The organism is Pseudomonas sp. AC083 (genome assembly GCF_979253165.1).
This window is the reverse complement of record NZ_CEEDDH010000011.1, coordinates 1-57,671: the sequence shown is the minus strand read 5'-3', so window position 1 is coordinate 57,671 and position 57,671 is coordinate 1. Positions and strand designations below refer to the sequence as shown.

Genomic DNA, 57,671 nt, shown 5'->3' with positions numbered 1-57,671 from the left:
AAGCATAGTTAAGACTCGCTGACTGTGCCTTGATCGGCCAGGGTCAATTGCTGCTGCAGGGCCTGCGCCAGTTCGAGCATCGCCTGGCTGGTTGCCGCCCAGCGACGGGCAATCTCCTGTGATGCGAGCGCTTGCTCGCAAGCGGTCTCAAGCTCATCACAACATTCAATCAGCCGCGAGGCCTGCGCGATGCGTGCTGCGCCCTTGATCTTGTGCGCAACCACCGCCAGCGCTTCGCGATCATCCTCGGGCGACAGCCTGAGCAGTTCCTCGCGGTCGAGGCGGCTGCTCTTGAGCAGCTCCACCAGCATGCGTCGGGTCTGCGCCGGGTTGTTACCGGTCAGCAAGCTCAGACTTTGCAGGTCGAACACCGAGGCCGGTGAAGCCGGCGTGATGCCGTCGATCCACTGTCCGAGCAGGGTCAGACTCAACGGTTTGAACAGGCAGTCGTCCATGCCGGCGAGCTTGCAGCGCTGGACTTCTTCCGGCTGAGCATTGGCGGTGAAACCCAGCACGGTGCACGGCGGGCGATGGTTTTGCAGTTCAAGCTGGCGAATCCCACGGGTCATGTCATAGCCGTTCATCAAGGGCATGTTGCAGTCGACGATCACCAGATCGAAATGATCGGCCTTCCACCGTTCGAGGCCGCTGCAGCCATCTTCGGCAATGCTGAAGCGATGTCCGAGAAACTCCAGTTGCTGACACATGAGCAAACGGTTGGCCGGATGATCGTCGACAACCAGGACATGTAACGGCGTTGTCGCAGGCTTGATCAACGGTTCGCTTTTCGGCGGATTCGCCTTTGCCGGCAGGCTGTCCAGCGGCAGCGATATGCACACCTGAGTGCCGATGCCGGGTTGGCTGCTCAACTGCAGTTGTCCGCCCATCATTTCGCACAGGTTGCGACTGATGACCAGCCCCAGTCCGGCGCCGTTTTTTGCCTGCCGACTGCCGTTTTCCGCCTGCGAGAATGGCTCGAACAAGCGCTGTTGATCTTCGGCGCTGATGCCTGAGCCGCTGTCCTGCACGGTCAGCTGCATCAATGTTCGCCCAGCAGCGTCTGCCGGGATCAGGTCGAGGGTGATCCGCACGTGGCCACTGTCGGTGAACTTGATAGCGTTGCTGACCAGGTTGGACAGCACCTGCTTGAAGCGCAGCGGATCCAGATGCACATCCACAGCCGGGTGCGGCGGGTTGAAGACGACTTGCAAGGCAAGGTTTTTCTGCCGCGCGAGGCCGTCGAAGATGCGTGCAACGGAGGTCACGGTGTCGACCAGATTAATCCATTCCGGGGACAGGCTCAGACGTCCCGACTCAATGCGGGCAATGTCGAGGATATCGCCGATCAGCCCGAGCAGATCCTTGGCCGAATGGTAGGCCGTGTCGATCGATGCGCGATCGGGGTGTTGCGGATCGATGCGTCGCAGGGTCAGTTCGAGCATGCCGATCACGGCGTTCATTGGCGTACGGATCTCATGGCTCATGGTTGCCAGGAAGGTACTTTTGGCCCGGTTCGCCTCGTCCGCCTGTTCTTTGGCTGCACGCAGTTTTTCAAACAATTGGCGGCGTTCACTGATGTCTATCCAGCCGCCGATAATCCCTTGAACGTCACCGCTGGAGTCGCGGTAGGGAAGAATCCAGTGGTAAATCGTCAAACGGCGGCTGCCGATGTGCAGGGGCCGGTCGAGGATCAACGGAATGCCTTCGGCAATGACTCTCTGGTAATCGGCCTGGAATGCCTCGGCCTCGCATGCGTTGCTCAGGGTGCCCTGCATCACGCCTTTGCCGATGATGTCCTCGCGTCTGGCGTTGAACGCTTCGAGATAACTGTCGTTGCAACTTTGCAGCAGACCCTGGCGATCTCGCACGTAGATCGGGTGCGGCGTGCCGTTGACCAGCGAGCGCATGAACTCCAGTTGATCGTTCAGCGCTCGTTCGGCGGCCTGGCGTTGTTTGATCTGGTGGCGCATGTAGGCGTTCCAGGTCAACAACAGCAGCAGGATCAGGCCGGCGGCTGCGACCACTTGGTAGAACAGGCGCTGGTAGTTTTGCCAGATGTTCTGTGATGCCGTGGAGTAACCGCGCCAGCGGCCGTTGATCACGCCGAGCTCCTCGGGAGCGATGCTCAGCAGCGCCTTGTTGATGATCGAGGCCAGTTCGGTGTTGTCACGTGCGGTCGCCAGCGAGAAGGCTGCCTGACTGGTGCCGATCGTGGTGGTGATTTGCAGTGGCCGATCGAATATGCGCGATGAGATGAAATAGTTGGCGATCACCAGCGAGTTCACCGCACCGTCGACATGGTTGTCGGCCAGCATCGACACGGCGCTGAACGTGTCGGGGGTTTCGATCAGTTCGATGCCCGGAAAATTCTCATGCAAGTAGGCGACCAGCGGATTGCCTTGGGCGATCGCCAGACGCTTGCCTTTGAGTTGGCCCAGATTGGTCGGGCTGTCGGCGCTTTTGCGGGTCAGCAGCACGTAGGAATTTTCCAGATACGGGCGACTGAAACTCAGGTTTTTTTCACGTTCGGCGCTGGGCAGCAGGGCGGCAATCAGATCGGCTTTGTGGTTGTCGATCTGCCTGATCATTTCCGCATCGTTGCGGCTGCGCTGAACCTTGAAACGCAGGCCGGTACGCAAGCGGATCAGCTCGAGCAGGTCGGCGCTGATGCCGCGGAAATTGCCGGCGCTGTCGAAGAAGGTCAACGGTGCGTAAGCTTCATTGACCACCACGCTGACGACGGGATGCTGCTTGAGCCACTTTTCCTCACGATCAGTCAGCTGCAGTTTTCTGTCAGTGAGCAGCAGGTCGCTGCCGGCGCTCCAGCGCTTGGCGATGTCGTCGCGCTGACTGCTCGGGATCGCTGCGAGCACCGTGTCGATGATGCCCAGCAGCTGCGGATTGCTGCGCCGCACGGCGAAGCTGAAGCCATGGGCTTCCTGCTTGCCGAAGTTGGCCATACGGACATTGTTGAGATAGCCCTTGTTGATCATGTAATGGGTGGAGAGGGTGTCGCCAAGAAACACATCGGCCTGGTCGAAGGCCACCGCGTTGATTGCGTTCTGGTAGGACGGATAGCAAGTGATCAGCGCTTTGGGATACAGCGCTTTGATCTCGGGCACCGGCAGGTAGTGATACACCATGCTCAGGCGCAGGCCGGCGAGGCCTTCGGTCAGCGAGCGGGTTTCGTCCTCGCGGGTTACCAGCACCGGCTGATCGACCGCATAGGGTCTGGAAAGTGCGAGGTTGGCATTGCCTGCTTCGTAGCCGTTGGCTGTGCCAAGCAGGTCGATCTGGCCATCGATCAAGGCGCGAATTGCAGCCTCGCGCGAGGGAAAGCGTTGCACGCGAATCGGCAAACCGGTGGCCTGGCCGAGAATCCCTGCGTAATCGGCGGTCAGTCCCTCGTAGTCCTGGCCACTGACGGTCATGTCGAATGGCGGGTAATCAGGTGCGGAGGTACCCAGTTTCAGTTCGCTGCGAGTCTGCAGCCATTGCCGTTGTGACGGCTGCAGGACAGTTTGCACGGCCTCGGTGGCCGAGCGGCTGAGCAATGCATAGTCCGGTGAAGCGCTTGGCGCGGCGAGGGCATTGGCGCTCAGGTACAGAACAGCGCTCAAGGCAATCAGGTAGTCCTTTACACGGCTGGGCATGCGGAGTCTCACACGAGTGCGTTACGTTTGGCCATCTCGATAAGTTCTACAAGGGATCTGGCTTTGAGTTTTTGCATCAGACGCTTTTTATAAGTGCTGACGGTCTTGTTGCTCAGAAACATGCCCTTGGCTATTTCCTTGTTGGTACGTCCCTGAGCAAATAACTGCAATACCATCAGTTCGCGGTCATTGACGGATTTGAACAGTTCAAGTTCAGCATATCGAGTGTCGTCGGCGCGCACCGGATTAAGCGCTTGACTGGGGAAATAGTTATAACCGGAAAGTACCGCTTTGATTGCGCTGACCAATTCGCTCAAGTCTTCCTGCTTGCAGACATATCCCGATGCGCCGGATTGCATGCAACGAATGCCGAACAGCGTAGGACACTGCGCCGTCAGAATCAGAATCTTGAAATTCGAACCCATGGTGTTGAAGCGGGCCAGCACTTCGAGGCCGTCCAGCTTGGGGATGCTGATATCGAGAATGACCAGGTCGGGCATGCATTCACGGACCATCTGCATGGCATCGACACCGTTATCGGTCTCGCCGACGACCTTGTAGCCTTCATGTTCCAGGAGCATTCGCACGGCGAGGCGGATGACCGGATGATCGTCCACAATAAAAACGGAGTTCATAAATAGAGTCCCATGCAAGCATGAATAAAGCGCGCACCTTAGCTCAGATGCACGAGCACTCGCATGGACTGGTAGTGTCGCGACTACGTTATCGGATTAATCCTACGCGTAATGAGGAAAGAGACTACGTTGAAATTAGGTTCGGCGTAAGGAAGGGCGAGCAATCAATTGGCCGAAGATTGAAATGATCCGAAGGCCAATATTGATATTCAATTATTTGTCGGTGTTTAAAGTTGCGTTTAATCAGCGGTGTTTATTTGATCGGGTTAATGGGTCAAGCGTAGTTGAATCTCACCTGGTTCACAGGGGCATTCAGCAAAACTCTCATGGGGGTCAGCCGGTCAGATCAGTGACCGGCTGCCCCCTCAAGACTCAGTGACTTGAACGCCCGGTCATTTCCAGTGCCATGTCACTGGCGTAACTGTCGGTCATGCCGGCGATGAAATCGATCATGCGCAGAAACGAACTGTGCAACGAACCCTGCGGATCCGGCGCATTGTTGCCAAGCAAATCGAGGATGCGCCGGCTCTTGAACGACGGCGTGCGACCGTTGTGCTGCTCCAGCGCGGCGCCGCAGAACGAATTTAGCAGGATCTCCAGCGTCGTGTACGCGCCGATCTCATGCAGGGTCTTGCGTTTGTCCTGAAAGATTTTCTTGCGCGCGATGTCCTTGGCGTTCAACACGCAGCGCTTCGCCGGCCCGTGCATGTGTTCGACCAGATCGCCGTGCAGCGTGCCGGCGAGCAGAGCATCCTGCTGTTCGACAAATGCCCGCGCCGCCGCGTTGGTCAGGTGCTCGATGGCCTTGCCGCGCAGGATCGCCAGTTTACGCCGGCGGGAATCCTGCGGGCCGAGCTGGCGATAGGTTTCCGGCAAATCGTCGCCGACCAGACCGAGCAGCAGTGACTCGACTTCGGCGTATTCGAGCAACTCCATTTCCAGACCGTCTTCGAGATCGATCAGCGCATAGCAGATGTCATCAGCGGCTTCCATCAGGTAGACCAATGGATGGCGTGCCCAGCGCTGGTCTTCGATTTGCGGCAGACCGAGTTTGTGCGCGATCTGTTCGAGCAATGGCAGCTCGCTCTGATAGCAGCCGAATTTGTGTTTCTTGTAGCCGAGGGAATCGGCGTGGCGCGCGGTCCATGGGTATTTCAGATAGGTGCCCAGCGTCGCGTAGGTCAGGCGCGTGCCGCCGTCGAACTGGTGATATTCCAGCTGCGTCAGCACGCGAAAGCCTTGAGCATTGCCTTCGAAATTGAGGAAATCACCACGCTCGGCCTCGCTCATGCCGTCCAGCCAGCCACGCCCGGCGGCTTGTTGAAACCAGTGGCGAATCGCGTCTTCGCCGGAATGGCCGAACGGCGGATTGCCGATGTCATGCGCCAGGCAAGCCGATTGCACGACCATGCCGAGGTCGGCCGGGTCGCACCAGTCTGGCAGCGCGCTGCGCAAGGTTTCACCGACACGCATGCCCAGCGAACGACCGACACAACTGACTTCCAGCGAGTGGGTCAGGCGGGTATGAATGTGATCGTTGCTGGTGACCGGGTGCACTTGGGTCTTGCGCCCGAGGCGGCGAAAGGCACCGGAGAAAATGATGCGGTCATGGTCTTTGTGAAAAGGGCTGCGGCCGAGTTCTTGCGGGCTGTGCAGCGGTTTGCCGAGGCGTTCGCGGTTGAGCAGGGTTGGCCAATCCAAGGCTGAATCTCTCCGTCTGGTGACTGATCGTCCTAGCTTCCCGGTTCGGCCCTGTGCCTGCAAGCAGAACTACAGGCCTGCTGCGTCGATATCGATCAACAGCAAGCGTTCACCGTTATCGAAAAACTGTCCGGCAGTCAGGCAATACTGGTTGCTGGTGGCATCGCGATAGGTGTTCGACAGGGTCAGGCGGCGTTCTTCCCAGCCTTCGGCCAGCAGATGATAGAAATACGGTCGCCACGACCAGTTGTGCCCCAGATAGCGGTCATCGGCAAACCAGCCGTCATGGCGCCATTCGAGGTTGGGCGTCAGTTGCGTGCCGTGGCGATCGCACTGATAAAAGCGCAGCAGCCAGGGAAACGCCTGCAATTGCGGCAACGCACTGAGCGGGGCGCGGGCCTGCGCCCATTGCTGCAGAATCGCCATCAGTTCGCTGAGCTGCTGACGCATCTGCATCAGCCTTCCGCGCTCGCTGAGTTTCTGTTTTACGTAGCGCTGCCTGAGTTGGGCGAAATGCGCGACGAAAGCATCCGTAGCGAAGAACTCTTCCTGCGCCCGGGCGAAGAGAAAACCCTGCACGTAGCGCGAACCGCATTCCAGAGCAAAATTCAGCTGCGCTTCGGTTTCGACGCCTTCGGCGATGATCCAGCAGCCGGTTTTCTCGGCCATTTGCGCGAGGGCCTTGACCACATCGCTGCTCGGTCCGCCGAGGGCCGCAGCCTGAAACAGGCGCATGTCGAGCTTGAGAATGTCCGGTTGCAGGGCCAGTACCCGATCCAGCTGCGAATAGCCGGCGCCAAAATCATCGATGGCGATTCTCGCCCCTGCGCTACGGTAGCGCCCGACCACGTGGGCCAGGCGTTCGCTGTTACCGCCCAGTTCGGTGATTTCGAAAACGATGCGCTGCGGATCAACCTGGTGTCGCGCCAATTGCTTGAGGCTTGGCAGCGCTTGATCGGCGCGCAGGCGACTGATCCAGCGTGGCGACATGTTCAGGCTGAGGAACCACTCCGCCGGCGCTTCATGCAGGCGGCTAAGGGCGTGGTCACGGATCTGCCGATCGAGACGGCGCAAGGCGGTGGCCGGGGTCCGTGGGTCGGCGAACAATGGCCCGACCGAGGTCAGTTGACCATCGCTCTGGCGCAAGCGACCGAGTGCTTCGACACCAGCGATGCGGCCTGTGGCGGTATCGATGAAAGGCTGAAAACAGGCGAGCGGTTGCCCGTCGATCACGGCAAGTCCTTAATCTTGTTTTTGGTTTGGCCGCGCTTGCCAGATAGGCACGCGGGATGGAATCTCCCGATAAGGAGATTCATCCCGGCGCTATTGCAAGAATGTAGCCAGATGGGCGCTTCAGCGTTTGCCCGAGCTGTGCATGACCAGTCTGATCAGCGGCCCAAGCGTCGTGCCCAGACGCAGCAGTCGCGTCAAACCGCCACCACTGCTGCGTTTCGAGCCTTTGCCGGTGAGGAAACCCAGCAGCGTCACCGCCGCCACGCCCCACAACGGCGCGTGCTTGATGCCAAAACCGTCCTGCACGTTCTGCTTCATGCCACGCATGCGCTGCAACGGTTGCAACACTTGCGCGGTTTCGTGGCGGATTTCCTGACGGTGCATTTCCATGCGCAGGCGGATCAGCGCCTTGCGCATTTCCCGGCGTGAGCTGTTGTGCGGAAGTTCAGGCAGGCTCATGGCAGCAGGCGCTCCCGGTCGTTGGCCAGCTCTTCGAGCGTGCCGTGGAAAGGCGAGGACTCATCGAAAATCGCCGCTTTGAGGCGTAGGCCGCAGAAGATCGACGCCAGCGTGTAAAACACGCACAGGCCGATGATCGCTGCCAGGCGGTAGGTGTCCCAGAAGATGATCATCACCAGCGTCGACAGACCCACTAGCAACAGCAGGGCAAACACCAACGCCAGGCCGGCGAACAGCAGCAGGCTGACAGTGCGTGATTTCTGCTCCTGCAGTTCGATGCCGAACAGTTCGACATGACTGTGCAGCAGGCCCAGAACGGCAGCGCCGAGGCGACGTGTGGAGGAGGCGGTGCCCGCAGTCGGGCCGGATTCACCGATCGACATGATCAGCGCCGAGTTGCCAGCAGGCCGATCAGAAAGCCGACGCCGGCAGCGATGCCCACCGACTGCCATGGGTTGGCCGATACATAGTCTTCAGTAGCGGTGACCGCCGCCTGACCGCGTTCGCGCAGGGTGTCTTCAGTCACTTTCAGGGTTTCCCGGGCACGCAGCAGGCTGTCGTGAATCTGGGCACGCAGCTCATCGGCCTGATCGCCAGCGAGGGTCTTGGTGTGCTCGAGCAGGCGTTCGGTGTCGGCGACCAGAGTCTGGAAGTCGTTCATCAGGATTTCTTGAGCAGTCTTTGCCTTGATGCTGGCCATGGGTGGATCTCCGTAGGTGGCTTTGAAGCGTTCGAGTATGAGCCTTGCGCGAAGGTTCAGTGCAAATGCCTGGTACAACTTTTGCTGTGTCGTGGTGCGTCGCTCGGCGTATGTGCGCTGTTGCCGGGCGTCCGAGCAGAAAACTCTAATTCATTTGCTCGCGGTTCGTGATCGGACATCGATATATGCGCCAAATCAGTTCATCAACCCTGCCGCTGGATACTTGATGAGTCGTAATTTGGTGCATGAAATGCCCGCGTGAACCGCTTTGGTGCCTTTTAGCCTTGGGTCTGCCTCCTCATGGAAAATCTGCAAAGCGCTGTGGACACGCTGGTTCACAGCTCCAACACGTTGTTCATTCTGATCGGTGCGGTGATGGTACTGGCGATGCACGCCGGTTTCGCCTTTCTGGAGGTCGGCACGGTCCGGCAGAAGAACCAGGTCAACGCGCTGGCGAAAATCCTCAGCGATTTCGCCGTCTCGACCCTGGCCTATTTCTTTATAGGTTATTGGATCTCCTATGGCGTCACCTTCATGCAACCGGCGGCGGTGCTCACGGCTGACCACGGCTATGGCCTGGTGAAGTTTTTCTTCCTGCTGACCTTCGCTGCCGCGATCCCGGCGATCATTTCCGGCGGCATTGCCGAACGCGCGCGTTTCGTCCCGCAGTTGTGCGCGACGGCGCTGATCGTAGCGTTTATCTATCCGTTCTTCGAAGGGCTGATCTGGAACGGCAACTTCGGCTTGCAAGGCTGGCTGGCGGCGCAGTTTGGCGCGGCATTCCATGATTTCGCCGGCTCGGTGGTGGTGCATGCCGTGGGCGGTTGGCTGGCGTTGGCCGCTGTTCTGCTGCTCGGCCCGCGCAATGGTCGCTACCGCGATGGGCGCCTGGTCGCGTTCGCGCCGTCGAGCATTCCGTTTCTGGCGCTGGGCTCGTGGATCCTGATTGTCGGCTGGTTCGGCTTCAACGTGATGAGCGCGCAAACCCTGCAAGGTGTCAGTGGCCTGGTCGCGGTCAACTCGCTGATGGCCATGGTCGGTGGCACCGTCGCCGCGTTGATCGTCGGGCGCAATGACCCGGGCTTTCTGCACAACGGCCCGTTGGCCGGGCTGGTGGCGATTTGCGCCGGCTCCGACCTCATGCATCCGGTCGGTGCGCTGGTGACCGGCGCGGTCGCCGGAGCCTTGTTTGTCTGGTGCTTTACCGCTGCCCAAGTCAAATGGCGCATCGATGATGTGCTGGGCGTATGGCCGCTGCATGGTTTGTGTGGCGTGTGGGGCGGGATTGCCTGCGGCATCTTCGGTCAGTCTGTGCTGGGTGGCCTGGGCGGTGTCAGCCTGATCAGCCAGTTGATCGGCACTGCGCTTGGCGTCGCGGTCGCGCTGCTCGGCGGCTTCGTCGTCTACGGCGCGATCAAGGCATTGCATGGGCTGCGCCTGACTCAGGAACAAGAGTATTACGGCGCCGACCTGTCACTGCACAAGATCGGCGCGGTGAGTCAGGACTAGATTTCCTCATCATTGGCTCCGGGATAGAAACCGTGGAGCAGGCGATAGCGATCGATGCGCACTTGATCGACCTTCTCCTGCACTTTGTGCGCGGGCAGGCCGAGCATGATCAGCGCATGTGAAGCGAGCATCAGGCTCGACTCCAAAAGCTCCGGCACCACCTCGGTGGCGCCGGCGGCTCTGAGTTCCGCCGATTGGCTGTCGTCACGGGTGCGTACCAGAATCGGCACCTGTCGGTTGAGTCGGCGGGCTTCGCGCAGAATGCGCAACGCCACGTCACTTTGATCCACGGCAATCACCAGCAGCCTGGCGCGCAATAGGCCAACCGCAGTAAGCAGATCGCCACGCGCCGAGTCGCCGTAATGTACGTCGCTTTCCGCAGATGCGGCTTCCTGCACGCGCACCGGATCGTTGTCCAGCGCGACATAGGCTTGCCCGGCGTTGCCCATGAAGCGGCCGATGGACTGGCCGACGCGCCCGTAGCCGCAGATCACCACGTGCTGGTCGAGGTCGGCGTTGAGCGCGCTGATCTGTTCGATCTGCGCTTCCTGATTGGGCTTGCGGTGCAGCACGGCGGCAATGCGCGGCGCCGCACGCAACAGCAGTGGCGTGAGCAGCATCGAACAGAACGTCGCTGCGAGCAGCAGGGCGCCCGGTTCGGCCGGCAACAGGCTGTTTTGCTGCATCTGCGCCATCAAGGCAAAACAGAATTCGCCACCCTGGGCCAGGGCCAGGCCGCTGCGCCATGCGGTTTCGCTGTCACTGCCGCGCCACTTCACCAGCAGCGCGACCACGATGCCTTTGATCAGCATCAGGCCCAGCGTCAGGCCGATGATCAACAGGCTGTGACTGACGAAGAGTTGCAGGTCGATCAGCATGCCGATGCTGACGAAGAACACGCCGAGCAGAATGTCGCGAAAGGGCCGGATGTCGGCTTCGATCTGGTGCCGGTAATGGCTTTCCCCGAGCAACATGCCGGCGAGGAAAGCGCCGAGTGCAGGCGACAGCCCCAACAAGTGCGTGAGCCAGGCGGTCAGCAGCACGATCACCAGCGCCAGCAGGACGAACAGCTCCGCAGAGCGCGAGGCCGCCACCTCATGAAACAGCCGTGGCAATAACCAGCGACTGGCGAGCAGCAGGCCGAAGAACAGCACCACGGTTTTGCCCAAGGTCAACGGCAAGGCCCAATACCAGGCCTGCTCGCTGGTGCCGGCGAAGACCGGAACCAGTGTCAGCAGCAATACCGCGACAACGTCCTGAAACAGCAACACGCCGACCGCGTTCTGGCCGTGGCTGCTGAATACTTCACCAAGACTGCCCAGCTCCTTGGTCACGATCGCCGTGGATGACAGCGATAACCCTGCACCGAGCAACAGCGCTGGCATCAGCGGCATGCCCATGCCCATCAACAGTGTGCCGAGCAGCGCTGTGCTGATCAGCACTTGCTGACTGCCGAGGCGAAACACCACCTGACGCAGCGCAATCATCTTCGACAGGGAGAACTCCAGACCCAGCGAAAACAGCAGAAACACCACGCCCAGCTCGGCGACATCCGGCAGATGTTCGCTCTCGTTGACCCAGTCGAATGCGTTCGGCCCGACCAGTAAGCCCACGCACAGGTAACCCAGCACCGGCGGCAGTCGCAGGCGCCGGAACAGGGCAATCACCACCAGGGATGAGGCGAGGATGATCAACAGATTTGCAAACACGGGACACTCCGCTGTCAGGGCGTTGGCCTCTGAAGCGTAGAGGCAAAAAGTCCGCGAGGATGACGCATTTGCAATTTGCGGTGAATGATTTGCGTCAGGATTTTGCGCCGGCAGCGTTCGGGCCTTTGGGCGGCGCCGGGTCGACGAGGGTTCGGCGGCGTCCTAGAATGGGCTCACCTGTTTTCCGGTAACGCCGTCATGCCTCCAGAATGTCAGCTGTTCGGCACCCTCGGGTGTCATCTGTGTGAAGTCGCCGAAGCCGAGCTGATGCCCTTCGTCGAGCATGGTCTGCTGGTAGAACTGGTGGACATTGCCGACGACGAATCGTGGTTCGAAAAATACGGCTTGCGCATCCCGGTACTGCGGCGGGTCGACACTGGCGCTGAGCTGGATTGGCCGTTCAGTGGCGACCAGGTAGTGGCATTTTTAGGCTGTTGATTTTGCCTTGATCCTTCCGCTGGTCGCAGCGATACATCCTTGCGTTGGCGCTCGCTGAATTCTTCGGTTACTGTATGTCCATACAGCAATCGAGTCAGAGGGATGAACCGTGGTCAATGTCGAACAGTTGAAGAGCAGCGTTAACCGGATGTCGGTCGACGTGGTGCGCGAGGCCGTCCTCGAATTGCGCCTGGACGGGCTGGTCACGGAAGGCAAGACGCCGTTCAACAAGCTGCATTTCAATACCTGCTTTGCCGAAATCGAAGCCCTGTTTCAACGCGCCGGTTATCACAAGCAGCTGGATGTGGTCGGTTATCAGGGCCTGCTGTATGCCTTGTACGATCCGGGTCGCTGGGAGGCGGTCGATGTCTTGCGCTGGCTGAAGGAGTTCACCGAAGCGGCGGCCCTCAAGTCGATTCCGGCCTGATGAAACTGCGCTAGGTGGCTTTGCCTCACTGTTGGATAATGCCGGCCTGCATTGAGGATTTCTGTTTCGTATGACCAGCCCCGTATTTTCCGCTGCGCACAATCAGGCCAGCACCTTGTATTTGCCGCCCGGTCCCTGGCTGACGGTACTCGATTGCCTGTGCGAGCACTTCAGTGCCATCGGCCGCGAACAATGGCTCGACCGGATTGCTCGCGGGCGGGTGCTGGATGCGCAGGGCCAGCCGATTGCGCTGGACTTGCCGTACAAGGAAGGGCTGCGCATTCATTACTTTCGTGAGGTGCCGGACGAAAAGCCGATCCCGGTGCTCGAGTCGATTCTCTATGCCGATGAACACTTGGTGGTGGCCGACAAACCTCATTTTCTGCCAGTCACCCCGGCCGGGGAATATGTCGAACAAACCCTGCTGCGGCGGCTGATCCGTCGGCTGGACAATCCGCATCTGGTGCCGCTGCACCGCATTGACCGGCACACCGCAGGGCTGGTGATCTTCTCGGCCAATCCGCAGACCCGCTCGGCCTATCAGTCATTGTTTCCGACCCGGCAGATCGACAAGCGCTACGAAGCGATCGCCCCGGCGCTGCCCGAGCTGAATTTCCCTTTGGTGCACAAGAGCCGTTTGGTCGATGGCGAGCCGTTTTTCCGCATGCAAGAAGGGTTTGGAGCCAGCAACACCGAAACGGCGGTCGAGGTGCGTGAGAAAAATGGTGATCTGTGGCGCTATGGTCTGTATCCCGTGACCGGCAAAAAGCATCAGTTGCGGGTGCACATGACGGCGCTGGGCGCGAGTATTTGCAACGATCCGTTTTATCCGACTGTGTTGAAAGATGTCGAGGACGATTACGCCAACCCGTTGAAGCTGCTTGCACAAGGCCTGCGCTTCATTGACCCGGTGACCGGTGAATTACGGGAGTTCGAGAGTCAAATCACCTTGCAGTGGTAATGCTGAAACTGCTTTCCGAGCGCCCATGAAAAAGCCCGCATGACAATGCGGGCTTTTCTGTATCCGGTAACGACGTGGAGCCTTACAGCTCTTTAACGGTACGAACCTGATCCTTGTTGATGCGGGTCTCTTTGCCGTCCAGCTGCTGGAACTCGTAGAAACCCGAATCATCATCGTATTTCGGGGTGTCGACGGCCTGGATTTCGCGACCGTCATTCAAGGTGATCACTGTTGGCGAGGAGCAACCTGCGAGGGTTGCCAGGCCCAGTGCGAGCATGAAAGTGGCGAGGGTCCGTTGAGTCATGAGTGTGTCTCCGAATGGGAAATCTTCTGGTTACTGAGCTTGAGACGTAAACAAGGCGTGAGAGTTCCTTGGATAATGTCAGTCTGACACAGTGTTGTGCAGATGTAACAATTCCGGGGTGTTGAGGTTGGCCAGTCGCGGATCGTTGTCAGGGCATTGCAATGCGACGGCGCCGAGGCTGCGCATCACCCGGCCCGGGCTGCGCTCGCCTGCATTCCAGGCTGCTTCGAATGCCGGCAACAGCGCCACGGGAATCACGCACAGCAGCGGTTCCCAATGCTCGCCGTGGCGCAGCATTAAAGGTTTTTCACGTTGCTGATCGGCAGTATTCAGCATGTCTTCGAGCAAGGCCTTGTCGATTCGCGGCACATCACATGGCAACACCAGCAGATGCGCATGGCGCGCCGCTTTCAGCCCGGCACGAATACCGGCCAGCGGCCCGGGGAAATCGCCTTCATCATCCATCACCAACTGATCGGCAAACCCGGCATAACGCTCGCGATTGCGGTTGCAGGAGATGATCAGATCGTCGGTCAACGGCCGTACCTTGCGCTGCAAATGCGCGATCAACGGCTCGCCCAGCCACTCGATGAGGCCCTTGTCCTGACCGCCCATGCGTTGACCGCGTCCACCGGCCAGAAGCAGGACGGAGCAGGGTGGCAACGGGTTGTTCGAGGGCATGACGACTCTCCAGAGGGGCGGCGGAAAAATGAGCCGCTGTGATATAACACCGGGCTGTTTCCCCTACAACTGGAAGAGCCTATGAAAGCCAAGGCTGATGTACCTTTCGTGCCGCTCAATATTGCGGTGCTGACTGTCAGCGACACCCGAACCCTGGAAACCGATACCTCCGGCCAGGTCTTCGTTGATCGCTTGATCGCGGCCGGTCACGCGCTGGCCGAGCGGGTTTTGCTTAAAGATGATCTCTACAAAATCCGTGCGCAAGTCGCCAACTGGATTGCCGACGATGTGGTTCAGGTTGTGTTGATCACCGGCGGCACCGGCTTCACCGGGCGTGACAGCACGCCGGAAGCGGTGGCATGCCTGCTCGACAAACAGGTCGACGGATTCGGCGAACTGTTCCGCCAGATTTCCGTAGCCGATATCGGCACTTCGACTGTGCAGTCCCGGGCCCTGGCCGGTCTGGCCAACGGCACGCTGGTGTGCTGCCTGCCGGGTTCGACCAATGCAGTGCGCACCGGTTGGGACGGCATTCTCGCTGAGCAACTGGACGCCCGTCATCGTCCCTGCAATTTTGTCACCCATCTGAAGCAGGCGGCGCCTTGTGAATCCCGTGGGTAAGCCGGGCAAGACCGGCAGTTTGCTGCCTGTCGAAACGGCGCTCGAGCGTTTGCTGGCCATGGCCGATGCGTCGCGCATTGTCGAGCGCGAGCACTTGCCGCTGGCTCAAGTCGAAGGGCGGGTGCTGGCGGAAGATCTGATCTCGACACTGGATCTGCCGCCATGGCCGAACAGCGCCATGGACGGCTACGCCTTGAACCTGGCGGATTGGCAAGGCGAGCCGCTGCCGGTCAGTCAAAAGGTCTTCGCCGGGCAATCTCCACAACCTTTGGAGCCAGGCACCTGCGCACGCATCTTCACCGGGGCACCGTTGCCGCCGGGCGCCGACTGTGTCGAGATGCAGGAAAACGCTGAAGTTCAGGCCGACGGCCGAGTGCGCTTTCTTGAACCTTTGAAAGCCGGGCAGAACATTCGTCCGCAAGGGCAGGAAACCACGGTCGGCGAATTGGTACTGCAAGCTGGAACCCGGCTCGGACCGATTGAGCAAGGCCTGGCTGCTTCGCTTGGCTGTGCCGGCCTCAATGTCGTGCGCAAACCTCGCGTCGCTGTTTTGTCCACCGGCGACGAGCTGGTTGAACCCGGCCAGGCATTGGGCCCGGGCCAGATCTACAACAGCAATCGCGTACTTCTGTGCAGTTGGCTGCAGCGTCTGGGTTGTGAAGTGATTGATGGCGGAATTCTCCCGGACGATCTGGCCACCACGCGGGCGCGGTTGGGCGAGCTACAAAATGTCGATCTGATTCTGTCTACCGGCGGGGTCTCGGTCGGTGAGGCGGATTTCCTCGGCATTGCCCTGCGTGAAGAAGGCGAGTTGGCCCTGTGGAAGCTGGCCATCAAGCCCGGGAAGCCGTTGACCTTCGGTCATTTTCGCAACGTGCCGGTGATTGGCCTGCCCGGCAATCCCGCCTCTACGCTGGTGACGTTCGCCTTGCTGACGCGGCCTTATCTATTGCGACGCCTGGGTGTGCAAGATGTCGAGCCGCTCAAGTTTGCAGTGCCAGCAGGTTTTGTCTGGCCGGTGGCCGGCAACCGTCGTGAATATCTGCGCGGGCGCTTGGAACAGGGGCGGGCGATCATTTACCGCAACCAGAGTTCGGGTGTGCTGCGTAGCGCCGCGTGGGCCGACGGTTTGGTGGAAGTCCGAGAGGGCCGCACGCTGAGCGAGGGTGATGAAGTGAGCTTCATTCCCCTCAGTGACCTTCTGGGGTAGGCCATCTCGTCCATGCACGCGTCGGCTGATACGCACGGCGCGTGCAACGAATGATTCGGTCAGTTGCTGATCAACGTCACCAACTGGTCGAATCGGCTGTTGGCCACCCATCCCAGCAGTCCAAGGATGACAGCGGTGGCACCCGCCGAATACGCCAGACGGTGTTTGATCGTCCGGACATCATTGAGCACTTCGTCCATGTCGCGGCGCATGTATTTGAAGTGAGTCTCCAGCTCGCTGACTCGGGGTTCCATATCAAACTCTCCAGGGGTCTTGGCGCTGTTACAGAAGTCTGGTTTCTTGCTGGCACGACTTTCGGCGAGAGCGGCGACCGGGCTCACCGGTGCCTTGGTTTCATGGTTGCGCATGGAAGTACTCGCTGGTCGTAGCAACTGCACGCTTGCTGATTATTCCATTGCTCGATTCATGGAAATGAATCGTGGGGTATCCGTTCATTACCGGCACATCCTTGTGTTATTGAGTTGAAAGTTGGTGCTGCCGGCACACGGTGACCCAATGATCGGACGGGGTCAATTAAGCCGATTCCTCTTGTTTCGTAAGAAAAAATACCGCTGTGTAGGACGCCAGCAGTTGGACGAAGAATTAATTGCCAGCTCGGTGGCTTTTTTAAGGCGCACAGTGGTCAAGATGTTTCAATCGATTTCAATTCTTGGAGTGACGTTATGAGTGAATGCCGGGCACTGCTGATCTTGCATGGCAAACAGGCACTCAACGAGGATGTTCGCGCTGCCGTCGAAGCCAAGCGTGAGCAAGGCTGGGAACTGGCTGTCCGAGTGACCTGGGAGGCCGGCGACGCCCAGCGTCTGGTTGAGGAAGCGTTGGCGGCCGGCTACAGCAAAATCATCGCCGGTGGCGGTGACGGCACGTTGCGCGATATTGCCGAGGCGCTGGCTCAGCATCCGCAAAAAGCCAGTCTAGTCCTCCTGCCGCTGGGCACCGCCAATGATTTTTCCCGTGCCGCCGGTATTTCCCTGGAGCCGGCCGAAGCCCTTGAGCTACTGGATGTTCAGCCCTCGGATATCGACCTGGGCGAGGTGGGCGGGCAGATTTTCCTCAACATGGCGACCGGCGGATTCGGTAGCCAGGTGACCGCCAATACTTCGGAAGACTTGAAAAAGGTCTTGGGCGGCGCCGCCTACCTGTTCACCGGTTTGACCCGGTTCAGCGAGCTGCATGCCGCTTATGGCGAGTTGCAGGGGCCGGACTTTCATTGGCAGGGTGAACTGCTCGCACTGGGAATCGGCAACGGACGGCAGGCGGGCGGCGGCCATGTGCTGTGCCCCGAGGCGCGAGTCGACGATGGTTTGCTGGACATCAGCATTCTACCGGCACCGCAGGAGCTGGTCGGCACGTTGAAGAATCTGCTGAGCGAGGGCTTCGGCCTCGACAACATGTTTGTGCGGGCACGATTGCCGTGGGTCGAGATCAAGGTCGCCGAAGGGCTGAGCATCAATCTCGATGGCGAGCCGCTGGAGGGCGACAGTCTGCGATTTGTTGCGAAACCTGCAGCGTTGCAGGTGCATCTGCCGAAGGACTCGCCGTTATTGGGCCAACAACCGTCAATCAGTCATCAAGGCTGATGATCTGCTCACGCACGGCGAACAGCACCAGACCCGCCACGTCGTAGATTTGCAGGCGTTTCATGATCTGCGCGCGGTGGGTTTCGACGGTCTTGACGCTCAAGCCCAGACCGTTGGCAATTTCCCGGGTCGATTTGCCGCGCACGATCAGGCGAAGGATTTCCAGCTGGCGCGCGGTCAGATTGTGCGAATCGGCGACGTCCGGCTGGCTCTTCTGGTTTCGCGTCAGTGCCTGATTGATCACCGTATGAGCGATGGCCGGGCTGAGGTAGCGTTCGTTGTTGCGCAGCGCTTCCAGCGCGTGCTCGAGCTCGGTGGCCGTGGTGTCCTTGAGCAGGTAGCCATGGGCACCGGACTCCAGCGCCTGCATGATCAGCGCCGGATCGGTGTGCATCGACAGAATCAGCACTTTGCTCTGCGGCCGCACGCGCTTGAGCCGTTGCAGCGCTTCCAGGCCACCGGTTTCTCTCATCGAGATGTCCAGCAATACGATGTCCGGGCTCAATTGCTCGACCATTTCAAGCAATTGCGAACCATCACTGGCTTCGCCGATTACCGCGTAACCGGGAATATCCAGTACCAGAGCGCGCACGCCGGCTCTGATCAGCGAGTGGTCATCCACCAGAAGTAAGTTACAAGTCAACGCATAACCTTATTCGTACTGGCCCGTTCGAGTGCCCGAGGCGCCCACGGGAAAAGTGCTTCGATTCGAGTGCCTTTGCCCGGCTCGCTGATAACGCTCAATGTGCCGCCCAACTGTTCGATACGCTCGGCCATTCCGGCCATGCCGCGTTGACCTTCTCTGGCCGGGTCGGCCGCCGGGGCAAAACCCAGGCCGTCATCACTGATCAACAGCGTCAGACCTTGCGGCAATCGCTGTACCCGAATCAACAGGTTTTTTGCCTGTGCGTGCCGGAGGATGTTGGTCACGGCTTCCTGGGCGATGCGAAACGCGGCGACGGCCATTTCCTCGGGAATGCCGTTGAGCCGCTGCTGGCAATCGAGACTCCAGTTGACCGGCGTGTTGGCCAGTGTCTTGAGCAAGTGCGCACGCAGGCTGGCTTCGAGGCCCAGGCTGGTCAATTGACGTGGATTGAGAATCGCCGAGACGTCACGCACCTTGTTCAGGGTTTCATCCAGCGTGTCGCAGAGGACCTTGCATTGTTCCTGCAGATCTTCCGGCAGGCGGCGTTTGAGCCAGTCACTTTGCAGCTTGGCGGCGGTGAGCAACTGGCCGATATCGTCGTGCAATTCACGGCTGAGGCGATGTCGTTCGTTCTCCTGGACTTGCAGCAGTCGATCAGCCAATTCTTGTGGCTGAAACTTGATCGATTTGCGCGACAAGCGATATTGCACCCAGACGCACGCGGTGGCGGCGATGTCGAGTGCCAGCAATCCCAAGGGAAGGCGTGCGGAAACAACATACGCCAGCAGACTGCCCAAGGTCGCCAGAACACACAGAACAAGTGTGAAGCGCCGGGCGTTTTCCCGCGAGGGTGGCCATGTGATGAGTGACTTGAGACTGGCGTACATAACGGATGGAGCCAATGGATGTTCGCTGCGGGCAGACCGACCGGTGACTGGCGGATCTCTGTGTGGAAATACTGTCAATTATGTTATTGATTCATACCGCATTCGTTAAGCAATCATTGACCGGCAATAACATGCTAATGAAACGCTGGAGTCACTGTGCCATTAAACGGCAGGTAATTAACCGGCGGCATAATACCACTTAACATACCGTTGGTCGCGGTCGCTATATATGTCCATTCAGTCAGGAAATACCGAATCGTGGACGCAAGTTCCATATTGGAAAAAGTTGGAATTCTTGTAGTTGGACGACTTCGATTCTGCCTGGAAGTGTCTCTGGGAGCACACAGGGAAAACCCTGATGGCGGCATCTGGAAATCAGCCGTTGGTCGGGCAGATTATTTGCCTCGGATTGTCGCTGGCAGGTATGCACTATTCAATTACGACAGTTTCGCGGCCTGTTTTCTCAAGCCTGGTGCGCTATCAGGGACGTAGAGAGCAAACGTTTGCTCATCATCTTCGGTTCGAACGTGTCCTGGCCCATTTGTGCCGCGAAGGCCTCAAGCAGGGCTGTCTGCTCGCTGCCATCAAGGCTCAGTTGTCCGGTTTTATGATCGACCAGCTCAAGCTGCCATGCCATCAGGGTGAAACAGTCTCGCAAGGCATCGAGGGCCTGTTCGTGCAGGTCGACGCGATCCTGGGTCAGATTCAGCAGACTGTAGATGTGCAGGGAAAACTCGGAGATTGCTTCCAGTGCCAAGGCTTCGGCGCGGCCGGCCAGCTTCAGCAGAGTGCCGAGCATGCAGTCGATGGCATCCTTGTCATTGCTGATCAGTTGCAGATGGCTCAGGCATTCTTCGGACTTGGCGAGAAGCGTTTCGGCCTCGACCAGAAATTCGGGGAAGCGTTGCGCCCAGTCTTTACGGTCGATTGGCATGTTCATCTCCACCACGTCGTGTTGGTTGACGGATGGCCGTGTGTGGCGACGATCGTGAATCGTCGGCAGATCGCGCCCGGCGGTGCAGGTGCACGGACCGAGGGGTTCCAGAGGGTGGGTTGCCACTGAATTGCGATCGCACACAATAGCCTGACTCCGTTCATGCAATGAGAATGGCGTCACAGTAATGGCTATTGGAAATGGCGAATATCAGGTTGGGCCTGATTGATCCTAGGGGAATCCCTTAGGCGCGGGAACCTAACGTGCAAACCGAGGTCGCGCCGCAATGAATCTAGCAGATGAAATCACGATTGCCAGTAAAGCATGATGTCAGTGTGACATCAATGGCCGTTTGTGGCATTTTTAGCGGCGCGCTTTACAGCAATCAAGATTAGCTGAATGCAGCCGATAAACCCCCATAGTGAATTCATCAGAACAAGCCCAGGAGTCATTGATGGCCGGCATTCTCGACACGGTAGACCAACGCACGCAACTGGTGGGTGAGAATCGCCTGGAAATCCTCATGTTTCGCCTGGCCGGACGCCAGCTGTTCGCGATCAACGTGTTCAAGGTTCAGGAAGTGCTGCAACTGCCCAAGCTGACCCTGATGCCGCAGCGTCATCCTTTCGTCTGCGGCGTGGTCAATCTGCGCGGACAGACCTTGCCGGTGATCGACCTGTCCCAGGCAATCGGCATGCGCCCACTGGTGCCGGGCCCGAACAGCACGATCATCGTCACCGAATACAACCGTTCGGTGCAGGCCTTCCTCGTCGGCGGTGTCGACCGCATCGTCAACATGAACTGGGAGGCCATTCTGCCGCCGCCGACCAGTGCTGGCCGCCAGCATTATCTGACCGCGATCAGCAAGGTCGACGATCAACTGGTGGAGATCATCGACGTCGAGAAAGTCCTCGCTGAAATCGTCCCGTACAACGCCAAGGTCTCGCGCGAGAAACTCGACGACCCGGTACTGGAGCGCGCCCGTGGCCGCGAAGTGTTGCTGGTGGACGACTCCAACGTAGCGCTATCGCAATTGCGCGATACTCTCGGCCAGCTCGGGGTGAAGATGCACATTGCCAGCGACGGTCTGAAAGCCTTGAACATGCTCAAGGCCTGGGCCGATACTGGCGTGCACATGACCGATAAACTGCTGATGATCTTCACCGATGCGGAAATGCCGGAAATGGACGGCTATCGCCTGACCACGGAGATCCGCAACGACCCTCGCCTGCGTGGCCTGTACGTCGTGCTGCACACCTCGCTGTCCGGCAGTTTCAACGACTCGATGGTGAAGAAGGTCGGCTGCGACAACTTCCTCTCCAAATTCCAGCCGGACAAACTGGTCGACGTGGTACGCCAGCGTCTGATGCTCGACGCCGTGCCGGCCTGAAACACGCACATTTTGCTTCCTGTGCGAGCCTGCTCGCGAAAGCGCAGGGTCGGACACATTGATGGTGAATGTGCCGGCCTTTTCGCGAGCAGGCTCGCTCCCACAGAAGTGTATTTACATTAATGACGGCTTTGATTCGGTATTGAAGCTCGTATAGGGTGGCGTTTTTCCTCCAAGGAAGCTGGCCATGCTGCGTCTGAGCGCGCTTTATCGTTACCCGTTGAAATCCGGCAAGGGCGAAATCCTGCACAGCATCGAGCTGGACAAGCTCGGGCTGGCGGGCGACCGACGCTGGATGCTGGTGGACGAGGCCAGCGGGCGCTTTCTGACCCAGCGTGCCGAAGCGAAGATGAGTCAGTTATCGGCGTTATGGAATGCCAGCGGCGGTCTGACCCTCAGCGCTCCCGAGCAGGGATCTATCGAAGTCGCGCTGCCCGCTGCCGACGCCGAGCTGCGCGGTGTGACGATCTGGCGTGACACCCTGCGGGTGCCGGACGCCGGTGATCAAGCCGCGCGTTTTGTCAGCGACTTCCTCGGCAAGCCGACACGTCTGGTGCAAATGCCACTCGAGCGGGCACGTACCACGCAAGCGGGTTTCGGCAAGGATGACGATCAAGTGGCGTTCGCCGACGGTTATCCGCTGCTGCTGATCGGCGAAGCTTCGCGGCTGGCCCTCTCGGAAACGGTAGGGCGAGAGCTGGAGATGCTGCGCTTCCGTCCGAATCTGGTCATCGAAGGCAGCGCACCTTACGCCGAGGATCAATGGAAACGTATTCGCATCGGCGATATCGAGTTTCGCGTGGTCAAGCCGTGCGCGCGTTGCATCATGACCACTGTTGACCCGCAAACCGGTGAACGCAGCGCCGATCGCGAGCCGTTCGCGACGTTACAGAAACATCGCTCAACCGCTGATGGCGCGATGTTCGGACAGAATCTGGTCAACGACGGCAATGGCCGCCTGGAAGTCGGCATGCCGGTGGGAATTCTCGAATAGAGTTTCCCCTGAAACGAAAAATGCCCGGGTCTTTTGGACGCGGGCATTTTTTTGCGCGGTGAAACCGGCGGGATCAGCCGCGGTATTCGCACAGGTAAGCGGTATCCACTTCGACTTTCAGTTGGAACTTGCTGTTGGCCGGGACGTTGAACTGGCTGCCGGCGGCGAAGGTTTCCCAGTCGCTGCTGTCTGGCAGTTTTACGCTCAGCGCGCCGGAAACCACATGCATGATCTCGCGCTGGCTGGTGCCGAATTCGTATTCGCCCGGGGCCATGACGCCAATGGTCGCCGGACCTTCAGCGGTGCCAAAGGCGATCGACTTGACGGTGCCGTCGAAGTACTCGTTGACTTTAAACATGGGCGGATTCCTCGAAAAGGGCTTAAAAGGGGGCGGCCAGTATGCACAAGGCTTTTCGCGCCGTCACGCGTCTAAAGCGGCAGGACCAGCGGCAATAACCGTGCGGTATTGCGGGCATCTTCCAGCGCGCGATGTTGTTGGCCGTTGAACTGCATGCCCGCCAGTTGCAACGCGCCGTTGAGCCCCAGCGGTCGTTCCAGGCGCCGGGCCTTGGCGAAGCGCTGTTTGAGGTTCATGTGCGGGACTTTGCTCAGGCCGCTGTCGATGTTCAGGCGTTGCCACTCCTGCAGCAATTGCTGGCGATCGTAACCGCCCCAACTGGCCCAGCCATCAAGGCGAGCCTGGTGCTGCGCGAGCCAACGCTCAAAGGCCGGCCAGACCTCGCTCAGCGGTTGCGCCGAATCGATGTTGGCTTGGGTGATGTGTGTCAGCTCCCGACAGAACGGCGTCAGCAATGGCCGGCGGGTCGGTTTGACGAAGCGCTGGAAGTGATCCTGCTCGCGCCCGGCGCGGTCGACCAGGGTCGCACCGATCTCGATAATTTCCATTTCCGTGACCGGCCAGCCACCCTCGTCTGTGGTGGCTTCCAGATCTATGACCAGCCAATGGGGCATCGCAGGGTTCCTGATTTCCGCGTTCTGATTTATCAGAGCGTAGTCAAACCCCGCGCTTGTGCCCGGGCGACTACTCGACCTGCAACAGAACCTGACGATTTTTTACCTGATCGCCGACCTTCACTTGCACCCGTTTGAGCACGCCATCGATGCCGGCCTTCAACGGATGCTCCATTTTCATTGCCTCCAGTACCACCAGCAATTGACCCTTGCTGACCGTACTGCCTTCGCTGACCAGCACATCGACAATGGCACCGTCCATCGGGGCTTTCAGGATGCCGGAGGCGACGCTGGTCTGACTGTCGATCGGCGCATGAGTTCGATCCTCCAGGCGCAGGCTGCCAGGATGGGTGAACAGCCAAAGCTGCCGATCGTGCAGACGATAGGCGTGACGCTGGCGCAGACCATCGACTTCGACGGTGATCGATTGCGCGGCGTGCTCAATGATTTTCACCTCCACAGTGCTTTCGCCAGCCTGCACGACCAACTCGCCGGTTTTGCGCGCCAGCACCGACAGCGTCCAGTCCTGTTCGTCGCTGCCGAGTCGATAGTGCAACGGCACGCTGGCGTTGTTGCGCCAGCCGAGCAGCGGGGCGCGATGGGGCAGGGCGCTGGCCTGATAGAACAACACCACGGCAATCGCCAGTTGCGCCGCCGTCGGCACATAGGTGTTGAGGCAGCCATGGCTGGAAAAATGTTCCTGGATGAAAGCGGTGCTGAAATCGCCGCTGATGAACTGCGGATGTTGCAGCAGGCCTTCGAGCAAGCGTTGGTTGCATTGCACGCCAAGCAGCACGGTGTCCTGCACCGCACGCAACAATTTGCGTCGCGCCTCTTCGCGAGTTGCGCCGTGGGCGATCAGTTTGCCCAGCATCGGGTCGTAGAACGGGCTCACCGACTGACCTTCAAGCAGACCATGATCGATGCGCGCACCGTGATCCGACGCCGGTTGCCATGCGGCAATTCGGCCGGTTTGCGGAAGAAAATCCGCAGCGGGATCTTCAGCGTAGAGGCGCACTTCCATGGCGTGACCGTCGAGACGGATCTGCTCCTGCGTCAGCGGTAGCGGCTGGCCCTCGGCAACCAGCAACTGCCATGCGACCAGATCCAGCCCGGTGATCAATTCCGTCACCGGATGCTCGACCTGCAGACGGGTGTTCATCTCCAGAAAGTAGAACTGCCCGCGTGCGTCGAGGAGGAACTCCACGGTGCCGGCGCCGACATAATCCACCGCGCGCCCGGCCTTGAGTGCCGCTTCGCCCATGGCCTGGCGCAGCTCGGCGGTCATCACCGGGCACGGCGCTTCTTCGATGACTTTCTGATGACGGCGCTGGATCGAGCAATCGCGTTCGCCGAGGTAGACCAGATGGCCGTGCTGGTCGCCGAATAGCTGCACTTCGACGTGACGCGGTTCGATCAACGCCTGCTCAAGAATCAACTCGTCGCTGCCGAAACCGTTCATTGCTTCGGACCGCGCGGTGCGCAGTTGCGCCGCCAGTTCGCTGGCCTCGTGCACCAGGCGCATGCCACGTCCACCGCCACCGGCACTGGCCTTGATCATCAGCGGATAGCCGATGCGCTCGGCTTCGGCCAGCAGCGTCGCGTCGTCCTGCGCTGCGCCTTGATAGCCGGCAATGCATGGCACGCCCGCGTCGAGCATGGCGATTTTCGACAGGCGTTTGCTGCCCATCAGTTCGATCGCTTCGACGCTGGGGCCGATGAAAATCAGCCCGGCTTCGGCGCAGGCGCGAGCGAAATCGGCGTTTTCCGAGAGAAAGCCGTAGCCCGGGTGAATCGCGTCGGCGCCGCTGCGGCGGGCGGCGTCGAGGATCGCCGCAATGTTGAGGTACGACTGCTGCACCGGCGCCGGGCCGATATGCACGGCTTGGTCGGCCATTTGCACGTGTAGCGCATCGGCGTCGGCGTCGCTGAACACGGCGACTGTGCGATAACCCAGCGCCTGGGCCGTGCGCTGGATGCGGCAGGCGATTTCACCGCGGTTGGCGATCAGGATTTTGTGGATGGCGGGCATGGTGGGGTTCCTGAAATGATAGCGGTGAATGGGGTGGCCTCATCGCGAGCAGGCTCGCTCCCACATTTGGAATGCATTTCAACCTGTGGGAGCGAGCCTGCTCGCGAAGCTTTTAGCTGAACCACCGAGGCTTGCGTTTCTGCATAAATGCCATGGTCCCCTCGATTCCTTCGTCTCCGGTCACCGCCGCGCTGAACCACTGCGCCGCCTCATCGAGCAATGCACTCGACGGCTGTCCGGCACTCGCCAGCAACAATTTTTTCGTCATCGCATTCGCTTCCGGTGCGCAGCGCAGCACCTGTTGCAAGACCTCATCCAGTCGCTCGGCCAACGCTTGCGCATCCTGTTCAACGAAATGCACCAGCCCCAATCGCTGCGCCTCGGCGCCATCGAAACGCGCCGCCGTCAGCGCCAGTCGCCGGGTTTCGGTCAAGCCGATCCGTTGCACCACAAACGGTGCGATTTGCGCCGGGATCAGGCCGAGGCTGGTTTCCGGCAAGCCGAACTGCGCCTTGTGATCACTAATCGCAACATCGCTGACGCAAGCCAGGCCGAAGCCGCCGCCGAGCACGGCGCCTTGCAGCACGGTGATCAGCACCTGCGGCGTGTGCTGGGCTTCCTCCAGTAACGCACCGAACGCCCGGTTCAACTCGCGGTAAGCGTCCGCCCCTTGAACGCGTGCGCTGGCCATGTCCTTGATGTCGCCGCCGGCGCAAAAATGCCCGCCGGCACCGCTGAGCACCAAGGCCCGCACTGTGCGGTCATCGTGCACCGCCGCCAGTACCGCGCGCAGTTCGGCGACCATTTGCAGGCTCATCGCGTTGCGGCTGTCCGGGCGGTTGAGGGTGATGTGCAGCACGCCGCCATGCAGTTCCAGCAACAGCGTCTGGCAATCGGGCAGGCGGCTCATTTCTTTTTCCCCGGCAGGATGCCCATCAGTTTGCAGATGATCCCCAGCATGATTTCGTCGGCGCCGCCGCCAATCGATACCAGGCGCACATCGCGATAGGCGCGGGCCACCGGGTTGTCCCACATGAAGCCCATGCCGCCCCAATATTGCAGGCAGCTGTCGCTGACTTCCCGGCCGAGACGCCCGGCCTTGAGCTTGGCCATCGACGCCAGGCGCGTGACGTCCTGGCCTTTGATGTACTGCTCGGTGGCCTGATAGACCAGGGCGCGCAGGCATTCGATTTCGGTCTGCAATTCGGCGAGGCGGAAGTGGATCACCTGGTTGTCGATCAGCGCGTTACCGAAGGTCTTGCGCTCCTTGCAGTACTCGATGGTGCTGTCGATGCAATATTCCAGGCCCTTGATCATGTTCGCCGCGCCGAACAGGCGTTCTTCCTGGAACTGCAGCATCTGCATCATGAACCCGGCGCCTTCATGGCCGATGCGATTGCGCTGCGGCACGCGCACGTTGTCGAAGAACACCTGCGCGGTTTCCGAGCTGCGCATGCCGAGCTTGTCCAGGTGCGAACTGAGGCTGATCCCCGGGGTGTTCATCGGCACCATGATCAGCGACTTGTTGATGTGCGGCTTGTCGTCGGAAGTGTTGGCGAGCAGGCAGATGAAATCGGCGCTCGGCGAGTTGGTGATCCACATTTTGCTGCCGTTGATCACGTAGTCATCGCCGTCCTTGCGTGCTGTGGTTTTCAGCCCGGCGACATCGGAGCCGGCGCCGACTTCGGAAACGCCGATGCAACCCACCTGTTCGCCCGTGATCGCCGGCCGGAGGAATTCTTCGCGCAGTTCGTCGGAGCCGAAGCGGGCGAGGGCGGGTGTGCACATGTCGGTCTGCACGCCGATCGACATCGGAATCCCGCCGCAATGAATGGTGCCGAACTCTTCGGCGGCGACGATCGAATAGCTGTAGTCGAGGCCCATGCCGCCGAATTTTTCCGGCTTGGAAATGCCCAGCAGACCCAGCTCGCCGGCCTTGCGGAAAATCTCGTGGATGGGAAAGCGCCCGGCCTTTTCCCATTCTTCGACGTGCGGGTTGATCTCGTGCGTGACGAACTGGCGGACGGTGCGGCGCAGGGCTTCGTGTTCCGGGGTGAAGATCATTGTTGTTGTTCTCCGTAGGATCCGTGGCGGTCAGAAGCGGCTGACGCCGAAGCTGTTGGGTTGCAGCTTGCGCGTGTCGGCTTCGTGGCAGATATCCAGCAAGTAACCGAGCAGGGTGCGGGTGTCGCGCGGGTCGATCAGGCCGTCGTCCCACAGGTTGGCGCTGCCGTACAGGGCGGTGGATTGGCTGTCGAGTTTCTGCGCGGTCATCTGTTCGAGCATGTCGAGCATTTTCGGATCCGGCTCGATGCCGTCCTTGAGCTGTTTGGCTTCGGTAACGATGCGCAAGACCTTGCCGGCCTGTGCGCCGCCCATTACTGCCGTGCGGCTGTTGGGCCAGGCGAAGATGAAGCGCGGATCGAGCCCGCGCCCGCACATGGCGTAGTTGCCGGCGCCGTAGGAACCGCCGACGACAATGGTCAGTTTAGGCACCCGTGCGTTGGCCACCGCTTGGATCAGTTTCGAGCCGTGCTTGATCACGCCTTGCTGTTCCGATTCGGTGCCGACCATGAAACCCGTGGTGTTGTGGAAAAACAGCAGCGGCGTCTGGCTCTGGTCGCACAACTGGATGAACTGCGCCGCCTTGCTCGCACCTTGCGGGGTGATCGGGCCGTTGTTGCCAATGAAGCCGCAGGCGCGGCCCTGGATTTTCAATTGGCCGCAAAGGGTTTGCTGATCGAACTCGCCTTTGAATTCGAGAAAGTCCGATTCATCGGCAATCCGCGCGATGATTTCGCGCACGTCGTAGGGCTTTTTTGCATCGTCCGGGATCAGCCCGAGCAGTTCGTCGATGGGGTAGAGCGGTTCTTTGAATTGCGGCTGCGGCAGCCACGGCAGCTGCTCGTTCCAGGGCAACATGCGCATGATCTCGCGGACCTGGCGTATGCCGTCAGCGTCGTTTTCGGCGAGATATTCGGCAGTGCCGGCGACCTGCGCGTGCATCTCGGCGCCACCGAGTTCTTCATCGGTGGCCACTTCGCCGGTCGCCGCTTTGAGCAATGGCGGGCCGGCGAGAAACAGCTTGGCCTTGCCACGCACCACCACTACGTAATCCGATAACCCCGGTTGATAGGCGCCGCCTGCGGTGGCCGAGCCGTGCACCACGGTGATCTGCGGCAAACCCATGGCTGACATGCGCGCCTGATTGGCGAAACTGCGCGCGCCTTCGACAAAGATCTCTGCCGCGTAGTTGAGATTGGCGCCGCCGCTTTCGGCGAGGGTGATCATCGGCAGTTTGTTTTCCCGCGCGATCTGTTGCAGGCGCAGGGATTTTTTCAGGCCGCTCGGCGAGATCGTGCCGCCCTTGATTGCGCTGTTGTTGGCGACCACCATCGCACGGATGCCGCAGACGTAACCGATGCCGGCAATCAGCCCGCCACCGGCCGAGCTGCCGTCCTTGTCGTCGTGCAATTTATAGCCGGCGAGGCTGGCCAGTTCGAGGAACGGCGCACCGGGGTCGAGCAGCAGGTTCAGGCGCTCGCGGGGCAACAGTTGCCCGCGTTTGCTGAATTTGTCTTTGGCTTCGGCGGCCTTGTTCAGCAGGTTCTGTTCGAGCTGCTGCACCTGCTCGATGGCGGCGAGCATGGCCGCGCGGTTGCGCGCGAACGCTTCGCTGTGCGGATCGAGTTGCGACTGAATCTGCGCCATGGCTTATTCCTTGTCCTTGAGCACGTCGGGACGCAACACTTCTGGTAAATACGCGCGGTGAAAACCATTGAACGATTCGCTGTGGCTGGCCTTGTGCAGCGGCCAGGCGCGACTGCCGAGGCTGGCGGCGCCGTCGATTTTCACTGTGGTGCCGCTGATGAATGCCGCCGCCGGGCTGAGCAGAAACACGATTGCCGCACTGACTTCCGATTCGGTGCCGATACGCTTGAGCGGCACATGCTCGCGCAGGGTCGGAATCACCGCTTTGAATGCGCCCTCGTAAGTGTCCATGCCGCTGGAGGCGATCCAGCCCGGCGCCACGGCGTTGACCCGGACCCCGGCGTAACCCCACTCGAACGCAGCAGTCTTGGTGAAGTTGTCCATGCCCGAACGCGCTGCCCCCGAGTGGCCCATGCCGGGCATGCCGCCCCACATGTCGGCGAGCATGTTGACGATGCTGCCGCCGTGTTTGCTCATCGACTGGTTGAACACTTCGCGGGCCATCAGAAAGCCGCCGACCAGATTGGTCCGCAGCACGGTTTCAAAGCCCTTCTGATTGATCGAGGCCAAGGGCGACGGATACTGGCCGCCGGCATTGTTGACCAGACCGTGGATCGGCCCGTGTTCGGCGATCAGCTCTTTGACCAGTTGCTTGACCGCTTCTTCATCGCGGATATCGCAGGCCTTCCAGTGCGCGCGGCCGCCGTCCTCGGCGATTTCGGCGGCGACCTTTTCGAGTTTTTCCGGCTTGCGCCCCACCAGCAGCACATTGGCGCCGAGCGCCGCCAGTTCATGGGCGGTGCAGCGACCGATGCCGCTGCCGCCACCGGTGACAATCAGGTTCTGGCCGCTGAACAGATCGGCGCGAAAAATCGACGCGTAAGCCATGCACACCATCCTCTAGTCGAGCTGTTCGGCGATGCTCTGCGGCACCGGGATCTGGATTTCCAATAGTTGCTGGGCGAAGGCTTTGCCTTGCGGGTCGATGCGCAGACTGGCGACACCGCCACCGCCGAGGGCGTTTTCCAAAAGAAAGTTGAGGCCGTGGGTGCCGGGCAGATACCAGCGTTCGACACGCCCGAGAAGCGGATCGAGGACGTGGCGCATCCAGTCGACCACCACCGAAGGGGTCAGCGCTTCGGCGATCCATGGCAGGTAATCGGGATGGCGCGGCATCACGCCGATATTGCTGTGGTTGCCCTTGTCGCCGGAGCGCGCCACCGCCAGTTTCACCAGCGGCACACTGGCATCGGCGCGGCCCTGGGGTTTGGGTGGCTGATGGGCGAGCGGCAAATCTGCGCTGTCGAGGGCCACTGGGTCGGGGAGGGCGCACGGATGGCGCTCACCGGCCATGTCGATTTGCAGGGTGCAGGCGCTTTTATCGATGAGGAACGAGAACAGACGGATGACCGGATAAACCGTCGGCCGACCGCCGACGATGCCGGTCAAGCCCGGCGCCATACCGGTCGCGGCCTGGGCGATCTCTTTGGAAAACAGCACCAGCGCGCGTTTGTCAGAATGGCGTACGGCGATTTTGATCACCACTTCACGGCTGTCGCGGCGCTGGCCGTGGGGGCCGTAAGTGGCCTCGCTGCCGAGCAGTTCGACGTGGGTTTCGCTGTACGGCGCCAAGCCGCGCAGGCTGAACATCTCGGCGGTCTTGTCGATGATCGCCTGACTGACCCGCCGCGCCTTGTCCACCGCGTCGATGCCGGCCATCAGGCAACTGGCGGTGCAGCGAAAACCGTCCGGGTACGTGGCGCTGACCTTGTATTTGTCGCTGGGCGGCAGGCCTTTGGCACCGTGCACCTGCACGACGTTTTTGCCTTGTTGCTGAAGTTTGACCTGAGTGAAATCGCAGATAACGTCGGGTAACAGATAGGCCTGCGGATCGCCGATCTCGTAGAGCATCTGCTCGCCGACGGTCAGCGGCGTAACCAGGCCGCCGGAGCCTTCGGGTTTGCTGACGAGGAACTGGCCATCGGCGCTGACCTCGACGATCGGAAAACCGATGTGCTCGTAATCCGGCACCTCGCGCCAGTCGGTGAAATTACCGCCGGTGCACTGCGCGCCGCACTCGATGATGTGCCCGGCCAGCGCGGCCTGGGCGAGTTTGTCGTAGTCATGCCACGACCAGCCAAATTCGTGGACCAGCGCCGCGCTGACTACGGCGCTGTCGACCACCCGGCCGGTGATGACAATTGCGGCACCCAGGCGCAACGCTTCGACAATTCCCGGCGCGCCGAGGTAGGCGTTGGTCGACACGCACATACGCGGCAATGGGGCGCCGCTGAACATTTCGCGGATATCGGCGGGGTTTTTGAGCTGTCCTTGCAAGTCGTCGCCGAGCAACACGGCGATCTTCAGCTGGACCCCAGCCTGGTCACAGGCCGCTTGCAGGGCCGTCGCGCAGGCCTGCGGATTGACCCCGCCGGCATTGCTGATCACGCGGATGTTCTGTTCGGCCAGTTGCGTCAGCAGCGGCGCCAGCACTTCAACGAAGTCACCCGCGAACCCGGCCTGCGGGTCTTTCAGGCGCGCGCCGGCCATCAGCGACATGGTGATCTCGGCCAGATAATCGAACACCAGATAATCCAGGTTTCCGCCGGAGACAAGCTGGGCGGCAGCAGTGGAAGTGTCGCCCCAAAAAGCACTGGCGCAGCCGATTCGCACGGTGGTTGGCATTTTTATCTCCGACTCAGGGACCTGCGACAGAAGTGTCTGGAGGCTACCAAGCAAGCGCTTGGTTTGTAAACAGGCGAAACATTCTTCTGCCCAAGCGCTTGCTTGGTGCCCGCGCGCGGCTTAAATTGCGCGCAACCCTGCGGTTACAGGGGGCAACACACTGATCGACTGTAGGAGAGAACGGGTGGACGAGCAAAAAGCCCTGCGGGTCATGCGCGAACTGGTCGACCAAGGCCAGTTGACCGACCCGGACAGCGCCCGCGGCAAATTGCTGCAAGTGGCGGCTCACCTGTTTCGCAACAAAGGCTACGAGCGCACCACGGTGCGCGATCTGGCCAGCGCTGTGGGCATTCAGTCGGGAAGCATTTTTCATCACTTCAAAAGCAAGGATGAAATTCTCCGCGCGGTGATGGAGGAAACCATCCGCTACAACACCGCGCTGATGCGCGCAGCCCTGGCCGAAGCCGGTGACGTGCGCGAGAAAGTGCTGGCGCTGATTCGCTGCGAATTGCAGTCGATCATGGGCGGCAGTGGCGAGGCGATGGCGGTGCTGGTGTACGAATGGCGCTCATTGTCCGAAGACGGCCAGGCTAAAGTCCTTGCTTTACGTGACGTTTATGAAGACATCTGGCTGCAGGTGCTGAGCGAGGCCAAGGATGCCGGCTATATTCGCGGCGACGTTTTTATTACCCGACGTTTCCTTACCGGCGCACTGTCCTGGACCACCACCTGGTTCCGTGCCGGCGGCAGTTTGAGCCTCGATCAGCTCGCCGATGAAGCGCTGATTCTGGTCCTCGAAGCGCGTTGAACGGTTGTCGGACCCGCCGACAAACTGGCTAAGTCGGCGAAACCGCCTAGCTTGAATGCATTGATCGCTATTTTTTTCGGGGAGTGGGGTGTTTTGAAGTCTTCGCCAATTCGGACAGCCGCCGGGCTGATGCTCGCTGCGCTGGCTGCGTTATGGGTATTGCCCGCTCAGTCAGCGCAATTGGTCCGGGTCGGCGCCGCGCATTTCCCGCCCTACACGATTCGCCCGGAAAACGGCGCCGATACCGGCCTGTTGCCGCAATTGATCGAGGCGCTGAACCGCTCGCAGAGCGACTATCAGTTCGTCCTGGTGCCGACGTCGATCCCGCGCCGTTTCGGTGATTTCAAGCAGGGCCGCATCGATATGGCGATCTTCGAGAACCCCGAGTGGGGCTGGAAGGACATTCCCCACGACGACGTCGACATGGGCCTGGAAGACGCCGAGATTTTCGTCGCGCAACGCGAAGACGGCCGCCAGCAAAACTACTTCTCGAGCCTGTCGGGCAAACGTCTGGCGCTGTTCAGCGGTTATCACTACGAATTCGCCAACTTCAACGCCGACCCGAAATACCTCGCGCACAACTACAACGCCACGCTGACCTATTCTCACGACAGCAACCTGCTGATGGTCCTGCGCGGACGCGCCGACATTGCCTTGGTCACCCGTTCCTATCTGTTCGATTACCTGCTGCGCAACGAGAAGGTCCGCGACGAGCTGTTGGCTTCGCAGCGCACCGATCAGATCTATCACCATTACGCGATTCTGCGGCCAAACGCTCCGATCACCGGCGAAGCCTTCGGCAACCTGCTGCAGCGCTTGCGCGACAACGGCGAATTGCTGAGGATTTTCGAGCCGTACAGGATTGCCGTGATGCCGGCGCCTCATCACTGAAGCGCTAATTGCCTCTCGCGCTTAAATTTCCCCTCCCGGCTCACGTCACTTCGTTGAACTGTCGACGATTACGTGAGCCTGACCCATGTCCAATCTGAATGACCTGAATGCTCTGGCGTTGCCCTCGGGCAGTCAATTGATCGCTGATGCTACCGAGAGCCGGCTGAGCCTGAGCCTGGACGGGCAACCGTTGATTCGTCTGCGCCTGGACCGCGAGGCCAATGGCCCGATTCAGCTTGATGAACGTTTTGCCCTGCCGCCCGGGCAAGCCTTGTGGGCCGCCTGTTATTGGCTGTTCGCCCGTGATCCGGCGTGCCAGCAATTGACCTGGCAACTCGATCAGCCACCGACCGAAGCCTTGCGCAGTGGTCTGCTGATCAATACCGAAGTCGCCGGTGAGTACCGCTGCGAGCGCACGCTGTTCTGGCAACTGCCGCAGCCGTGGCTGGGCACTTCACTGACCGGCAGCTATCCGCAGCAAATGGTCATCAGCCATGGCAAGCGCCATCCGCTGCGACCGGTGAAGCCGCGCGGTGAAGTCTACCGGCGTTTCGATGCGCGGCTCGGCGCGTGGATTTCCTTGCGTACGCTGGAAATCGAGGAAGATCTGTCGCGCTTCAATCGCTGGCAGAACAGCCCGCGCGTGGCGAGTTTCTGGCAGGAGGAGGGCAGCCTTGAGCAGCATCGCGAATACCTGAGCAAGCTCGATGCCGATCCGCACACGCTGACGCTGATCGGCTGTTTCGATGATCAGCCATTCGCCTATTTCGAAGCCTACTGGGCCAAGGAAGATCGCATCGCGCCGTTCTACGATGCCGGCGATTACGACCGTGGCATTCACATGCTGGTCGGCGAGGAAAGTCATCGCGGCCCGCACAAAGTGGCGAGCTGGTTATCGGCACTGGTGCATTACCTGTTTCTCGATGATCCACGCACCCAGCGCGTGGTCGCCGAGCCACGTGCCGACAACGCGAAGATGATCGGCCATATGCACAACCAATGCTTTCACTGCGAGAAGGAATTCGATTTTCCGCACAAGCGCGCGGCGTTGATGATTCTGGGGCGGGAGCGGTTTTTTGATCGGTGCAAGCTGGCCTGATGCGGGTTGAGTCTGAAGCCGCTTTCGCGAGCAGGCTCGCTCCCACAGGGTTTGATGAACGACACAAATCCAGTGTGGGAGCGAGCCTGCTCGCGAATGGCTTGACGCAGAATCCGGATCCTAACGACGACCCGCAATCACTGCATCCCGCCGACTGCCCGAGACCTTGCGGCAGTGCACCAGCGCATCACGAATCATGAAGTTGACCAGGGTGGGCGATACGCCCAGTTCCTTGGCGATGTCCTTTTGCGGCACGCCGTGCAGACGGTACATCTCGAAGGCATAACGGGTGCGGCTGGGCAGTTCGGTCAGCGCATCGGCGATGTGTTCGAGGGTCGAGAAGTTGATGTGCGAAGTTTCCGGCGAAGCGCCCTGAATCACCACGTTCAAGCCTTCCTCTTCCGGGCCTGAGTATTTCTGTTCGAGCGCCTGCTTGCGGTAGTGATCGATGGCGAGGTTGCGCACGATCTGGAACAGGTAGCTCAGCTGAGCCTTGATCGACGACGTGATCGGCGGCGCCGATTGCAGTCGGAAAAACGCATCCTGAACCACATCTTCGGCACGAGACCTGCAACCGGTAATGCGGGCTGCAATCTTGACCAGAATCAGTCGATTGTCGACGAATGCCTGAAGTAGCGGTGAATCGCACCTGCTTGTGGATACTTGTTCCGTCATGGAAATCACCTTGCTGCCAATAGGTTAGTGGGAGGGCCTCGGGGGACGGCGCCGTCCTACACATCGAGCGACAAATTATGTTGAATGATAATGATTGTCAAATGAGAAAGAGAGGTATTGCTGTAAGGCGATGTGTTTTGCCAACTGCGACACGCCGCCGCACCCCAGCCCCGCTGGACGTCGCGCCTGCCGACTAATTATTTCCCCACTCCATCCGTTCTCATTGGTGAATGGCCCGGGTGCAGATCCCCGGCCTCAGCGCATTCCGATGCCTTGCGCGGTCGGCACAGACCGCGCCCCGCACGCCTCTCGACAGGTGTGACGCAGCCACCCGATTTCACTTGCAAGCCGAATTCAGGCAGGAAACCTCATGACCGACGCGTTCGAACTCCCCAGCACCCTGGTCCATGCCCTCAAGCGTCGCGCGGCCCTGACGCCGGACCGACTGGCCTTGCGTTTTCTCGCCGAAAACCCGGAGCAAACCGTGGTGCTCAGCTATCTGGAACTGGATCAACGCGCGCGCACCATCGCCGCTGCGTTGCAGGCTCAGGCTGGATTCGGTGAGCGTGCGGTGCTGCTGTTTCCCAGCGGCGCGGATTACGTCGCGGCGTTTTTCGGCTGCCTGTATGCCGGTGTGATTGCGGTACCGGCCTATCCACCGGAATCCGCGCGTCGTCACCATCAGGAGCGTTTGCTGTCGATCATCGCCGACGCCGAGCCCAAGCTGCTGTTGACCAGCGCCGATCTGCGCGATGCCTTGCAACAAATCGACGGCGCGCCGCCGCTGCTGTGTGTCGACACCCTCGACAGCGCACTGGCCGAAAGCTGGATTGAGCCGAGCCTGCCGCCCGAACACATCGCCTTTCTGCAATACACTTCCGGCTCCACCGCGCTGCCCAAGGGCGTGCAGGTCAGCCATGGCAATCTGGTCGCCAACGAACTGCTGATCCGTCACGGTTTCGGCATCGACGTCAACCCGGACGACGTCATCGTCAGCTGGTTGCCGCTGTACCACGACATGGGGCTGATCGGCGGCCTGCTGCAACCGATTTTCAGCGGCGTGCCGTGCATTCTGATGTCGCCGGCGTACTTCCTCGGCCGGCCGTTGCGCTGGCTGGAAGCGATTGCCGAATACGGCGGCACCATCAGCGGCGGCCCGGATTTCGCCTACCGTTTGTGCAGTGAGCGGGTCAGCGAGTCGGCCCTTGAGCGTCTCGATCTGAGCCGCTGGCGCGTGGCCTATTCCGGTTCCGAGCCGATCCGTCTCGATACCCTCGAGCGCTTCGCCGAAAAATTCGCTGCTTGCGGTTTCAGCGACAACAGCTTCATGGCTTCGTACGGTCTGGCCGAGGCGACCCTGTTTGTCGCCGGCACGCCGCGTGGCACCGGCATCCCGGCGTTGCGCGTGGACGATCAGGCGCTGGCGCAAAACCGCGCCGAGCCGGGCGACGGCAGCGCGGTCATGAGTTGCGGCATCAGCCAGCCTGAGCACGCGGTGCTGATCGTCGAACCGAATACCCTCGAAGAACTCGCCGACAACGCCGTCGGCGAAGTCTGGGCCGCCGGCCCGAGCATCGCCCACGGTTATTGGCGCAACCCCGAAGCCAGCGCCAAGACTTTTGTCCAGCACGCCGGCCGCACCTGGTTGCGCACCGGCGACCTGGGTTTTATCCGTGCGGGCGAGTTGTTCGTCACCGGGCGCCTGAAAGACATGCTCATCGTCCGCGGACACAACCTTTATCCGCAGGACATCGAGCAGACTGTCGAGCGCGAAGTCGAAGTGGTGCGCAAGGGCCGCGTGGCGGCGTTCGCGGTCACTCACGACGGCGAAGAGGGCATCGGCATCGCTGCAGAAATCAGCCGCAGCGTGCAGAAAATCCTTGCGCCAGATGCGCTGATCAAAGCCATTCGCCAAGCGGTGGCCGAGGCGTATCAGGAGGCGCCAAGCGTGGTGGTGCTGCTCAATCCGGGCGCGTTGCCGAAAACCTCCAGCGGCAAACTGCAGCGCTCGGCGTGCCGCAATCGTCTGGCGGATGGCAGCCTCGACAGTTACGCGCTGTTCCCTTCGATCACAGCCGCAACGGAAAACGCGACCAGCAGCACTTCGGACCTTGAAGCGTTGATCGGGCAAATCTGGGCCGAGCAACTCAACGTCAAGCAGGTCAGTGGCGACGACCATTTCTTTCTGCTCGGCGGCAACTCGATCGCTGCCACGCAAGTAGTGGCGCGGGTTCGCGAAGCACTCGGTGTCGAGCTGAGCCTGCGCCTGTTGTTCGAAGCGCCAACCCTGTCTGCCTTCGCCGCCGCTGTGGCGCAGCTAAAACAGGACGGCGGCAGCGCCCAAGATGCAATCAGCACGTTGTCGCGCAGTGAGCCGATGCCGCAGTCGCTGGCACAAAACCGTCTGTGGATCACTTGGCAACTCGATCCACAGAGCAGCGCCTACAATATTCCCGGCGGCCTGCGCCTGCGTGGCGAGCTGGACGAAGACGCCGTGCGCAGCAGCTTCCAGCAACTGATCGAACGCCATGAATCACTGCGCACACGTTTCTTCGAACGCGACGGTGTGGCATTGCAGCAAGTGCTCGCCGCTGCCGAATTCAACCTGCAACTGATCGACATCAGCGACCTGCCAGCGCCCGAGCATGAAGCCCGTGCCGAGCAGATTCGCGAAGACGAGGCGCGCACTCGGTTCGATCTGGAAAAAGGCCCGTTGCTGTCGGTGACACTGGTGCGTCTCGATGACGAAGAACATCAACTGCTGGTGACCCTGCACCACATCATCGCTGACGGCTGGTCGCTGAATATCCTGCTCGACGAATTCTCGCGTCTCTACGCGGCGGCAACCCAAGGTGCGCCGGCGACACTGGCCGCGCTGCCCACGCAATACGCCGATTACGGCAACTGGCAGCGGCAATGGCTGGCGCAAGGCGAGGGCGAGCGGCAACTGGCGTACTGGAAAGCGCAACTGGGCGAAGAACATCCGCCATTGGAACTGGCCACCGATCACCCGCGCTCGGCCAGACACAACCACAGCGCCGCACGCTACAGCGTGCGCTTGAGTAGCAAACTCAGCGAGGCGATCCGCCAGACCGCGCAGGCTCACGAAGCCACGCCGTTCATGCTTTTGCTCGCTGCGTTGCAAAGTTTGCTGCACCGCTACAGTGGTCAGCGCGACATTCGCATCGGCGTGCCCAACGCCAACCGTCCGCGCCTGGAAACCCAAGGCCTGATCGGCTTCTTCATCAATACCCAGGTGTTGCGTGCGCAAATCGATTCGCGCCTTACATTTGCCGAGCTGCTGAACCAGACCCGCCAGGCCGCACTCGGCGCCCAAGCCCATCAGGATCTGCCCTTCGAACAACTGCTCGAAGCGTTCCCGCAGGCCCGCGATCAGGGCTTGTTCCAGGTCATGTTCAACCATCAGCAGCGCGACCTCAGTGCACTCAAGCGCCTGCCCGGTCTGCTCGCCGAAGAACTGCCGTGGCACAGCCGCGAGGCCAAGTTCGACCTGCAATTGCACAGCGAAGAGGATCGCAACGGCCGTCTGAGCTTGGCGTTCGACTACGCCAGCGAACTGTTCGATGCCACGACCATCGAGCGTCTGGCCGAACATTTCCATAATCTGCTCAGCGAGGTCTGCGAACAGCCACAGCAGGCCATCGGCGATCTGCGCTTGCTGACCGCCAGCGAGCAGAATCAGCAGAAGGACTGGAGCGTCGCTCCGTGCACCCCGGCGCAACAATGGCTGCCGGAACTGCTCGAGCAACAATCGCGCAAAAACCCGCAACGCACCGCGCTGGTGTGGGACGGCGGTAGTCTGGATTTTGCCGAGCTGCACGCGCAAGCCAACCGGCTCGCCCATTACCTGCGCGACAAAGGCGTTGGCCCGGACGTGTGCGTGGCCATCGCCGCCGAGCGTTCGCCGCAACTGCTGATCGGTCTGCTGGCGATCATCAAGGCCGGCGGCGCCTATGTGCCGCTTGATCCGGATTATCCGGCCGAACGCCTCGCGTACATGCTCCGCGACAGCGGCGTCGCACTGCTCCTGACCCAGACGCAATTGCTCGAGCGTCTGCCGGCCAGCGATGGCGTCAGCGTGATCGCCATGGATGCGCTGCACCTGGATAAATGGCCGAGCCAGGCACCGGGCCTGCACCTGCACGGCGACAACCTCGCCTACGTGATTTACACCTCGGGTTCCACCGGGCAACCGAAAGGCGTCGGCAACACCCACGCCGCGCTGGCCGAGCGCCTGCAATGGATGCAGGACACTTACCGCCTCGACGAAACCGACGTGCTGATGCAAAAAGCGCCGATCAGTTTCGACGTCTCGGTGTGGGAATGCTTCTGGCCGCTGATCAGCGGCGCGCGTCTGCTGCTTGCCGCCCCCGGCGAGCACCGCGACCCGCATCGCATCGCGCAACGGGTCCAGCAATACGGCGTGACCACGCTGCACTTCGTTCCGCCGCTGCTGGCGCTGTTCATCGACGAGCCGCTGAGTGCCGAGTGCACCAGCCTGCGCCGGGTGTTTTCCGGCGGTGAAGCCTTGCCCGCCGAGTTGCGCAACCGTGTGCTGACGCAACTGCCGGCGGTGCAATTGCACAACCGTTATGGCCCGACTGAAACCGCGATCAATGTCACCCATTGGCATTGCAGTGCCGCCGATGGTGCGCGCTCGCCGATTGGCCGGCCGCTGGGCAATGTGGTCTGCCGCATTCTCGATGCCGATCTCAATCCAGTGCCGGCGGGTGTGGCGGCTGAGCTGTGCATCAGCGGCATCGGTCTGGCTCGCGGTTACCTGGGTCGTCCGGCGTTGACCGCCGAGCGTTTTGTCGTCGATCCACTGGGCGAGCAGGGCGCCCGCTTGTACCGCACCGGCGACCGTGCGCGCTGGTCCTCGGATGGCGTGATCGAATACCTCGGTCGCCTCGATCAGCAGGTCAAGCTGCGCGGCTTTCGCGTCGAACCGGAAGAAATCCAGGCGCGACTGCTGGCGCAAAATGGCGTCGCCCAGGCCGTGGTGCTGGTGCGCGAAACCGCTGCCGGTGCGCAACTGATCGGCTACTTCACGGCGAGCGATGCGCAGGAAAATGCCGACCAACAAATCGCTCGATTGAACAACGCTTTGGCCGCTGAGCTGCCGGAATACATGGTGCCCGCACAATTGCTGCGCCTTGATGCGATGCCGCTGAGCCCCAGCGGCAAACTTGATCGCCGCGCCTTGCCCGAGCCGCAATGGCAAGTGCGTGAACACATCGAACCGGTCAGCGAACTGGAGCAACAGATCGCCGCGATCTGGCGCGAAGTGCTGGGTCTGAAGCAGATCGGCCTGCGCGACGATTTCTTTGCTCTCGGCGGTCATTCGCTGCTGGCCACGCAGATCATTTCACGCACACGTCAGGCCTGTGACGTCGAACTGCCGCTGCGCACCTTGTTCGAGCACAGCGAACTGGGCGATTACGCCGAACAGATTCGCCTGATCCAGGTCAGCGGCCGCACCAACCAACAGTTGCCGATCGCAAAAATCGACCGCAGCCAAGCGGTGCCGCTGTCCTATTCGCAGCAGCGCATGTGGTTCCTCTGGCAGATGGAACCGGACAGCCCGGCGTACAACGTCGGCGGCATGGCGCGCTTGCGCGGCGTGCTGCATGTCGAGCATTTCGAGGCGGCGTTGCAGGCGCTGATCCTGCGCCACGAAACCCTGCGCACCACATTCCCAAGTGTCGATGGCGTCGCCCGCCAACAGGTGCATGCCGAGACCGGCGTGCGCATGGGCTGGAAGGATTTCTCCAGCCTGCCGGCAGAAGTCCGGGAGCTACAAGTCCAGCAACTGGCCGATGCAGAAGCGCACCAGCCGTTCAATCTGGAAACCGGACCGCTGCTGCGCGCCTGCCTGGTCAAGACTGCCGAACACGAGCATTACTTCGTCCTGACCTTGCACCACATCGTCACCGAAGGCTGGGCGATGGACATCTTTGCCCGTGAACTCAGTGCGCTGTATGAAGCGTTCGTCGATGAGCGCGCCTCGCCGCTCGAGCCGCTGCCGGTGCAATACCTCGACTACAGCGTCTGGCAGCGTCAGTGGCTGGAGTCCGGCGAGCGCCAGCGCCAGCTCGATTACTGGACCGCGCAGCTCGGTCGCGAACATCCGCTGCTGGAACTGCCCGGCGACCGTCCCCGTCCACCGGTACAGAGCCATCAGGGCGAGCTGTTCCGTTTCGATCTGAGTGACGATCTCGCTGCGCGGGTGCGGGCGTTCAATGCGCAAAACGGCCTGACCCTGTTCATGACCATGACCGCCGCACTCGCCACGTTGCTCTACCGCTACAGCGGCCAGACCGACCTGCGCATCGGTGCGCCGGTGGCCAACCGCATCCGCCCGGAAAGCGAAGGGCTGATCGGTGCGTTTCTCAACACCCAGGTGCTGCGTTGCCAGCTCGACGGGCAGATGTCGGTCGGCGAACTGTTCGAGCAGGTGCGCCACACCGTGATCGAAGGCCAGTCCCATCAGGATCTGCCGTTCGATCATCTGGTCGACGCCTTGCAGCCGCCACGCAGCGCGGCTTACAACCCGCTGTTCCAGGTGATGTGCAACGTGCAGCGCTGGGAGTTCCAGCAGAGCCGCACCCTCGCTGGGATGACTGTCGAGTACCTGGCCAACGATGCGCGGGCGACCAAGTTCGATCTCAATCTGGAAGTCACCGACCTCGACCATCGCCTCGGCTGCTGCCTGACTTACAGCACCGATCTGTTCGACGAGCCGACCATCGAACGCATGGCCAGGCATTGGCGCAACCTGCTTGAAGCGTTGATCGCTGATCCGCAGCAACGCCTCAGCGAACTGCCGCTGCTCGACAACACCGAGCAACAGCACCTGCTCGACAGCCTTGGCATCGAGCCGGGCGAGCATCGTCTCGATCAGTGCATCCATCATCTGTTCGCCGAGCAGGCACTGGCGCGCAAAGACGCACCAGCACTGACCTTCGCCGGGCAGACCCTGAGCTACGCCGAACTCGATGCCCGGGCCAATCGTCTGGCCTGGGCGCTGCGTGAGCGTGGGGTCGGCCCGCAGGTGCGGGTCGGTCTGGCGCTGGAGCGTTCGCTGGAAATGGTCATCGGCCTGCTGGCGATTCTCAAGGCGGGCGGCGCTTATGTGCCGCTGGATCCGGAATACCCGCTCGACCGTCTGCATTACATGATTGAAGACAGCCGCATCGGCCTGCTGCTCAGCGATCGGGCGATGTTTCAGGCCCTGGGTGACTTGCCGTCAGACGTGGCGCGCTGGTGTCTGGAAGATGACAGCCCGGGATTGGCCGACTACCCGGCCAGCGAGCTGCCGTTTATCAGCCTGCCACAACATCAGGCCTACCTGATTTACACCTCGGGCTCGACCGGCAAACCGAAAGGCGTGGTGGTCTCCCACGGTGAAATTGCCATGCACTGCCAGGCCGTGATCGAACGCTTCGGCATGCGCCCGGACGACTGTGAACTGCATTTCTATTCGATCAACTTCGACGCTGCCACCGAACGTCTACTGGTGCCGCTGCTCAGCGGTGCGCAGGTGGTGTTGCGGGCGCAGGGCCAGTGGGACGCGGAAGAAATCTGCGGCTTGATTCGCACGCATCGAATCAACGTCCTCGGTTTCACGCCGAGCTACGGCAGCCAGTTGGCGCAGTTCCTTGCCACGCAGAATGAAGTCCTGCCGGTGCGCATGATCATCACCGGCGGTGAAGCGCTGACCGGCGAGCATCTGCAGCGCATCCGCGCGGCATTCCAACCGGCGCAGTTTTTCAATGCTTACGGCCCGACCGAAACCGTGGTCATGCCGCTGGCCAGTCTGGCGCCGCAGGTACTGGAAGAGGGCGCCGGCAGTGTGCCGATCGGCAGCGTGATCGGCGCGCGGGTCGCGTACATTCTCGACGCCGATCTGGCCTTGGTGCCGCAAGGCGCGACCGGTGAATTGTTTGTCGGCGGCGCCGGTCTGGCGCAGGCCTATCACGACCGTCCGGGCATCAGCGCCGAGCGTTTTGTCGCTGACCCGTTTGCCGCTGATGGCGGGCGCATGTATCGCACCGGCGACCTGGTGCGCCAGCGTGCCGATGGTCTGGTCGAGTATCTGGGGCGGATCGACCATCAAGTGAAAATCCGCGGTTTCCGCATCGAGCTGGGCGAAATCGAAACGCGCCTGCTCGATCACCCTTCGATCCGCGAAGCGGTGGTGCTGGCGCTGGATGCGCCGAGTGGCAAGCAGTTGGTGGGTTACCTCGTTACGGAGGTCGCCGGGCAAGGCGAAGCGCAACAGGCTGAACTGCGCGAAGCGCTCAAGTCGCACCTCAAGGCGCAACTGCCGGACTACATGGTGCCGACCCAGCTGATGCTGCTGGCAAGCATGCCGCTGACCGCCAACGGCAAACTCGACCGCCGCGCTTTGGCGGCGCCCGATCCCGAGTTGAATCGTCAGGACTATGTTGCGCCAAGCAATGAGCTGGAGCAGACCCTGGCGCAGATCTGGTGCGATGTGCTCAACGTCAGGCAGGTCGGCCTCAACGATAACTTCTTCGAACTCGGCGGCGACTCGATTCTGTCGATTCAAGTGGTCAGCCGCGCGCGTCAGCAGGGCATTCACTTCAGCCCGCGCGACCTGTTCCAGCACCAGACCGTGCAGACGCTCGCCGCCGTTGCCAGTCGCACCCAGCAAGTGACTGCCGAGCAGGGCCTGGTGGTCGGCGAGTCGCGCCTGACGCCGATTCAGCACTGGTTCTTCGATACGGACATTCCCCAGCGCCAGCACTGGAATCAGGCGCTGTTGCTGGAACCGACTGTGCGCCTCGAGCCGCAACGATTGCAGCAAGCCTTGCTGGCGGTGATCGAGCAGCACGATGCGCTGCGTCTGCGTTTCACTGAAACCGATGATGCATGGCAAGCGACGCATCAAGCGCTGACGAATGAGGATGTGCTCTGGCAAGTCAGCGTCGATTCGCTGGATCGGTGCGAATCTCTGTTCGCCGACGCGCAACGCAGTCTGCATCTGCGCAACGGCCCGTTACTGCGCGCGGTGCTGGTCGATGTTGCGGATGTTCAGCAACGCCTGTTCATCGCCATCCACCACTTGGTCGTCGACGGCGTTTCCTGGCGCGTGCTGCTGGATGATCTGCAAACCGCCTATCGGCAACTCGACGCTGCGCAGCCGCTGAAACTGCCGGCGAAAACCAGCGCCTTCAAGGACTGGGCCGCGCGTTTGCAGGCCTACGCCGGCAGCGAATCGCTGCGTGAGGAATTGAGCTGGTGGCAGGCGCGACTGGCCGGGCCGAGCGCTGATCTGCCTTGCGAAAACCCGCGGGGCGGCAGGCAGAGTCGCCATGCGCAAACCGTCAGCGTACGCCTCGATGCCGAGCGCACCCGGCAGTTGCTGCAACAGGCACCGAGCGCTTATCGCACTCAGGTCAACGACCTGCTGCTGACCGCGCTGGCCCGTGTGCTGTGCCGCTGGAGCGGCCAGCCCTCGGCACTGATTCAACTGGAAGGACACGGTCGCGAAACCCTGTTCGACGAGATCGACCTGACCCGCACCGTCGGTTGGTTCACCAGCGCTTATCCGCTGCGCCTGACCCCGCACAATATCGAAGAGGCCGCCGGGCAGGGCGCTTCGATCAAGGCGATCAAAGAACAATTGCGCGCCGTTCCGCATAAAGGTCTCGGTTATGGCGTGTTGCGTTATCTGGCTGATGACGGCTGCCGCCAGAACATGGCCGCGCTGCCGCAGGCGCAGGTCACCTTCAACTACCTCGGCCAGTTCGACCAGAGCTTCGGCAGCGATGCGCTGTTCCGTCCTCTCGATGAGCCAATCGGTGCAGCCCACGATCCGCAGGCGCCGTTGCCCAACGAGCTGAGCGTCGACAGTCAGGTTTACGGTGGTGAACTGCTGCTGCGCTGGACTTTCAGTGCCGAGCGTTACGAGGCGCAAACCATTAACGATCTGGCCGCCGCCTACCTCGGTGAGTTGCAAAGCCTGATCGCCCATTGTCTAAAAGACGAGGCCGGCGGCCTGACACCATCGGACTTCCCGCTGGCGAAACTGACTCAGGCGCAACTCGATGCGCTGCCGGTGCCGGCCGCGCACATCGAAGACGTCTACCCGCTGACGCCGATGCAGGAAGGCATGTTGCTGCACACCTTGCTCGAGCCGGGCACCGGTCTGTACTACATGCAGGATCGATATCGCATCAACAGCGAGCTCGACCCCGAGCGTTTCGCTCAGGCCTGGCAAGCGGTGGTCGCTCGTCATGAAGCATTGCGGGCCTCGTTCTGCTGGAACGTTGGCGAAGACATGCTGCAAGTGATTCACATGCCGGGGCGTACGCCGATCGAGTATCTGGACTGGAGCGCCGTCGCCGAAACCGAGCATGAACCACAGCTGCAAGCGCTGCTGAAAAGCGAGCGCGAAGCCGGGTTCGATCTGCTCAATCAGGCGCCGTTCCACCTGCGCCTGATCAAGGTCGGCGCGGCGCGCTACTGGTTCATGATGAGCAACCACCACATCCTCATCGACGCCTGGTGCCGTTCTCTGCTGATGAACGACTTCTTCGAGATCTACACCGCCCTCGGTGAAGGTCGTGAAGCGCAGTTGAGCGTGCCGCCGCGTTATCGCGATTACATCGGTTGGCTGCAACGCCAGAGCCTGGCCGAGGCGCGGCAGTGGTGGCGGCAGAATCTGCAAGGCTTCGAGCGCACCACGCCGATCCCGAGCGACCGGCCGTTCCTGCGCGAACACGCCGGTGAAAGCGGCGGCATGATCGTCGGCGACCGTTACACCCGCCTCAATGTTGAAGACGGAGCACGGTTGCGGGAACTGGCGCAGGCACATCAACTGACCGTCAACACCTTCGCCCAAGCTGCGTGGGCTCTGGTTTTGCGGCGCCTGAGCGGCGATCGCGACGTGCTCTTCGGCGTGACCGTGGCCGGGCGGCCGGTGGAGATGCCGGAAATGCAACGCACCGTCGGCCTGTTCATCAACAGCATCGCCCTGCGCGTGAAGATGCCTGAGGACGATCAGCGCAGCAGCGTGCGCCAGTGGCTCAGCGCTTTGCTCGACAGCAACATGCAACTGCGCGAGTACGAATACCTGCCACTGGTAAACATCCAGGAACAGAGCGAATTGCCCAAAGGCCAGCCGTTGTTCGACAGCCTGTTCGTCTTCGAAAACGCCCCGGTGGAAGTCTCGGTGCTTGATCGTGCACAGAGCCTGAATGCGACCTCGGATTCCGGCCGCACCCATACCAACTTCCCGTTGACGGCGGTGTGTTACCCGGGCGATGACCTTGGCTTGCACCTGTCCTATGACCAGCGTTACTTCGACGAGGCGACGGTCGAGCGCATGCTCAGTGAGTTCAAGCGCCTGCTGCTGGCGCTGGTCGACGGCTTCCATGGCGACATGGCCGATTTGCCGCTGCTCGGCGACGAAGAACGCGACTTCCTGCTGCACGATTGCAACCAGAGCGGCCACGACTATCCGCTGGAGCAAAGCTACGTGGCGTTGTTCGAGGCGCAGGTCGCGGCGCATCCGCAGCGCGTTGCCGCCAGTTGCCTCGATCAGCAATTGAGCTATGCCGAACTGAATCACAACGCCAACCGTCTCGGCCATGCCCTGGTCGCTGCCGGTGTGCGCATGGATCAACCGGTGGCGCTGCTGGCCGAGCGTAATCTCGACCTGCTCGGCATGATCATCGGCAGCTTCAAGGCCGGTGCCGGTTACCTGCCGCTGGACCCGGGTCTGCCGAGCCAGCGCCTGAGCCGCATCATCGAGCTGAGCCGCACGCCGTTGCTGGTGTGCAGCGCAGCCTGCCTAGAGCAGGCGCAGACCTTGCTCGAAGAGTTTGGCTGTTCGAATCGCCCGCGCCTGCTGGTGTGGGAAGAGGTCCAGGCATCGGTGGCAGCGACGCACAATCTCGGCATTCACAGCGGCCCGGACAATCTCGCCTATGTGATCTACACCTCGGGTTCGACCGGTCTGCCAAAAGGCGTGATGGTCGAGCAGCGCGGCATGCTCAACAACCAGTTGAGCAAACGCCCGTACCTCGACTTGAGCGAGGCCGATGTGATCGCGCAGACCGCCTCGCAAAGCTTCGATATTTCCGTCTGGCAGTTCCTTGCCGCGCCGTTGTTCGGCGCACGGGTCGACATCGTACCGAATGCGATTGCCCACGATCCGCAAGGTCTGCTGGCGCATGTACAGGCGCAGGGCATCACCGTGCTGGAAAGTGTGCCGTCGCTGATTCAGGGCATGCTCGGCTCCGAGCGTTTGAGCCTTGATGGTTTGCGCTGGATGCTGCCGACCGGTGAAGCGATGCCGCCGGAACTGGCCCATCAATGGCTGCTGCGTTACCCGGACATTGGTCTGGTCAATGCTTACGGCCCGGCGGAATGCTCGGATGATGTGGCGTTCTTCCGTGTCGACATGGCTTCAACGCGCGGCAGTTACTTGCCGATCGGCACGCCGACCGATAACAACTTGCTGTACCTGGTCGATGGCGCGCTGGAACTGGTGCCATTGGGCGCGGTGGGTGAGTTGTGTGTTGCCGGGACCGGCGTCGGTCGCGGTTACGTCAGCGATCCGCTGCGCACCGCGCCGGTGTTTGTGCCGAATCCGTTCGGCGCGCCGGGCGAACGCCTGTACCGCACCGGTGACCTGGCACGGCGCCGCACCGACGGCGTGCTGGAATACGTCGGCCGCGTCGATCATCAAGTGAAGATTCGCGGTTACCGCATCGAGCTCGGTGAAATCGAAGCGCGCCTGCATGAACAACCGGAAGTGCGCGACGCGGCGGTGGGTGTGCAGGAAGGCGTCAACGGCAAGCATCTGGTGGGCTACCTGGTCGCGGCCGATGCAGCGCTCAATCCGGGTGAACGCCTGGAGCGGATCAAGCAGCGCCTGCGCGCCGAACTGCCGGAATACATGGTGCCGCTGCACTGGCTGTGGCTGGAGCAGATGCCACTCAATGCTAACGGAAAACTCGACCGCAAAGCCTTGCCAACGCTGGAGATCGGTCAGTTGCAGAGCGAGGATTATCTGGCGCCGCGCAATGAGCTGGAGCAGACCCTGGCTGATATCTGGGCTGAGGTGCTGAAGGTGGAAAAGGTCGGCGTGCGCGACAACTTCTTCGAACTGGGCGGGCACTCGTTGCTGGCTACGCAGATCGCTTCGCGGGTACAGAAAGCCCTGCAACGCAACGTGCCGCTGCGCGCGATGTTCGAATGCAGCACGGTGGAGGAACTGGCCGAATACATCGATGGGCTGGCGGCCAGTGACATTACAGAGGAGAAGGTCGATCGGTTGAATGATCTGATGGCGGAGCTGGAGGGGTTGTAGTCCTTCAGCGCTTGGGCCGGCCTCTTCGCGAGCAGGCTCGCTCCCACACGGGGTCTGTGGTGTTCACAAATCCCCTGTGGGAGCGAGCCTGCTCGCGAATGGCGTCTGTACATTGCCGTACATTTCCATCCTTGACGATCAACAACCGGCAGCTCAGTCTGCCGGTTCTGTTTTTTCTCGCGGAGGTGGTCGATGCCCTTTTTCACGGTTGACGGACAAGCACTGCACTACATTGATCAAGGCACCGGCCCCGCCGTGTTGCTGGCCGGCAGTTACCTTTGGGACCAGGCGATGTGGGCGCCGCAGATCGCCGCGCTGACCCCGCACTATCGCGTCATTGCCGTGGATCTGTGGGGGCATGGCGAGTCCGGCAAGTTACCCGAAGGCACAACCTCGCTGGACGACATTGCCCGTCAGACGAAGGCCTTGCTCGATCATCTGGACATTGATCGCGTCACCCTCGTCGGACTATCCGTCGGTGGCATGTGGGGCGTGCGTTTGGCACTGTCCGCACCGCAACGTCTCAACGGTCTGGTGCTGATGGACACCTACGTCGGCGTCGAGCCAGAACCGACCCGGCAGTATTACTTCTCGCTGTTCAAGCAGATCGAAGACACCGGTACCATCTCCGAACAACTGCTCGATATCGTCGTACCGATCTTCTTCCGCCCGGGCATCGACCCGCAGTCGGCGCTTTATCAGGACTTCCGCGCGAAATTGAAGAGCTACTCGCCCGAGCGTCTGCGCGACAGCATCGTACCGATGGGACGCATCACGTTTGGCCGCAACGACCTGTTGCCACGCCTGGACGAGCTGAACCCGGCGACGACGCTGGTGCTGTGCGGTGACCAGGACAAACCCCGGCCACCGTCGGAAGCACGGGAAATGGCTCAGTTGATTGGTTGCCCGTGTGTGCTGGTGCCGGAGGCGGGGCATATCTCCAATCTGGAGAATCCCGGGTTTGTCACTGAGGCACTGCTGGCGTTTCTGGCCGAGCGCAACCGCTAGACCGAGTGAGCTTCATTCGCGAGCAGGCTCGCTCCCACAGTTAATCGCATTCCTTCAGCATGAATGCAATTTCTGTGGGAGCGAGCCTGCTCGCGAAGGGGCCTCTCAGGTCACCATGCAATCACGAGTGTGAAACTCATCTATAAAAGCATTTGATAAGGGAATGACGTGCAACAGTTCTGGTGGCGTGACCTCAGGGATCTTGAGGACAAGTGGGTCGGGTTGAGTATTGAGGTCAACCGACCGAAATCAAGCAAACCGCCGCTTCATCTGCAAAGTGGCAACAACGGGCGGATGAAGTTGATGCTCAATGAAAGCCCACTCTTCTGGGCGACCATTGCCACCTCATATTACGGTGCTTGGCTGGTTCGCAATCCGCGGCCCGTTCAACTGGAATCGCCATCCGTGCCATTCATCGGTTCGGCTGACGTTCAGGAGCACTTTGAATTACCCGTCCAAGAGCGCTTCCCGCGCTGGTGTCGCTATTTCATCAACCAGTTGATGAACAATCAGGCTGACTTTCTCTATCCCGGCCACTGGGTGGCGCGCCCTTTATTGACAGCAGTTAGCCGATACAAAACCGTCGCAGGTCGGCATGGCTGGTATTTTTCCACCCCGGCCGATGCGTCCAGTCATCTGCCAAACTGGTACGCGCGCGGCGAGGGCATTCTCGACAATGTGCAACCGCATACCGTGCATTGGCTTGATTGGGATTTGGGACACTTAATCGGTCTGCACACGGTTGACCCTTTAGCAGGTCGCCTCAAATGGTGGCGCAAAAAAGCCAGGGAGGGCAGCTTGCCGCCGATCCTGCTCTGGTATGTGGGCGGACTGTGTTCTTACGTGATCATCGATGGACATTACAGATTGCAGGCCGCGCTCGATGAAGGTGTCAAACCTGATTTCATTGTCCTGAGTTCGACCAAAGCCCAGCAAATCAAACCATGCGAAGCAACGCAACAGCGCGTGTTCGGTTCGTTGATGTTGCAGAACGCGAGAAATCCCAAGTTCAACGTTCACACATTCAATCAGGCGCTGATCAATACGTTTGACGACCGTCCCTGGCATTGGGCGGGGACGCACGCCTGGGCCGGTATTTCCTCAGACCAAGCGTGGTGCGCTGAGGTGACAACTTTTCTCACGGAACAGGGAAAGACTGAGCACTTGCAGGACATTATCGAACGGTGTGAGTACTGATAGACCCGCACCGGTCGGTGGTTGTGAAGGCTATTTCGGCCCGAGAATCTTCACCAACTTGTCCGGCGAAGGCGCGCCTTGCTGTTGTTGCAGTTCGCCTTTGTCATCCATGTAGAAAATCGCCGGGGTGGCCTGTAGTTCGAGGTCTTCCATCAACTGCATGTTGGCCGCGAGTTTGGTCTGCACGGCGACCGGGATGTCTTTCAACGCCTTGAGGGCGCTGCCCTTACCGGCGCTCTCATGATCTTGCAGAGCCTTGGCCGGGTCTTTCGCCGCCAGCAGCGCGGCTGATTTGCCCGGGCTGTCTTCGCGGATGATGCCGACCATGATGTGGCGCAACTGCACTTTGCCGGCCTTGACCCATGGCCGCGCCTGTTCCCAGAACATGTTGCAGTACGGGCAATTCGGATCGCTGAACAGGTACACCGTGCGCGATGCATCCTTGTTGCCGTCCTGAATCCAGTTGCTCGCCTCGAACTTGGCCCAGACTTCCTTGGACATCGGCGCGTAGACCAGTTTCTGCAAAGGCTCGCTGCTCAGGTCCTTGCCGTCGGCGTCGTACAGGTTACCCACCACGACATGTTTGCCGTCCGGGGTCAGGTACAGCGCCATGCCGCGGTTCTGGTATTGCGCGGCGTACCCGCGCAGGCCGTCGGGGGCGTCGAACTGGCCGACGATTTTCGCGCCCTTGGCTTCGATCTTCTTGATTGCGGCGGGCAGTTCTTCAGCAGCCTGCACCGACGGCAAGTGCAGCAGGGCAGTGCCCAGGGTCAGCGTCAGCAGGTGGCGGAGGCGGGGCATGGCAGTTTCCTTGCAGAGTTGGCCGGGGCAACGGCCTGATTCGGGCTTGAAGGCGAAGTGTCGAAGGTTTCCAGGGCGCGGGCGAGGCTGGCGTTCGACAGTTCACCGAGGTGGCTGGTCAGCAAGCGACCGTCCGGGCTATAGAACAGCGTAGTCGGTAACGCCATGGAACCCACGGCCTGACCGAGACGGCCGCGGCGGTCGAACAGCACGTTGTTCAGGCTCAGGCCTTGGGTTTCCAGAAATGTCGCCACGCTTTGCATGCTTTCGGCCTGATTGACGAACAGGAAGGTCAGGTCCGGTCGCTGCTGTTGGGCGTTTTCCAGCACCGGCATTTCTCGCCGGCACGGCGGGCACCAGGTCGCCCACAGGTTGATCACCAGCGGCCCGCCCTGATACTCACTGAGCTTGATGGTTTCGCCAGCGGCGTTGCGCAGGGATATATCCGGCAGGCGCGTACCCTGTTCGTAGATATTCAGCGACAGGGTGGCAAGCAGCCAGAACGCCACGCCGCTGACCACGCCGAAGCCCAACGGTCGACGCAAAGCGGGCCGGCGCCAGCCGCGATACAACGCCGCCAGCAACAGCACGATCACTCCGGGCCAAGCGAGGAAACCGCCGTCGCGCAGATCGATGATCTGCCACGGGTCATTGCGATAGTGCGACCAGTACAGCGCGACAAACGCAATGCGCGCCGCGAGCATGCCCAGCAAAAACAGGCTGAACAGCGCTGACTCGGGGTTATCGCCGCCGCGCTTGGCCACTCGCCAGCCGACAAATGTCGCCAGCGCCAGAGCACTGATCAGCAGCAGGTGGTTGAGCGCGATGGCGAAGGTGCCGAGGGTGAACGTCAGCATCAGTTGGCATCTCGGGTGGCGGACCAGCGTTGCAGGAAGGTATCGGCATCGACCTCGCCGGTGATGCGCTGGCTGCGGCGTTCTTCGCCGTCAGCGCCGATCCAGATGAACGTCGGCGGCCCCGGCACTTTATAGCGACTGAGCAGCTCGCGGCTGGCAGCGTTGTCGGCGGTCACATCCAGGCGCAGCAGGCGCACATCGCTCAGGGCCTGCATGACCTTGGCTTCACCGAACACCTTCTTCTCCATGACCTTGCACGACACGCACCAGTCGGCGTAGTAATCGAGCAGTACCCACTGGCCTTGAGCCTTGGCTGCATCGAGTTCGCGTTGCAGGGCGGCCGGTTCCTTGATTGTGCTGAAGGCATCGTGGCCCGTCGGCGCCGCGCTGGCGACAGGGCCGGCGCTGTAGACCTGCAATGGCTGATACGGATCATCACTGCCGCCCGCCGCACCGATCACCAACAAGCTGCCCCACAAACCGAGCAGCAAGGACAGGGCGCCAAATACCTGTGCGACGCGGCCAAAGCCTGCGGATTGTTTCCAGGCGCTGTAAGCGGCGATCAACAGCAATGCGCCACACAGGCCCAGCCACAGCGACGGATCCAGTACCGGGCGCAGCATCAACAATGCAGTGGCAAGAAAGAGGAAGCCGAATATGCCCTTGAGCAGATTCATCCACGCGCCGGGTTTTGGCAGGAAGCGGTTGCCCACGGTGACCAGCAGCAACAGCGGCACACCGATGCCGATGCCCAGTGCAAACAGAATCAGACCGCCGTGCAACGCGTTACCGCTCTGCGCGATGTACAGCAGCGCGCCGGCCAGTGGCGCGGTCATGCACGGCCCGACCAACAGACCGGACAACGCGCCCAGCACACCGGCGCCGATCAGGCTGCCGCCGCTGCGGCTGCGCGACGCATGTTCAAGACGATCACGCAGGGCCACCGGAAGTTGCAGCTCGAAGAAGCCGAACATCGGCAATGCCAGCACCACGAAAATGGCGGCAAACGCACCGAGCAGCCAAGGATTCTGCAACCACGCCTGCAGGTTCGCACCGAGCAGCGCAGCAATCACGCCCATCGCCGCATACACCAGCGCCATGCAGATCACGTAGCTGCTGGCCAAGGCAAACCCGCGCCGTGGTGTGGCGCCACTGCCGACGATCATCCCGGCGAGAATCGGCAGCATCGGCAGCGAACACGGGGTAAACGCCAACAGCAGGCCGAGTCCGAAGAACACCAGCAGACTCCAGCCCAGCGCCCGTTGTTGCAGACTGCTGGCCAAAGCCTGATCCGGGGCTTCAGCGCCTGTTGTTGCTGCGGCTTTGCCACCCAGGTCAATCACCCGGGTTTGCGGTGGATAGCACAGACCGGCATCGGCGCAGCCCTGATAACTGACCTTGATCTGACCGCTGGCCGCTGCCGGGATTTTCACTTCCAGGCCCTGGCGGTACACCGGCTGCTCGCCGAAAAACTCATCGCTGTGGGATTCGCCTTCAGGCAACACCGGCTGCTGATCGGCGGCCAGTCCGTCGAATTTCAAACGTTTCTGATACAGGTAGTAACCGTCGGTGATCTGCCAGAACAGCTGGGTTTCGCCCGAGTCCAGACGCTCGGAGGTGAGTACGAATGCCTTGTCGACGGGTAAAAAGTCCGGCTTGGACTCGAACGGATTGTTTCCGGCCTGAGCCAGACCGGAAACCAGTAGAGCAAACAGAAGAAAAAAATGACGCATGGAGGAGCCTTGTCCCTGTGCAAGTGGGGTGCAGGATGGGCGGCGGCGATTAACCGATAATTAACCCTATCCTACTAGGCTCGCCGGGATTGACCAATCAGCCACGCAGCAGGCCGGGCCAATTGCCGTCATCAATGGTTCTGGGGCCGGCAACGAGTCGGTCGGACTGAATGTTGTAAGTGAGGTACTGATTGTTGGTCAGGAAGATATACCAGTAACTGTCTGCAAATGTCCGGTCATTCTGCGCCGCGGTGATTATCCGGTCCTTGTAAGGTTTTAGCGCGCCCAGCTGATATTCGCCGAAACGGTTGTACTTGACGGTCTTGGCCTTGTAGTCGAAAGACAAGTAGTGGCCGTCATCGAGGATGAATCGAAACAGGAAAGGGTGGCCGGTCAGTTGAAACCAGGTGCCGGCGATGATCTTGTCAAAATATGGAAGAATCGGCTTCCATACCGAGTCGGCTACCTTGTAGAAGGCGGCAACTTTATCGCTGTCCTGATCGTATTTGCAGACCATCGGAGTTGTTCCGTCATAGAAGAAAAGCCAGGCAATATCCTCGTCACTTCCGGCGTTCCAGCCGAAGGAAGTGGTAGTCAAGCCAAAGCGCAGATCTTTGGTATACGGGGCGAAGTTGTCCCAGTTGCCTGCCGTGGCGGCTGGATAATTGGACGGGACGCTATTGTCGCCAAGATCAAAGCGCGAATAGGTATCGGTGTCCTTGAAGAAAAAATAAATTCGATCAGGGCCGGAGCGCCAGTCTATGGCAACAAAGTTATTCAAGTTGGTCATGTTTGAAAGTCCATTTAAGTGCGGGGTTGAAGTTGCCAGTTGAAGCTAGATGAAGTTGCGTTGGCGATAAAGGCTGGAATTGTTTCCGGATGGGTAACGGGATAATAAAGTTTGCATGGCAGGCTCGCGTCGGTTGCTGGGATGCGACAACCTGACCGTATTTTCGTGCAGCTTTGCGAAGTCGACGTGTGCCGCCATAATTGCCCCTTAATCCTTGCCTGCTTCACTCGCCTTTTTTTATTTCCGGAGCCCCTATGCACGTACTGGTTTGCGAAGACGATGAGCTGATCGCCAGCGGCATCGTCGCCGGGCTCAACGCACAGGGCCTGACCGTCGAGCACGTCAACACCGCGTCCAAGGCGCGGGCGATGCTCAAGGTCGCCGAATTCGACGTGATGGTTCTCGATCTCGGCTTGCCCGACGAAGATGGCCTAAAGTTGCTCCAGCAATTGCGGCAGAGCGGCCTGGAAATCCCGGTTCTCATCCTCACTGCCCGTGACTCGGTGACCGACCGTGTCGACGGTCTGCAGGCCGGCGCTGACGACTACCTGCTCAAGCCTTTCGACCTGCGCGAACTGTTCGCTCGCTTGCAAACGCTGTTGCGCCGCGTGGCCGGGCGCAGTGTCAATCTGATCGAGCACGGCGCTCTGACCTACGACCCGAGCAGCCGCGAAACCCGCCTCGCCGGGCAACCGGTGGACCTGTCGCGCCGCGAGCAGTCGCTGTTGCAGGCATTGCTGCACAATCGCGGCCGGGTGCTGTCCACCGAGCAACTGAAGGACAGCGTCTACGGCTTCAACGATGAACTGGAAAGCAACGCACTGAACGTGCATATCCATCACCTACGCAGCAAGCTTGGCAAAGGCATTGTCGAAACCGTGCGTGGTCTGGGCTATCGCCTCGGGCCTGCCGATGGCGGAGAGCAAGGCAAGTGATGAGTCTGCGCCTGCGCCTGAGCCTGACGCTCGGCGCCGCCTTCGCGTTGATCTGGGCGCTGGCGGCGGCGTGGATGCTCAGCGATCTGCGCAATCAGATGATGTTCTCCCTCGACCAGCGACTGGTCGCTTCGGCGCGCATGGTCGCCGGTTTGCTTGAGCAATTGCCGACGCTGCCGAGCAAGGGCGAGGGCACCCACTTCAGTGCTGAACAGCTGAACATTCCCGGCGGCATGGCCTGTCAGGTCAGCTCATTGCGCGGCGAGATTCTCGCGCGAAGCCACAACAACCCCGAGCAAGCGCTGGAAGCCGAGAAAATGGGCTTCCACGATCAAATGATCGACGGCGCACCGTGGCGCAGTTTCACCCTGGCCCGGGGCGATGTGCGCATCACTACGGCGGATCGGCAGATCGAACGCGAAGCCTTGAACATGTCGATTCTGCTCGCCGCTTCGGTGCCGGTCGGTGTGGCCTTGCTGGGTTGCCTGTGCCTGCTGTGGCTGGGCATCGGTCAGGGTCTTGCACCACTCAATCGTCTGCGCGAGGCGCTGATGCGGCGCAATGCCGATTCCCTTGAGCCATTGCAGTTGCAGGCGTTTCCCAGCGAATTGAAGCCGTTGCTGGAAACCCAGAATCAATTGTTCCAGCGCATCGGCAAGACCATCGAGCGTGAACGTCGCCTGACCGGTGACGCCGCGCATGAACTGCGCAGTCCGCTGACGGCGATCAAGACCCACCTGCAAGTCGCGCGCATGACCGATGGCAGCGCCCGCGATCAATCGCTGGCCCGCGCCGAGGAGGGCGCCGATCGCCTGCACCGCACTCTTGAACAGTTGCTGCTGCTGGCGCGGGTCGAAGGCAGCCTGTCGTTCGATGACGGCTCGCAATGCAGCGCCGAGCAAGTGGCCAGACTGGCGATCCAGGACGCCACCGGCGGTGAACGGCTGCGGATCAAACTGCACGTGCCGGACGACCTGTCCGCCGCGCCGCTGCAAATGCCCGCCGTGCTGGCGATTGCTGCACTGCGTAACCTGCTCGACAACGCCCTGCGCCATACGCCTGAAGATTGCGCGGTCGAGGTCCATCTGGAAAACATCGGCAATCGCGTGCGTTTTGTCGTGCGTGACCATGGTCCTGGCATTGCGCCGGATGATTTGCAGCATCTGACCCAACGCTTCTGGCGCAACGGGCAGAGCACCGGCTGCGGGCTGGGTCTGGCGATTGTCCAGGCGATTGTTCAGCGCTGTGACTGCGCCCTGCATTTCGACAGCCGCCCCGATGGCTTGCGGGTCGAACTGACCATGCCGTTGCAAACCCTCTGATCTCACCTCAGACCCCTGTGGGAGCGAGCCTGAACTGGCCTAATGATTTTGGACACTTCAATCAGGCGCTATGATGGCGTCCAAATCTGAGGT

General features: G+C 60.8%; 44 protein-coding genes. 17 read left to right on the top strand and 27 right to left on the bottom strand.

The window, feature by feature from the left end; all coding sequences use genetic code 11:
- Positions 1 to 8: 8 nt before the first annotated feature.
- From AC0IXA_RS17010 to AC0IXA_RS16980, 7 genes are all read right to left on the bottom strand, one after another.
- The gene (locus AC0IXA_RS17010; RefSeq protein WP_471813985.1) at positions 9 to 3,653 is read right to left on the bottom strand and encodes a transporter substrate-binding domain-containing protein; all 3,645 of its coding nucleotides are present in this window, start codon (positions 3,651 to 3,653) and stop codon (positions 9 to 11) included.
- Positions 3,654 to 3,661: 8 nt separating this feature from the next.
- Entirely contained in the window at positions 3,662 to 4,288 is a 627-nt protein-coding gene (locus AC0IXA_RS17005; RefSeq protein WP_016770847.1) for a response regulator transcription factor, read from the bottom strand.
- 372 nt (positions 4,289 to 4,660) lie between these two features.
- Positions 4,661 to 5,989, bottom strand: coding sequence for a deoxyguanosinetriphosphate triphosphohydrolase (locus AC0IXA_RS17000; RefSeq protein ID WP_016770846.1), 1,329 nt, complete (start codon positions 5,987 to 5,989; stop codon positions 4,661 to 4,663).
- A 69-nt stretch (positions 5,990 to 6,058) separates the two neighbouring features.
- Positions 6,059 to 7,222 (bottom strand): EAL domain-containing protein, encoded by a 1,164-nt coding sequence (locus tag AC0IXA_RS16995; RefSeq protein ID WP_471813982.1) that lies wholly within the window; start codon positions 7,220 to 7,222, stop codon positions 6,059 to 6,061.
- A gap of 120 nt (positions 7,223 to 7,342) precedes the next feature.
- On the bottom strand, positions 7,343 to 7,681 hold the full coding sequence (locus AC0IXA_RS16990; RefSeq protein WP_016770844.1) for a hypothetical protein: 339 nt from the start codon (positions 7,679 to 7,681) through the stop codon (positions 7,343 to 7,345).
- Positions 7,678 to 8,064: a phage holin family protein gene (locus tag AC0IXA_RS16985; protein WP_008079909.1), complete on the bottom strand. Its 387-nt coding sequence runs from the start codon at positions 8,062 to 8,064 to the stop codon at positions 7,678 to 7,680. The genes AC0IXA_RS16990 and AC0IXA_RS16985 overlap by 4 nt, the downstream gene beginning before the upstream one ends.
- A 2-nt stretch (positions 8,065 to 8,066) precedes the next feature.
- On the bottom strand, positions 8,067 to 8,381 hold the full coding sequence (locus tag AC0IXA_RS16980) for an ElaB/YgaM/YqjD family protein (RefSeq protein ID WP_016770842.1): 315 nt from the start codon (positions 8,379 to 8,381) through the stop codon (positions 8,067 to 8,069).
- A 300-nt stretch (positions 8,382 to 8,681) separates the two neighbouring features.
- Here AC0IXA_RS16980 and AC0IXA_RS16975 point away from each other — a divergent pair, with 300 nt between their 5' ends.
- Positions 8,682 to 9,890 (top strand): ammonium transporter, encoded by a 1,209-nt coding sequence (locus AC0IXA_RS16975; protein ID WP_471813979.1) that lies wholly within the window; start codon positions 8,682 to 8,684, stop codon positions 9,888 to 9,890.
- Here AC0IXA_RS16975 and AC0IXA_RS16970 read toward each other — a convergent pair.
- The gene (locus tag AC0IXA_RS16970; RefSeq protein ID WP_471813977.1) at positions 9,887 to 11,599 is read right to left on the bottom strand and encodes a cation:proton antiporter; all 1,713 of its coding nucleotides are present in this window, start codon (positions 11,597 to 11,599) and stop codon (positions 9,887 to 9,889) included. The genes AC0IXA_RS16975 and AC0IXA_RS16970 overlap by 4 nt on opposite strands.
- A 198-nt stretch (positions 11,600 to 11,797) precedes the next feature.
- On the opposite strand from AC0IXA_RS16970, the gene AC0IXA_RS16965 reads away from it, so the two are divergent.
- The 3 genes from AC0IXA_RS16965 to AC0IXA_RS16955 all read left to right on the top strand — a co-directional run bounded on the left by AC0IXA_RS16965 (position 11,798) and on the right by AC0IXA_RS16955 (position 13,425).
- Positions 11,798 to 12,037, top strand: a complete 240-nt coding sequence (locus AC0IXA_RS16965) for a glutaredoxin family protein (protein ID WP_471813975.1) — start codon at positions 11,798 to 11,800, stop codon at positions 12,035 to 12,037.
- A gap of 109 nt (positions 12,038 to 12,146) precedes the next feature.
- The gene (locus AC0IXA_RS16960; RefSeq protein WP_016770837.1) at positions 12,147 to 12,464 is read left to right on the top strand and encodes a hypothetical protein; all 318 of its coding nucleotides are present in this window, start codon (positions 12,147 to 12,149) and stop codon (positions 12,462 to 12,464) included.
- 70 nt (positions 12,465 to 12,534) lie between these two features.
- Entirely contained in the window at positions 12,535 to 13,425 is an 891-nt protein-coding gene (locus AC0IXA_RS16955) for a pseudouridine synthase (RefSeq protein ID WP_471813973.1), read from the top strand.
- 82 nt (positions 13,426 to 13,507) lie between these two features.
- On the opposite strand, the gene AC0IXA_RS16950 is transcribed toward AC0IXA_RS16955, so the two are convergent.
- Positions 13,508 to 13,729: a YgdI/YgdR family lipoprotein gene (locus AC0IXA_RS16950; protein ID WP_016770600.1), complete on the bottom strand. Its 222-nt coding sequence runs from the start codon at positions 13,727 to 13,729 to the stop codon at positions 13,508 to 13,510.
- A gap of 78 nt (positions 13,730 to 13,807) precedes the next feature.
- On the bottom strand, positions 13,808 to 14,410 hold the full coding sequence (gene mobA / locus AC0IXA_RS16945) for a molybdenum cofactor guanylyltransferase MobA (protein ID WP_125917348.1): 603 nt from the start codon (positions 14,408 to 14,410) through the stop codon (positions 13,808 to 13,810).
- 81 nt (positions 14,411 to 14,491) lie between these two features.
- Here mobA and moaB point away from each other — a divergent pair, with 81 nt between their 5' ends.
- Together moaB and AC0IXA_RS16935 are read left to right on the top strand one after the other, a co-directional pair.
- Entirely contained in the window at positions 14,492 to 15,031 is a 540-nt protein-coding gene (moaB, locus tag AC0IXA_RS16940; protein WP_016770598.1) for a molybdenum cofactor biosynthesis protein B, read from the top strand.
- Positions 15,015 to 16,241 (top strand): molybdopterin molybdotransferase MoeA, encoded by a 1,227-nt coding sequence (locus AC0IXA_RS16935; protein WP_471813970.1) that lies wholly within the window; start codon positions 15,015 to 15,017, stop codon positions 16,239 to 16,241. Before moaB ends, AC0IXA_RS16935 begins: the two co-directional genes overlap by 17 nt.
- A gap of 59 nt (positions 16,242 to 16,300) precedes the next feature.
- On the opposite strand, the gene AC0IXA_RS16930 is transcribed toward AC0IXA_RS16935, so the two are convergent.
- A complete protein-coding gene (locus tag AC0IXA_RS16930) occupies positions 16,301 to 16,609 on the bottom strand; it encodes a hypothetical protein (RefSeq protein WP_016770834.1) in 309 nt (102 codons plus the stop codon).
- A 315-nt stretch (positions 16,610 to 16,924) separates the two neighbouring features.
- On the opposite strand from AC0IXA_RS16930, the gene yegS reads away from it, so the two are divergent.
- Positions 16,925 to 17,842, top strand: coding sequence for a lipid kinase YegS (yegS, locus tag AC0IXA_RS16925; protein ID WP_471813968.1), 918 nt, complete (start codon positions 16,925 to 16,927; stop codon positions 17,840 to 17,842).
- Here the strand turns inward: yegS and AC0IXA_RS16920 are convergent.
- The 3 genes from AC0IXA_RS16920 to AC0IXA_RS16910 form a co-directional block, all read right to left on the bottom strand.
- Positions 17,826 to 18,485: a response regulator gene (locus AC0IXA_RS16920; protein WP_016770832.1), complete on the bottom strand. Its 660-nt coding sequence runs from the start codon at positions 18,483 to 18,485 to the stop codon at positions 17,826 to 17,828. The two genes, yegS and AC0IXA_RS16920, sit on opposite strands and share 17 nt — an antisense overlap.
- Entirely contained in the window at positions 18,482 to 19,375 is an 894-nt protein-coding gene (locus tag AC0IXA_RS16915) for a sensor histidine kinase (RefSeq protein ID WP_122507494.1), read from the bottom strand. Before AC0IXA_RS16915 ends, AC0IXA_RS16920 begins: the two co-directional genes overlap by 4 nt.
- Before the next feature lie 463 nt (positions 19,376 to 19,838).
- Positions 19,839 to 20,309 carry a hypothetical protein gene (locus AC0IXA_RS16910; RefSeq protein ID WP_471814067.1) on the bottom strand — a complete coding sequence of 157 codons (471 nt, stop codon included), beginning with the start codon at positions 20,307 to 20,309 and terminating at the stop codon, positions 19,839 to 19,841.
- A gap of 454 nt (positions 20,310 to 20,763) precedes the next feature.
- Here AC0IXA_RS16910 and AC0IXA_RS16905 point away from each other — a divergent pair, with 454 nt between their 5' ends.
- Positions 20,764 to 21,699: a chemotaxis protein CheV gene (locus tag AC0IXA_RS16905; protein WP_016770829.1), complete on the top strand. Its 936-nt coding sequence runs from the start codon at positions 20,764 to 20,766 to the stop codon at positions 21,697 to 21,699.
- A gap of 187 nt (positions 21,700 to 21,886) precedes the next feature.
- A complete protein-coding gene (locus AC0IXA_RS16900; protein WP_471813966.1) occupies positions 21,887 to 22,693 on the top strand; it encodes an MOSC domain-containing protein in 807 nt (268 codons plus the stop codon).
- Between the two features lie 73 nt (positions 22,694 to 22,766).
- Here AC0IXA_RS16900 and ppnP read toward each other — a convergent pair whose 3' ends face one another.
- The 8 genes from ppnP to AC0IXA_RS16860 form a co-directional block, all read right to left on the bottom strand.
- Positions 22,767 to 23,051 (bottom strand): pyrimidine/purine nucleoside phosphorylase, encoded by a 285-nt coding sequence (gene ppnP / locus AC0IXA_RS16895; RefSeq protein WP_024013687.1) that lies wholly within the window; start codon positions 23,049 to 23,051, stop codon positions 22,767 to 22,769.
- A gap of 71 nt (positions 23,052 to 23,122) precedes the next feature.
- Entirely contained in the window at positions 23,123 to 23,665 is a 543-nt protein-coding gene (locus AC0IXA_RS16890) for a 3'-5' exonuclease (RefSeq protein ID WP_471813964.1), read from the bottom strand.
- A 70-nt stretch (positions 23,666 to 23,735) separates the two neighbouring features.
- Entirely contained in the window at positions 23,736 to 25,697 is a 1,962-nt protein-coding gene (locus tag AC0IXA_RS16885; RefSeq protein WP_471813962.1) for an acetyl/propionyl/methylcrotonyl-CoA carboxylase subunit alpha, read from the bottom strand.
- Positions 25,698 to 25,809: 112 nt separating this feature from the next.
- A complete protein-coding gene (locus AC0IXA_RS16880; RefSeq protein WP_471813960.1) occupies positions 25,810 to 26,607 on the bottom strand; it encodes an enoyl-CoA hydratase/isomerase family protein in 798 nt (265 codons plus the stop codon).
- Positions 26,604 to 27,761, bottom strand: coding sequence for a citronellyl-CoA dehydrogenase (gene atuD, locus AC0IXA_RS16875; protein ID WP_056788533.1), 1,158 nt, complete (start codon positions 27,759 to 27,761; stop codon positions 26,604 to 26,606). Before atuD ends, AC0IXA_RS16880 begins: the two co-directional genes overlap by 4 nt.
- 30 nt (positions 27,762 to 27,791) lie before the next feature.
- Positions 27,792 to 29,408 (bottom strand): geranyl-CoA carboxylase subunit beta, encoded by a 1,617-nt coding sequence (gene atuC, locus AC0IXA_RS16870; protein WP_197891364.1) that lies wholly within the window; start codon positions 29,406 to 29,408, stop codon positions 27,792 to 27,794.
- Between the two features lie 3 nt (positions 29,409 to 29,411).
- Positions 29,412 to 30,296, bottom strand: coding sequence for an SDR family oxidoreductase (locus AC0IXA_RS16865; protein ID WP_122700113.1), 885 nt, complete (start codon positions 30,294 to 30,296; stop codon positions 29,412 to 29,414).
- A gap of 12 nt (positions 30,297 to 30,308) precedes the next feature.
- Complete coding sequence (locus AC0IXA_RS16860) at positions 30,309 to 32,093, bottom strand: acyclic terpene utilization AtuA family protein (RefSeq protein ID WP_471813957.1); 1,785 nt, start codon at positions 32,091 to 32,093, stop codon at positions 30,309 to 30,311.
- 184 nt (positions 32,094 to 32,277) lie between these two features.
- Here AC0IXA_RS16860 and AC0IXA_RS16855 point away from each other — a divergent pair, with 184 nt between their 5' ends.
- The 3 genes from AC0IXA_RS16855 to AC0IXA_RS16845 all read left to right on the top strand — a co-directional run bounded on the left by AC0IXA_RS16855 (position 32,278) and on the right by AC0IXA_RS16845 (position 34,891).
- Positions 32,278 to 32,901, top strand: a complete 624-nt coding sequence (locus AC0IXA_RS16855; RefSeq protein WP_341639403.1) for a TetR/AcrR family transcriptional regulator — start codon at positions 32,278 to 32,280, stop codon at positions 32,899 to 32,901.
- A 93-nt stretch (positions 32,902 to 32,994) separates the two neighbouring features.
- Positions 32,995 to 33,792 (top strand): substrate-binding periplasmic protein, encoded by a 798-nt coding sequence (locus tag AC0IXA_RS16850; protein ID WP_073472484.1) that lies wholly within the window; start codon positions 32,995 to 32,997, stop codon positions 33,790 to 33,792.
- A gap of 85 nt (positions 33,793 to 33,877) precedes the next feature.
- Positions 33,878 to 34,891, top strand: a complete 1,014-nt coding sequence (locus tag AC0IXA_RS16845; protein WP_471813954.1) for a GNAT family N-acetyltransferase — start codon at positions 33,878 to 33,880, stop codon at positions 34,889 to 34,891.
- A gap of 120 nt (positions 34,892 to 35,011) precedes the next feature.
- Here AC0IXA_RS16845 and AC0IXA_RS16840 read toward each other — a convergent pair whose 3' ends face one another.
- Complete coding sequence (locus tag AC0IXA_RS16840; RefSeq protein ID WP_008088195.1) at positions 35,012 to 35,566, bottom strand: RNA polymerase factor sigma-70; 555 nt, start codon at positions 35,564 to 35,566, stop codon at positions 35,012 to 35,014.
- Positions 35,567 to 35,936: 370 nt separating this feature from the next.
- Here AC0IXA_RS16840 and AC0IXA_RS16835 point away from each other — a divergent pair, with 370 nt between their 5' ends.
- The 3 genes from AC0IXA_RS16835 to AC0IXA_RS16825 all read left to right on the top strand — a co-directional run bounded on the left by AC0IXA_RS16835 (position 35,937) and on the right by AC0IXA_RS16825 (position 51,140).
- A complete protein-coding gene (locus AC0IXA_RS16835; protein WP_471813952.1) occupies positions 35,937 to 48,935 on the top strand; it encodes a non-ribosomal peptide synthetase in 12,999 nt (4,332 codons plus the stop codon).
- Positions 48,936 to 49,127: 192 nt separating this feature from the next.
- Positions 49,128 to 49,943 carry an alpha/beta fold hydrolase gene (locus AC0IXA_RS16830; protein WP_471813950.1) on the top strand — a complete coding sequence of 272 codons (816 nt, stop codon included), beginning with the start codon at positions 49,128 to 49,130 and terminating at the stop codon, positions 49,941 to 49,943.
- Between the two features lie 168 nt (positions 49,944 to 50,111).
- Positions 50,112 to 51,140 (top strand): ParB/Srx family N-terminal domain-containing protein, encoded by a 1,029-nt coding sequence (locus AC0IXA_RS16825; protein WP_341639408.1) that lies wholly within the window; start codon positions 50,112 to 50,114, stop codon positions 51,138 to 51,140.
- A gap of 30 nt (positions 51,141 to 51,170) precedes the next feature.
- Here the strand turns inward: AC0IXA_RS16825 and dsbG are convergent, their stop codons facing one another.
- The 4 genes from dsbG to AC0IXA_RS16805 all read right to left on the bottom strand — a co-directional run bounded on the left by dsbG (position 51,171) and on the right by AC0IXA_RS16805 (position 55,321).
- Complete coding sequence (gene dsbG / locus AC0IXA_RS16820) at positions 51,171 to 51,941, bottom strand: thiol:disulfide interchange protein DsbG (protein WP_341639409.1); 771 nt, start codon at positions 51,939 to 51,941, stop codon at positions 51,171 to 51,173.
- A complete protein-coding gene (locus AC0IXA_RS16815) occupies positions 51,917 to 52,798 on the bottom strand; it encodes a TlpA disulfide reductase family protein (protein WP_071173088.1) in 882 nt (293 codons plus the stop codon). Before AC0IXA_RS16815 ends, dsbG begins: the two co-directional genes overlap by 25 nt.
- Positions 52,798 to 54,531 carry a protein-disulfide reductase DsbD gene (dsbD, locus tag AC0IXA_RS16810; RefSeq protein ID WP_471813947.1) on the bottom strand — a complete coding sequence of 578 codons (1,734 nt, stop codon included), beginning with the start codon at positions 54,529 to 54,531 and terminating at the stop codon, positions 52,798 to 52,800. Before dsbD ends, AC0IXA_RS16815 begins: the two co-directional genes overlap by 1 nt.
- A 97-nt stretch (positions 54,532 to 54,628) precedes the next feature.
- Entirely contained in the window at positions 54,629 to 55,321 is a 693-nt protein-coding gene (locus tag AC0IXA_RS16805; protein ID WP_016770813.1) for a hypothetical protein, read from the bottom strand.
- Between the two features lie 254 nt (positions 55,322 to 55,575).
- On the opposite strand from AC0IXA_RS16805, the gene AC0IXA_RS16800 reads away from it, so the two are divergent.
- The gene (locus AC0IXA_RS16800) at positions 55,576 to 56,256 is read left to right on the top strand and encodes a response regulator (RefSeq protein WP_471813945.1); all 681 of its coding nucleotides are present in this window, start codon (positions 55,576 to 55,578) and stop codon (positions 56,254 to 56,256) included.
- Positions 56,256 to 57,578, top strand: a complete 1,323-nt coding sequence (locus AC0IXA_RS16795; protein ID WP_038860405.1) for an ATP-binding protein — start codon at positions 56,256 to 56,258, stop codon at positions 57,576 to 57,578. Before AC0IXA_RS16800 ends, AC0IXA_RS16795 begins: the two co-directional genes overlap by 1 nt.
- The last annotated feature ends 93 nt before the right edge of the window (positions 57,579 to 57,671 follow it).

Excerpts from the sequence above, each read along its gene's own strand:
- AC0IXA_RS17010 (WP_471813985.1), bottom strand. The coding sequence starts at position 3,653 with ATGCCCAGCCGTGTAAAGGACTACCTGATTGCCTTGAGCGCTGTTCTG.
- AC0IXA_RS17005 (WP_016770847.1), bottom strand. The coding sequence starts at position 4,288 with ATGAACTCCGTTTTTATTGTGGACGATCATCCGGTCATCCGCCTCGCC.
- AC0IXA_RS16990 (WP_016770844.1), bottom strand. The coding sequence starts at position 7,681 with ATGAGCCTGCCTGAACTTCCGCACAACAGCTCACGCCGGGAAATGCGC.
- AC0IXA_RS16985 (WP_008079909.1), bottom strand. The coding sequence starts at position 8,064 with ATGTCGATCGGTGAATCCGGCCCGACTGCGGGCACCGCCTCCTCCACA.
- AC0IXA_RS16980 (WP_016770842.1), bottom strand. The coding sequence starts at position 8,381 with ATGGCCAGCATCAAGGCAAAGACTGCTCAAGAAATCCTGATGAACGAC.
- AC0IXA_RS16975 (WP_471813979.1), top strand. The coding sequence starts at position 8,682 with ATGGAAAATCTGCAAAGCGCTGTGGACACGCTGGTTCACAGCTCCAAC.
- AC0IXA_RS16965 (WP_471813975.1), top strand. The coding sequence starts at position 11,798 with ATGCCTCCAGAATGTCAGCTGTTCGGCACCCTCGGGTGTCATCTGTGT.
- AC0IXA_RS16955 (WP_471813973.1), top strand. The coding sequence starts at position 12,535 with ATGACCAGCCCCGTATTTTCCGCTGCGCACAATCAGGCCAGCACCTTG.
- AC0IXA_RS16950 (WP_016770600.1), bottom strand. The coding sequence starts at position 13,729 with ATGACTCAACGGACCCTCGCCACTTTCATGCTCGCACTGGGCCTGGCA.
- mobA (WP_125917348.1), bottom strand. The coding sequence starts at position 14,410 with ATGCCCTCGAACAACCCGTTGCCACCCTGCTCCGTCCTGCTTCTGGCC.
- moaB (WP_016770598.1), top strand. The coding sequence starts at position 14,492 with ATGAAAGCCAAGGCTGATGTACCTTTCGTGCCGCTCAATATTGCGGTG.
- AC0IXA_RS16930 (WP_016770834.1), bottom strand. The coding sequence starts at position 16,609 with ATGCGCAACCATGAAACCAAGGCACCGGTGAGCCCGGTCGCCGCTCTC.
- yegS (WP_471813968.1), top strand. The coding sequence starts at position 16,925 with ATGAGTGAATGCCGGGCACTGCTGATCTTGCATGGCAAACAGGCACTC.
- AC0IXA_RS16915 (WP_122507494.1), bottom strand. The coding sequence starts at position 19,375 with ATGTACGCCAGTCTCAAGTCACTCATCACATGGCCACCCTCGCGGGAA.
- AC0IXA_RS16910 (WP_471814067.1), bottom strand. The coding sequence starts at position 20,309 with ATGCCAATCGACCGTAAAGACTGGGCGCAACGCTTCCCCGAATTTCTG.
- AC0IXA_RS16905 (WP_016770829.1), top strand. The coding sequence starts at position 20,764 with ATGGCCGGCATTCTCGACACGGTAGACCAACGCACGCAACTGGTGGGT.
- AC0IXA_RS16900 (WP_471813966.1), top strand. The coding sequence starts at position 21,887 with ATGCTGCGTCTGAGCGCGCTTTATCGTTACCCGTTGAAATCCGGCAAG.
- ppnP (WP_024013687.1), bottom strand. The coding sequence starts at position 23,051 with ATGTTTAAAGTCAACGAGTACTTCGACGGCACCGTCAAGTCGATCGCC.
- AC0IXA_RS16890 (WP_471813964.1), bottom strand. The coding sequence starts at position 23,665 with ATGCCCCATTGGCTGGTCATAGATCTGGAAGCCACCACAGACGAGGGT.
- AC0IXA_RS16885 (WP_471813962.1), bottom strand. The coding sequence starts at position 25,697 with ATGCCCGCCATCCACAAAATCCTGATCGCCAACCGCGGTGAAATCGCC.
- AC0IXA_RS16880 (WP_471813960.1), bottom strand. The coding sequence starts at position 26,607 with ATGAGCCGCCTGCCCGATTGCCAGACGCTGTTGCTGGAACTGCATGGC.
- atuD (WP_056788533.1), bottom strand. The coding sequence starts at position 27,761 with ATGATCTTCACCCCGGAACACGAAGCCCTGCGCCGCACCGTCCGCCAG.
- atuC (WP_197891364.1), bottom strand. The coding sequence starts at position 29,408 with ATGGCGCAGATTCAGTCGCAACTCGATCCGCACAGCGAAGCGTTCGCG.
- AC0IXA_RS16865 (WP_122700113.1), bottom strand. The coding sequence starts at position 30,296 with ATGGCTTACGCGTCGATTTTTCGCGCCGATCTGTTCAGCGGCCAGAAC.
- AC0IXA_RS16860 (WP_471813957.1), bottom strand. The coding sequence starts at position 32,093 with ATGCCAACCACCGTGCGAATCGGCTGCGCCAGTGCTTTTTGGGGCGAC.
- AC0IXA_RS16845 (WP_471813954.1), top strand. The coding sequence starts at position 33,878 with ATGTCCAATCTGAATGACCTGAATGCTCTGGCGTTGCCCTCGGGCAGT.
- AC0IXA_RS16840 (WP_008088195.1), bottom strand. The coding sequence starts at position 35,566 with ATGACGGAACAAGTATCCACAAGCAGGTGCGATTCACCGCTACTTCAG.
- AC0IXA_RS16835 (WP_471813952.1), top strand. The coding sequence starts at position 35,937 with ATGACCGACGCGTTCGAACTCCCCAGCACCCTGGTCCATGCCCTCAAG.
- AC0IXA_RS16830 (WP_471813950.1), top strand. The coding sequence starts at position 49,128 with ATGCCCTTTTTCACGGTTGACGGACAAGCACTGCACTACATTGATCAA.
- dsbG (WP_341639409.1), bottom strand. The coding sequence starts at position 51,941 with ATGCCCCGCCTCCGCCACCTGCTGACGCTGACCCTGGGCACTGCCCTG.
- AC0IXA_RS16815 (WP_071173088.1), bottom strand. The coding sequence starts at position 52,798 with ATGCTGACGTTCACCCTCGGCACCTTCGCCATCGCGCTCAACCACCTG.
- dsbD (WP_471813947.1), bottom strand. The coding sequence starts at position 54,531 with ATGCGTCATTTTTTTCTTCTGTTTGCTCTACTGGTTTCCGGTCTGGCT.
- AC0IXA_RS16805 (WP_016770813.1), bottom strand. The coding sequence starts at position 55,321 with ATGACCAACTTGAATAACTTTGTTGCCATAGACTGGCGCTCCGGCCCT.
- AC0IXA_RS16800 (WP_471813945.1), top strand. The coding sequence starts at position 55,576 with ATGCACGTACTGGTTTGCGAAGACGATGAGCTGATCGCCAGCGGCATC.
- AC0IXA_RS16795 (WP_038860405.1), top strand. The coding sequence starts at position 56,256 with ATGAGTCTGCGCCTGCGCCTGAGCCTGACGCTCGGCGCCGCCTTCGCG.